This window comes from Nostoc sp., from assembly GCF_036917315.1.
GTDB lineage: Bacteria > Cyanobacteriota > Cyanobacteriia > Cyanobacteriales > Nostocaceae > Nostoc.
Genome location: NZ_JBALDR010000040.1, coordinates 57,672 through 115,342, shown reverse-complemented (window position 1 = coordinate 115,342; position 57,671 = coordinate 57,672). Strand labels below are relative to the sequence as shown.

At 42.2% G+C, this 57,671-nt stretch carries 50 protein-coding genes and 2 pseudogenes (2 of these 52 cut by a window edge); 21 read left to right on the top strand and 31 right to left on the bottom strand.

Going from position 1 to position 57,671, the window contains the following annotated elements; translation table 11 throughout:
- The 9 genes from V7K84_RS17945 to V7K84_RS17905 all read right to left on the bottom strand — a co-directional run.
- A protein-coding gene (locus V7K84_RS17945; protein ID WP_334839968.1) for an ABC transporter permease crosses the window boundary here: on the bottom strand, positions 1–486 show its 5' end (the start). 621 nt of this gene lie to the left of the window's left edge; the window shows 486 of its 1,107 coding nt (coding positions 1–486); it begins with the start codon at positions 484–486; its stop codon lies off the left edge, out of view.
- A gap of 24 nt (positions 487–510) precedes the next feature.
- Complete coding sequence (locus V7K84_RS17940) at positions 511–2,517, bottom strand: ATP-binding cassette domain-containing protein (protein ID WP_334839967.1); 2,007 nt, start codon at positions 2,515–2,517, stop codon at positions 511–513.
- A complete protein-coding gene (locus V7K84_RS17935) occupies positions 2,517–3,878 on the bottom strand; it encodes an HlyD family secretion protein (RefSeq protein WP_334839965.1) in 1,362 nt (453 codons plus the stop codon). The genes V7K84_RS17940 and V7K84_RS17935 overlap by 1 nt, the downstream gene beginning before the upstream one ends.
- Before the next feature lie 107 nt (positions 3,879–3,985).
- Positions 3,986–4,624 (bottom strand): hypothetical protein, encoded by a 639-nt coding sequence (locus V7K84_RS17930; RefSeq protein ID WP_334839964.1) that lies wholly within the window; start codon positions 4,622–4,624, stop codon positions 3,986–3,988.
- Between the two features lie 842 nt (positions 4,625–5,466).
- Positions 5,467–5,718 carry a hypothetical protein gene (locus V7K84_RS17925; protein ID WP_334839962.1) on the bottom strand — a complete coding sequence of 84 codons (252 nt, stop codon included), beginning with the start codon at positions 5,716–5,718 and terminating at the stop codon, positions 5,467–5,469.
- 78 nt (positions 5,719–5,796) lie between these two features.
- Entirely contained in the window at positions 5,797–6,060 is a 264-nt protein-coding gene (locus tag V7K84_RS17920; RefSeq protein WP_334839958.1) for a hypothetical protein, read from the bottom strand.
- 148 nt (positions 6,061–6,208) lie between these two features.
- Entirely contained in the window at positions 6,209–6,460 is a 252-nt protein-coding gene (locus tag V7K84_RS17915) for a hypothetical protein (RefSeq protein ID WP_334839960.1), read from the bottom strand.
- Positions 6,461–6,538: 78 nt separating this feature from the next.
- Entirely contained in the window at positions 6,539–6,802 is a 264-nt protein-coding gene (locus V7K84_RS17910; protein WP_334839958.1) for a hypothetical protein, read from the bottom strand.
- Between the two features lie 943 nt (positions 6,803–7,745).
- On the bottom strand, positions 7,746–8,009 hold the full coding sequence (locus V7K84_RS17905) for a hypothetical protein (RefSeq protein ID WP_334839956.1): 264 nt from the start codon (positions 8,007–8,009) through the stop codon (positions 7,746–7,748).
- Between the two features lie 1,155 nt (positions 8,010–9,164).
- Here V7K84_RS17905 and V7K84_RS17900 point away from each other — a divergent pair.
- The gene (locus V7K84_RS17900; RefSeq protein WP_334839955.1) at positions 9,165–9,569 is read left to right on the top strand and encodes a hypothetical protein; all 405 of its coding nucleotides are present in this window, start codon (positions 9,165–9,167) and stop codon (positions 9,567–9,569) included.
- On the top strand, positions 9,562–9,774 hold the full coding sequence (locus tag V7K84_RS17895) for a hypothetical protein (RefSeq protein ID WP_334839953.1): 213 nt from the start codon (positions 9,562–9,564) through the stop codon (positions 9,772–9,774). Before V7K84_RS17900 ends, V7K84_RS17895 begins: the two co-directional genes overlap by 8 nt.
- Before the next feature lie 437 nt (positions 9,775–10,211).
- On the opposite strand, the gene V7K84_RS17890 is transcribed toward V7K84_RS17895, so the two are convergent.
- From V7K84_RS17890 to V7K84_RS34295, 3 genes are all read right to left on the bottom strand, one after another.
- Positions 10,212–11,558 (bottom strand): DUF58 domain-containing protein, encoded by a 1,347-nt coding sequence (locus tag V7K84_RS17890; protein WP_334839951.1) that lies wholly within the window; start codon positions 11,556–11,558, stop codon positions 10,212–10,214.
- 229 nt (positions 11,559–11,787) lie between these two features.
- Positions 11,788–12,114, bottom strand: a complete 327-nt coding sequence (locus tag V7K84_RS17885) for a hypothetical protein (protein ID WP_334839950.1) — start codon at positions 12,112–12,114, stop codon at positions 11,788–11,790.
- Between the two features lie 16 nt (positions 12,115–12,130).
- Entirely contained in the window at positions 12,131–12,250 is a 120-nt protein-coding gene (locus V7K84_RS34295) for a hypothetical protein (protein ID WP_442940969.1), read from the bottom strand.
- 1,262 nt (positions 12,251–13,512) lie between these two features.
- Between V7K84_RS34295 and V7K84_RS17875 the strand changes: the two genes are divergently transcribed.
- Positions 13,513–14,142: a hypothetical protein gene (locus V7K84_RS17875; protein ID WP_334839946.1), complete on the top strand. Its 630-nt coding sequence runs from the start codon at positions 13,513–13,515 to the stop codon at positions 14,140–14,142.
- Between the two features lie 70 nt (positions 14,143–14,212).
- On the opposite strand, the pseudogene V7K84_RS17870 reads toward V7K84_RS17875, so the two are convergent.
- The 3 genes and pseudogenes from V7K84_RS17870 to V7K84_RS17860 form a co-directional block, all read right to left on the bottom strand.
- A pseudogene (locus V7K84_RS17870) lies at positions 14,213–14,518 on the bottom strand (DUF4277 domain-containing protein); the annotation flags it as partial.
- A 121-nt stretch (positions 14,519–14,639) separates the two neighbouring features.
- Entirely contained in the window at positions 14,640–15,407 is a 768-nt protein-coding gene (locus V7K84_RS17865; RefSeq protein WP_334839943.1) for a phosphatase PAP2 family protein, read from the bottom strand.
- Positions 15,408–15,442: 35 nt separating this feature from the next.
- A complete protein-coding gene (locus tag V7K84_RS17860; protein ID WP_334839941.1) occupies positions 15,443–16,684 on the bottom strand; it encodes a hypothetical protein in 1,242 nt (413 codons plus the stop codon).
- A gap of 250 nt (positions 16,685–16,934) precedes the next feature.
- On the opposite strand from V7K84_RS17860, the gene V7K84_RS17855 reads away from it, so the two are divergent.
- On the top strand, positions 16,935–17,282 hold the full coding sequence (locus tag V7K84_RS17855; RefSeq protein WP_334839939.1) for a hypothetical protein: 348 nt from the start codon (positions 16,935–16,937) through the stop codon (positions 17,280–17,282).
- A 162-nt stretch (positions 17,283–17,444) separates the two neighbouring features.
- On the opposite strand, the gene V7K84_RS17850 is transcribed toward V7K84_RS17855, so the two are convergent.
- From V7K84_RS17850 to V7K84_RS17835, 4 genes are all read right to left on the bottom strand, one after another.
- Positions 17,445–18,179 (bottom strand): glutathione peroxidase, encoded by a 735-nt coding sequence (locus V7K84_RS17850; RefSeq protein WP_334839937.1) that lies wholly within the window; start codon positions 18,177–18,179, stop codon positions 17,445–17,447.
- A 77-nt stretch (positions 18,180–18,256) separates the two neighbouring features.
- Positions 18,257–19,186: an alpha/beta fold hydrolase gene (locus V7K84_RS17845; protein WP_334839936.1), complete on the bottom strand. Its 930-nt coding sequence runs from the start codon at positions 19,184–19,186 to the stop codon at positions 18,257–18,259.
- A 22-nt stretch (positions 19,187–19,208) separates the two neighbouring features.
- Positions 19,209–20,033, bottom strand: a complete 825-nt coding sequence (locus V7K84_RS17840; RefSeq protein WP_334839934.1) for an SDR family oxidoreductase — start codon at positions 20,031–20,033, stop codon at positions 19,209–19,211.
- A gap of 130 nt (positions 20,034–20,163) precedes the next feature.
- On the bottom strand, positions 20,164–20,649 hold the full coding sequence (locus V7K84_RS17835; protein ID WP_334839932.1) for a glutathione peroxidase: 486 nt from the start codon (positions 20,647–20,649) through the stop codon (positions 20,164–20,166).
- Between the two features lie 328 nt (positions 20,650–20,977).
- Here V7K84_RS17835 and V7K84_RS17830 point away from each other — a divergent pair.
- The 3 genes and pseudogenes from V7K84_RS17830 to V7K84_RS17820 all read left to right on the top strand — a co-directional run.
- Positions 20,978–21,412 (top strand): annotated as a pseudogene (locus tag V7K84_RS17830) (ammonium transporter); the annotation flags it as partial.
- A 308-nt stretch (positions 21,413–21,720) separates the two neighbouring features.
- Positions 21,721–23,274, top strand: coding sequence for an ammonium transporter (locus V7K84_RS17825; protein ID WP_334840004.1), 1,554 nt, complete (start codon positions 21,721–21,723; stop codon positions 23,272–23,274).
- A 248-nt stretch (positions 23,275–23,522) separates the two neighbouring features.
- Positions 23,523–24,110: a DUF2141 domain-containing protein gene (locus V7K84_RS17820; protein ID WP_442940967.1), complete on the top strand. Its 588-nt coding sequence runs from the start codon at positions 23,523–23,525 to the stop codon at positions 24,108–24,110.
- Between the two features lie 159 nt (positions 24,111–24,269).
- Here V7K84_RS17820 and V7K84_RS17815 read toward each other — a convergent pair whose 3' ends face one another.
- Both V7K84_RS17815 and V7K84_RS17810 read right to left on the bottom strand, forming a co-directional pair.
- The gene (locus tag V7K84_RS17815) at positions 24,270–25,457 is read right to left on the bottom strand and encodes a peptidoglycan-binding protein (RefSeq protein WP_334839930.1); all 1,188 of its coding nucleotides are present in this window, start codon (positions 25,455–25,457) and stop codon (positions 24,270–24,272) included.
- 260 nt (positions 25,458–25,717) lie between these two features.
- Positions 25,718–26,785, bottom strand: coding sequence for a DMT family transporter (locus V7K84_RS17810; protein ID WP_334839928.1), 1,068 nt, complete (start codon positions 26,783–26,785; stop codon positions 25,718–25,720).
- Between the two features lie 520 nt (positions 26,786–27,305).
- Between V7K84_RS17810 and V7K84_RS17805 the strand changes: the two genes are divergently transcribed.
- Positions 27,306–28,211: an amino acid ABC transporter substrate-binding protein gene (locus V7K84_RS17805; RefSeq protein WP_334839926.1), complete on the top strand. Its 906-nt coding sequence runs from the start codon at positions 27,306–27,308 to the stop codon at positions 28,209–28,211.
- A gap of 192 nt (positions 28,212–28,403) precedes the next feature.
- Here V7K84_RS17805 and V7K84_RS17800 read toward each other — a convergent pair whose 3' ends face one another.
- The 4 genes from V7K84_RS17800 to V7K84_RS17785 all read right to left on the bottom strand — a co-directional run bounded on the left by V7K84_RS17800 (position 28,404) and on the right by V7K84_RS17785 (position 37,365).
- Positions 28,404–29,672 carry a bifunctional sterol desaturase/short chain dehydrogenase gene (locus V7K84_RS17800; protein ID WP_334839925.1) on the bottom strand — a complete coding sequence of 423 codons (1,269 nt, stop codon included), beginning with the start codon at positions 29,670–29,672 and terminating at the stop codon, positions 28,404–28,406.
- 1,016 nt (positions 29,673–30,688) lie between these two features.
- Positions 30,689–34,066: an efflux RND transporter permease subunit gene (locus V7K84_RS17795; protein WP_334839924.1), complete on the bottom strand. Its 3,378-nt coding sequence runs from the start codon at positions 34,064–34,066 to the stop codon at positions 30,689–30,691.
- Between the two features lie 26 nt (positions 34,067–34,092).
- Positions 34,093–35,583 (bottom strand): efflux RND transporter periplasmic adaptor subunit, encoded by a 1,491-nt coding sequence (locus V7K84_RS17790; protein WP_334839923.1) that lies wholly within the window; start codon positions 35,581–35,583, stop codon positions 34,093–34,095.
- 330 nt (positions 35,584–35,913) lie between these two features.
- Entirely contained in the window at positions 35,914–37,365 is a 1,452-nt protein-coding gene (locus V7K84_RS17785; protein ID WP_334839921.1) for an MFS transporter, read from the bottom strand.
- A 98-nt stretch (positions 37,366–37,463) separates the two neighbouring features.
- Between V7K84_RS17785 and V7K84_RS17780 the strand changes: the two genes are divergently transcribed.
- From V7K84_RS17780 to V7K84_RS17750, 7 genes are all read left to right on the top strand, one after another.
- Positions 37,464–37,982: a phosphoribosyltransferase gene (locus V7K84_RS17780; RefSeq protein WP_334839919.1), complete on the top strand. Its 519-nt coding sequence runs from the start codon at positions 37,464–37,466 to the stop codon at positions 37,980–37,982.
- A 1,339-nt stretch (positions 37,983–39,321) separates the two neighbouring features.
- A complete protein-coding gene (locus V7K84_RS17775) occupies positions 39,322–41,082 on the top strand; it encodes a hybrid sensor histidine kinase/response regulator (protein ID WP_334839917.1) in 1,761 nt (586 codons plus the stop codon).
- Between the two features lie 34 nt (positions 41,083–41,116).
- Entirely contained in the window at positions 41,117–43,240 is a 2,124-nt protein-coding gene (locus tag V7K84_RS17770; protein ID WP_334839915.1) for a sensor histidine kinase, read from the top strand.
- A gap of 153 nt (positions 43,241–43,393) precedes the next feature.
- Positions 43,394–43,786 (top strand): response regulator, encoded by a 393-nt coding sequence (locus V7K84_RS17765; RefSeq protein ID WP_334839914.1) that lies wholly within the window; start codon positions 43,394–43,396, stop codon positions 43,784–43,786.
- A 6-nt stretch (positions 43,787–43,792) separates the two neighbouring features.
- Complete coding sequence (locus V7K84_RS17760) at positions 43,793–44,200, top strand: response regulator (RefSeq protein ID WP_334839912.1); 408 nt, start codon at positions 43,793–43,795, stop codon at positions 44,198–44,200.
- Positions 44,201–44,517: 317 nt separating this feature from the next.
- Positions 44,518–44,769 (top strand): type II toxin-antitoxin system Phd/YefM family antitoxin, encoded by a 252-nt coding sequence (locus tag V7K84_RS17755; protein ID WP_298916813.1) that lies wholly within the window; start codon positions 44,518–44,520, stop codon positions 44,767–44,769.
- Positions 44,762–45,037, top strand: a complete 276-nt coding sequence (locus V7K84_RS17750) for a type II toxin-antitoxin system RelE family toxin (protein ID WP_334840001.1) — start codon at positions 44,762–44,764, stop codon at positions 45,035–45,037. Before V7K84_RS17755 ends, V7K84_RS17750 begins: the two co-directional genes overlap by 8 nt.
- 76 nt (positions 45,038–45,113) lie before the next feature.
- Here the strand turns inward: V7K84_RS17750 and topA are convergent, their stop codons facing one another.
- A complete protein-coding gene (gene topA, locus V7K84_RS17745; RefSeq protein WP_334839910.1) occupies positions 45,114–47,285 on the bottom strand; it encodes a type I DNA topoisomerase in 2,172 nt (723 codons plus the stop codon).
- A 399-nt stretch (positions 47,286–47,684) separates the two neighbouring features.
- On the opposite strand from topA, the gene V7K84_RS17740 reads away from it, so the two are divergent.
- The 3 genes from V7K84_RS17740 to V7K84_RS17730 are packed head-to-tail and all read left to right on the top strand — an operon-like array spanning position 47,685 to position 50,018.
- The gene (locus tag V7K84_RS17740) at positions 47,685–49,025 is read left to right on the top strand and encodes an AAA family ATPase (protein ID WP_334839908.1); all 1,341 of its coding nucleotides are present in this window, start codon (positions 47,685–47,687) and stop codon (positions 49,023–49,025) included.
- On the top strand, positions 49,022–49,888 hold the full coding sequence (locus V7K84_RS17735) for a DUF4435 domain-containing protein (protein ID WP_334839907.1): 867 nt from the start codon (positions 49,022–49,024) through the stop codon (positions 49,886–49,888). The genes V7K84_RS17740 and V7K84_RS17735 overlap by 4 nt, the downstream gene beginning before the upstream one ends.
- Complete coding sequence (locus tag V7K84_RS17730) at positions 49,878–50,018, top strand: hypothetical protein (RefSeq protein ID WP_334839905.1); 141 nt, start codon at positions 49,878–49,880, stop codon at positions 50,016–50,018. The genes V7K84_RS17735 and V7K84_RS17730 overlap by 11 nt, the downstream gene beginning before the upstream one ends.
- Positions 50,019–50,153: 135 nt before the next feature.
- Here the strand turns inward: V7K84_RS17730 and V7K84_RS17725 are convergent, their stop codons facing one another.
- Positions 50,154–51,068 carry a DUF928 domain-containing protein gene (locus tag V7K84_RS17725; protein ID WP_334839903.1) on the bottom strand — a complete coding sequence of 305 codons (915 nt, stop codon included), beginning with the start codon at positions 51,066–51,068 and terminating at the stop codon, positions 50,154–50,156.
- Positions 51,069–51,386: 318 nt separating this feature from the next.
- A complete protein-coding gene (gene ftsH / locus V7K84_RS17720) occupies positions 51,387–53,276 on the bottom strand; it encodes an ATP-dependent zinc metalloprotease FtsH (protein WP_334839901.1) in 1,890 nt (629 codons plus the stop codon).
- 388 nt (positions 53,277–53,664) lie between these two features.
- Between ftsH and V7K84_RS17715 the strand changes: the two genes are divergently transcribed.
- Positions 53,665–54,210, top strand: coding sequence for an NADPH-dependent FMN reductase (locus V7K84_RS17715; protein WP_334839899.1), 546 nt, complete (start codon positions 53,665–53,667; stop codon positions 54,208–54,210).
- Between the two features lie 44 nt (positions 54,211–54,254).
- Here V7K84_RS17715 and V7K84_RS17710 read toward each other — a convergent pair whose 3' ends face one another.
- From V7K84_RS17710 to V7K84_RS17700, 3 genes are all read right to left on the bottom strand, one after another.
- Positions 54,255–55,373 carry a ferrochelatase gene (locus tag V7K84_RS17710; protein WP_334839897.1) on the bottom strand — a complete coding sequence of 373 codons (1,119 nt, stop codon included), beginning with the start codon at positions 55,371–55,373 and terminating at the stop codon, positions 54,255–54,257.
- Positions 55,374–55,651: 278 nt separating this feature from the next.
- The gene (locus V7K84_RS17705; RefSeq protein WP_334839896.1) at positions 55,652–55,804 is read right to left on the bottom strand and encodes a LemA family protein; all 153 of its coding nucleotides are present in this window, start codon (positions 55,802–55,804) and stop codon (positions 55,652–55,654) included.
- Positions 55,797–56,108: a LemA family protein gene (locus tag V7K84_RS17700; RefSeq protein ID WP_334839894.1), complete on the bottom strand. Its 312-nt coding sequence runs from the start codon at positions 56,106–56,108 to the stop codon at positions 55,797–55,799. Before V7K84_RS17700 ends, V7K84_RS17705 begins: the two co-directional genes overlap by 8 nt.
- 265 nt (positions 56,109–56,373) lie before the next feature.
- On the opposite strand from V7K84_RS17700, the gene V7K84_RS17695 reads away from it, so the two are divergent.
- Both V7K84_RS17695 and V7K84_RS17690 read left to right on the top strand, forming a co-directional pair.
- Positions 56,374–56,967, top strand: coding sequence for a hypothetical protein (locus V7K84_RS17695; protein WP_334839892.1), 594 nt, complete (start codon positions 56,374–56,376; stop codon positions 56,965–56,967).
- Between the two features lie 112 nt (positions 56,968–57,079).
- Positions 57,080–57,671 carry the beginning of an MFS transporter gene (locus tag V7K84_RS17690; RefSeq protein ID WP_334839890.1) on the top strand. 671 nt of this gene lie beyond the right edge of the window, so only the first 592 of its 1,263 coding nucleotides appear in the window; the start codon lies at positions 57,080–57,082; the stop codon falls past the right edge of the window.

Below are 57,671 nucleotides of genomic sequence, written 5' to 3'. Positions count from 1 at the left end.
AAACCATAAACGAATTCGAGGTGTGACACTGTTATTAAATGTTATCAGTCCTTGCTCCTGCATAAAAAAATTCGTCACTCTCTGAATGCTGTTTTTTATGACACGAGCATTATTGACATCTGTAGCATCAATCAGCACTTGCACCGTAGTATTTCTACCAGCTTGCACATCTCGACTAAATTGAGGAGGGATAATGACTGCTGCCTTGGCAATGCCACGGTCGATCGCATCCCGCACTGGGTCGTTTCCCGACCATTGAGTAGGCATAAACTGATTGGTGGCGTATAGTCGCTCAATATAGCTATTGCTAATGTTTGTGCGGTTAAAATCTTGCACGATTAAGGGGATATTTTTACTTTCTAACCGGATTGCAAACCCAAAAATGAGTAACGTCATAAATGGCAATATAAATGCCAACCCTAATGTCAGACGATCGCGCTGAAACTGTACTAGTTCTTTGGTAAACTGAGCAAAAATCCGTTTCATAAATATAAATAAATATAAAAAATTCTAGTTTTGCGATCGCTGTACTATACCGATGAAAGCGTCTTCTAGAGAAAAAGAAATGGGGCGGACGCGGGAAATGGTGATTTGAGCAGATTCTATCAGCTTTAATAGTCGAGGAAGTTCTCGATCGGGGTCGTCAAGGACAATGTGTAAACTATCGGCAAAGATGGAGACACGCCAAGGATCGAGGTGTTGTTTGAGTAAATCGGCAGCAGCTTGGTTTTGGTTGACGATCGCCTCCATAAGTTGTCCTGGTTGACTGGCTTTAATCGAACTGGAAGAACCAGAGATGACGGTTTCTCCCGCAACCATAAAACTCATGCGATTACACTGTTCAGCTTCTTCAAGGTAGTGCGTGGTTACTAAAATAGCTGTCCCGTTGCGAGCAAAGTCATTAATCAGCTTCCAAAACTGGCGGCGTGCAAGCGGATCGACCCCTGATGTTGGCTCATCAAGGAATAGAATATCTGGTTCGTGCATTACCGAAGCACCAAAAGCAACTCGCTGCTTCCAACCACCCGGTAGCTGTCCGGTAAGCATCTTTTCCCGTCCTTCTAACCCACAGATGGCAATCACCCAATCAATTTTCTCCTGGCGTAGTTTGCGAGGTACACCATAAACACCGCAATAAAACTCCAGATTTTCCAAAATCGTTAGGTCATCGTAAAGGGTGAATTTCTGGCTCATGTAGCCAATACGCCGCCGCAATTCAGTACTACGGAGGTTGCTTGTTTCGCCCCCAAGAGAAATGACACCACCACTGGCTTTCAGCAATCCACACAACATTTTAATTGTGGTGGTTTTCCCAGATCCATTGGCACCTAAGAGTCCGAAGATTTCACCGTGGCGCACCTCAAGGTTGACGCTTTTGACTGCTTGAAAATTGCCAAAAAAGCGGTTGAGGTTGTGAGCGTATATGGCAATGGATGAGGAACTAGGATTAATTTCTCTATCGCCTGCAACGGTTAACCTGTAATTTTCTAATTTCCATTGCTGGTTTGTTGCCTTAGCTCTCGGAAATGGAAGAAATTGCGTTGCTAACCCCTGTTGCCGTAAATGGGTAACGAAGACGTTTTCTAATGTGGGGCTATTAGACTCAATACTAAAGTCTGATAATTGTTGCTGTTGCAGCAGATCGTGTACCTGTGTACGACCTAAAGTTATATCCTTGACAAGAACATCAAGGCGATCGCCAAATGTTTGCACATCTACAATGTTTTCTTGGGCTGTATCTAATAATACTTGCTCGCTTAATTGCAGATTTGAGGTATGAACTTCTAGGCGATGTAAGGCTAAACTGGAGCGTAAAGCAGCAGGAGTACCAATTTTTTGAATTTGACCTTCATACATCAAAGCTACGCGATCGCAGCGTTCTGCTTCATCTAAGTAAGGTGTAGCAACGACAATGGTCATACCTTCCGCTGATAGTTGCGCTAGCACATCCCAGAACTCTCGCCGTGAAACCGGGTCAACACCTGTGGTAGGTTCATCCAGTAACAAGACTTGGGGCTGTGAAATTAAAACACAGCAAAGTGCTAGTTTTTGTTTCATACCGCCTGAGAGTTGTCCAGCCTGCCTTTCGGCAAACTGCTCTAAGTTCATCAAGCGTAGCAAGCGATCGCGACGCGTCCAAAACAAATCATCTGATACTTGTCGCAAGCCAGCTGCATAACGTAAATTTTCATTAATGTTGAGATCCAAATACAAAGAAAACTGCTGCGTCAAATATCCCGTTATTGAACGAGCATCCCTTGCAACCTGACCAAATATCTGCACTTCTCCGGCGGTGGGTTCCATCACGCCACCGAGAATATGAAAGGTTGTGGTTTTCCCTGCACCATCAGGGCCAATCAGCCCAAACATCTCACCCTGTTGCACTGTCAAATCGATCCCCCGCACTGCGGCTAAACGACCATAGTGCTTGTGCAAGCCTCGAATGTAAATGCTTTGAGTTGCAAGACTTGGGGTTTGAGGTAAAACTTGAGTGCTACTTGTGACTTTGCGATCCATTATTCACCCTTCAATAGAATCTCTGCATCAGCTGGCATCCCAATCTTGGCACAGGGTAAATCTGCACCAGTGTAGGGTTGTTTGGGGTTAAAGCAGCTGGCAGGGTTTTCAACACTTATGCGAATACCGACAACTTGCCTGACCCGATCCTTTTGAAAATAGATATTCTCAGGTGTAAACGAGGCTTGGGGATCGATGGCAATTATTTTACCTTTTAGGGGTTTATTAGGCGCAGAATCTAAGAAGATTTTCGCTACCTGTCCTTGGCGCACTTTGCCAATATCCCCTTCAGGGATAAAACCCCTCAAATAAATGGTATAGGGATCGATCACCGTCAGAATTTTCGTTTGACTATCCACTACTGCACCTGGTTCGACACTGCGGGCAGTTACAACACCGTTTAGAGGACTGACAACATTTAGGTCTTTGTTGGAATCTTGAATTTGGGTAATGAGTTGTTGTTTTGATGCCAACGCAACTTTCACCTTTGCCTGAGCGGATTTTACTTGCGCCCAAGCAGATTTCATTTGAGCAGATGTTTGAGCGCGCTTTCTTTTTAGGGCTTCTAACTGGGCGTTCCTAATACCGGGGTTGAAACCGGTTGATTGGGCTTGGGTGAGCGCCGCTTGGGTAGCACTTAATTGCTCAGAAGCTGCATTGACTGCTGCCTGTCGTGCCTGTAAAGTGGCGATCGCAGTGTCGAAGGTAGTTTGTGTTTGGTCAGATTGCTGTTGGGTAACTGCTCCATCATTGAGCAATTTAACATAGCGATCGCGATTTATTTTAGCTAGCTTGACTTCCGCAGCTGCCTGTTTGAGTACTGCCTGCGCTTGCACCACTTGCGCCTTAGCTGCCGCAGTGTTAGCTCGTGCTTGATTAACTTGACCTACCGTATCACCTCGCGACTGCTGTAAATTAAGTTGTGCTTCAAGGATTTGGCTGTTGACTTCTTCTATCTCACCCTGTACCCGCTCTACATCTGAACGAGCCTGTTGTTCGTCAGATTGAGCAGACGCAACCTGTGCGTTTGCAGATTGCAGTTGTCCTTGCAGCAGTTGATCGTTGCTGTTATCTAATTTAATTAACTTCTGACCCTTTTTAACCGCAGCCCCTTCGCGTACTGCAATCGACTCAATTCGTCCCGAATGCTTGACGCCAATTTCAGTTTCATAACCTTCAATGCGTCCACTTGCCTTGAGTATGTCTGCTCTCGGTTGCGGCTGTAAGCTCCAAAATAAATAACCAATACCTGCGATCGTCACCATTGCCAACATCAAAGGAACCGCTTTGGTGCGGTGCTGCTTTGTTGGTTCTACTGGAGCAGGAAGACTTTCTGTGTATTTAGAGACAGTCTGAGCCATGCTATTACCCTTGATTACTAATTTATGGATTGGATTCCCATCTTGCAGCAAGCCTTAAACGAAAGTTTGTACTCTATATATATAGATAGGCGCGAAATTATCCCTAACTAAGACAATACAATATGTGTTGTCAATAGAGCTAAGATAAACAGAAAATCAACTGCCGAACCCACTAAAGAGCCAAAAATCTTTGTAGGTAAAGCATTACCAAACAACATTACCACTGTTCCCATAAACATCCAAGGCCATTGGATTTCACGCCAAATGTAGAATCCTGCCACACCAACTAATAAAGCGATCAAAATTGTCGAAATTGGCGGTTTACTGTTTTTCGGTTTATATCGCAGACTGCCAGCAACGTTTATTGGTGCTAGTTCCAAGTGTTTAAGATTAGTCACCAATCCCAATCCAATCAAACCAAATGTAATCGTCCAGCAACCAGAGAACAAAATCGGTTTACTTGCCCAGAACACACCAGCAGCACTAGCTAGTTGAATCGCTACTACCACTAACAATGGAATCAATAAATCATGTAATAAGAAGCGCAGACGATTAAGTAATTTTAAAAAACTACCTTCATTAATCAAACGACCCAGCGAAACAATGAGATTGTCATAGGTCATTCCAGCTACCACTAACAGCAGCAACAATATGTTGGCATGGTGTGAGTGTTGCCATAAACTTATGCTCCATGTAGCTAAGACCAAATTAGCTACCGTATAGAGTGGATATAAGATAGCCCCCATAATTTAATTCCTATAATTCCTAGTATTTTTAGAGAACGAAAACTTAGAGGATGTTTGAAAAATAGTTGGCTCTAATTTTAATTACATTATGACCCCCCTTAATCCCCCCTTATAAAGGGGTGAAACAAGAAAAATCTGGTTCCCTCCCCTTTATAAGGGGAGGGTTAGAGTGGGGTAAAAAATATGCGATCCATCAATCCTGACTTTTCAAACATCCTCTTAGATTACACAGTTAACTTCTATATATTCTTATTAGCTTCAGCTAATCAACTGAAGCTTTTAAGATATTAGGTATGAGCTAATGATTGCTTGATTGAAAAAGCAATTTTTTATACTTTATCATCACTCTATTTAAAATATTGTAAAGAAATAATTAGTTTTAATTTTCAATTTTTAATTTTTAAATAACTCTGTAGAAAATTTATTTAAATGTTTAAATTAGCATGAAAAAGTAGATTAAATGCCATTGATTTAACCTTAAATTCTGAGTTTTAAGTTTAAAAACGTAACTTTTATAGTCAGTATGAAATAATACAAGATATGAGTCAGGCTAATACCAATTTTCTGTGAAGTTGCACATTATTTTCACCCCTCCCAACCTCACCAAAGCATCAAAGAGATACCGTAGGCGATAGGATTCTTTTTATGGGTATTCATGAAGAATTGGTATAAGTAAAACACATCTAAATAAAATTTCAAAGCCTTAACTGAAATGAATATGCATTTGCATTGCACAATTAGCGACATTACAAGCACGACGTGAAAAAATGAAGGGCTAGAGTCAAACTTTAACTCCAGCCCTAAATATACAGCTTTAGGTAATGCCTAAAGCATTAATTTGTCTAAGTGGGTGAAGTCACACCAAAGGTGCCTGATCCAACATCTAAGCGGAAATTGTTTACCGTACCTTGAAGGACACTTTGACTGAATCCATTGGCAACCGAGCTTCCACCATTAGTAAAACCTATGAATGTTTGTGAGGTTGCTGCAGTAATTTGAACACCATTTGCACCCCCATGAACAGCGTCCAAATCTATAACTGATACTTCTTCAAGCAAGCTAGATTGTAATTCAGCGATTTTGATATTAGCCATAACTTCCTCTTTGAGTTTTCTTGGTAGTACGTTGACGTATCTTATTTACTATGCTTCTAAAAGTTTCCCTGATAACTCTTAAGAAGGGAAAGACCGTGAGAAAGCATCAGCATTAAAAGTAATAGTGAAAGATGGCGATCCAACCCCTCCTTGAATGGTACCAAATGCTTGAGTATCGTTCGTAATACTTCCCGATCCAACATTTACACCTGTGGCAAGAGAAGTTCCACCTGTACTCACTTGGAAACCACTGCCTCCTCCATTAATTAACCGTAAATCAGCATCAGAAAGTTTCTCGAATTGGCTTTCTGGCTGCAATTCAGATATTTTTATCGTAGCCATAGATTCTACCTATTCAAAAGAGATTAATTGAAATTTGTGCTGTGTATGTTTGAATTTGCAAACATAACTCTAACGGTCACAGTACTTCCGTTAAATTCTATTACAAAACTTGAAAAAGCTTTAGGTAATGTCTAAAGCATTAAGTTGTCTAAGTGGGTAAAGTAATACCTTGGGCTGCTGATCCAAACGTTACGAAGGCATTTCCTAGTTGACCACCAATGAAAGTAAAACTGCTTGAATTGCTAATCGTTGATCCACCACTAGCAAAACCTACGACACCTCCTGAGGTTCCTCCAACAGCTTGAATACCAGTTCCACCCCCATGAACAGCGTCCAAATCTGTAGCTGATACTTCTTCAAGCAAGCTAGATTGTAATTCAGCGATTTTGATATTAGCCATAATTTCCTCTTTGAGTTTTCTTGGTAGTACGTTGACGTATCTTATTTACTATGCTTCTAAAAGTTTCCCTGATAACTCTTAAGAAGGGAAAGACCGTGAGAAAGCATCAGCATTAAAAGTAATAGTGAAAGATGGCGATCCAACCCCTCCTTGAATGGTACCAAATGCTTGAGTATCGTTCGTAATACTTCCCGATCCAACATTTACACCTGTGGCAAGAGAAGTTCCACCTGTACTCACTTGGAAACCACTGCCTCCTCCATTAATTAACCGTAAATCAGCATCAGAAAGTTTCTCGAATTGGCTTTCTGGCTGCAATTCAGATATTTTTATCGTAGCCATAGATTCTATCTATTTAAAAGAGATTAATTGAAATTTGAACTGCTTTAGTTCAACACAATAACTATAAACAATTCAGATAATTTTGCAACACTTTTTTCCTTAAGTTTTGTAAATTTATTGTTGATATATTTGCTAAAAAACAACAATTTAGATGGAGCATAACGCCACCTAAATTGTTGTTTTAGTTTTTAATTATCAGAATAATTAAGATGTAAATTAGAACTGGGTTGATAATTCACTTTTAAAGGAATTATCTTGAACACCAGCACTTTCCACACCATGATTGCTCGAAACAAAATTCAGGAGACAGGAGTCAGAATACCCTTCTTGTATTCTGATCGAAAAAGCGGATAGGGCAGCGTAAAGCCTGCGGCATAGCAACTCTTAGAGACGCTACGCGTAGCTTGCTTTTCTGCAAGAGTACCCTTAGAGCGAGTCTGCTAACGTCTGATATAAGCGGGTTTAAGACCCCCACCAAATCGTAGATTTAGTAGTCTTCCCTACGGAACACTACGCGAACAATTAGTTGCGGATCTGAATCCCCAAATGAATTGATTATGACTTTTGAATTCTTCTTCAGCTAAAAGTGCTTGAAGCAAAAGCAAACACTTAAAGCTAAAGTGCCAAACAAGCCAATTGTTATTTTATTTGACTATAGAGTTAGCTCGACTTTATCCATTTTTTTTAGCAAAGTGAACACTATCCCTAAAAGCTTTGTGTAACAATCATTTTACTTTTTTAACTCCATCAATAATCTGTGAAGTTGAAAAAGTATTTGCCAAAAAGCTAGGGTTGTTGCCGGATAAAGAAAACCGAGTTTTTGATTTTGGATCAAGTCGAGTTTAGAGTATGTTTGAATTTGCAAACATACTCTAACGGTCAGAGTACTTCCGCTAAATTCTATTGCGAAACTTGAAAAAAGGTCTTTGAGGCTAACGTAGTGTTAGTTTTTCTTGGATGGTTTTACTATTGCTTGAATTAAAGTTCCAGCCGTTACTATTTTATTACCGGCAGGGTCTAAAGATATTGAAGAAGTACTAAGACTTCTAGCATCTATACTAGCTCCTGTGTCGTCGTAAGCAGCGAATGAGCCAGTTGTGAACGCTATAATCGTAGTACCAGCGCCTACAACTAAGTTTTCGGCTTTCTCATCATTTAGAGATTCTAAATAACTCTGCTGGCAGTCTAAATCACGAATTTTAAGCATACTTTTCCCTTGTTAACTTCCTGTTTACCTTTGATTAACTTCCTATTTAGGATTATTGTCTGGGTACAATCTACCGATTGCTTTTTAGCGCCAAAAAAAGAATAGCACTATTAGAAATTAATAAATAGTAGTTTTACATAAGTTTTTTCGCATACATCATAAAAAAACTCGCACTGTCAAGCTATTTACCTCATCTTGTCTTTAGAAGTTATTTAAAAAGCATTTTGCTGTAACTGATTTTAGGTACATTTCGATCTTCTTTAGCCTTATCACAAAGGCGTTCCAGCCCACACAGGCAAGAAGTTTCTCAATATTGATAACAGAGAAATCGCTGAGAAGTTGCGATGGAAGTATTACCATTTCTGCGGAGAATATTATTGGCTTTTCACGCGATTTTGAGAATATTAGTGGTTCGCGAATATCATTCGCGAACCGTAAATAGGTAAAATGATTTTCAATTTCAGGTATTAACAAGCGAGTCTGTTACCACACAGAAAAATACTGCCTCTATTCCCCATTGGTATACGTATCTTTGGCAGATAGAAGAGTATTATAAAATTCTGAAATGGGCTGAAAAGCAGAAAGCGATCGCTTGGTGGGTGAGAGATGTCTTAGATAATAGGTTTTTTGACTCTTATTGCCGCGCAACTATTAAGAATGACTTATTTGTATCGACAAAACTATTAAGAATGACTTATTTATAGCGATCAACTATTAAGAATGGCTTATTTGTATCGACAAAACTATTAAGAATGACTTATTTGTACTGAATTAAACTACAAATTCTTACATCATAGATGTTAACTAAATTACAGATGTATCTGCTGCTTGTTAGTACACCTCCAAAGCAAAAAATAATGTGGAATTAACTATTGATTGGACAATATCTGCAATAGTGTGGCTAGGAGCATACTTAGAACATAGAAAAAATAATGTAATTAGGATACAAGTTTTGTGAAGAGGTTGGTTAGAGTTGGAAACCTTGTACCAAACTTGCTTGTTGTATTCTTTATTACATTTTTTGTATTGTTTGTTACATTTTGTTGTACGGATTATTACATTTTGAAATTAATGGTTTAATTTTAATTGTTTAAAAGCTTTGTAGAGCCAAGAATGGTTCGTATAAATTATTCGCGAACCATATATTTTTGTTTTATGCCCAATAACTCAAAACCGTCACCCCAAGAAGATTTAGATGCACGCATAAATTGCGTAGTTCAAGCTAAAGAGCATCTTGAGAAAGAAATCCAAGTAATAAGTGCTTCGGGAGAAGTAGCTGCATCTTCCTGTTGGATTGTTCGCTATCTCGCTAAAGGGAGGAATTCAGTATATTGGTATTATAAGCTACAGGCTAATGTGGCAATATTTCCAACAAAGACTGATGGTAAAAGTTCTCGTTACAAGCATTTAGGCAAAGCTGGTAGTCAAGCGTACTTAGAAGCTGTAGAACAAATTTTTCTCAGAGCTAAAATCGAAGCATTAGATCGTTCAATTGAAATTCTAAACCAAGGTTTGAAAGATTTAATCCAAGAAACTTCTAAATACAACAAAAATGAGTAGTGGATTCGCGAATACTGTTCGCGAACCATTGCCCTTGTCCACATTCTATGAAAAGTCAGGAGCAATATATACAGCAGAATTTAGAATACTTGGTCATGAAGCCCAAACCCTGGATTTACCCCCCTTAATCCCCCCGATGCATTGGGAGAAATATCCGGTTCTTCTCCAAGGCATCGAGGGAGTTATATCATGTCCGGCTAATTAGTTATAATTCCCAAATCTATGCAGAAAGCCCAAAAACTCCTCCCCGGTAACAGAGCGTAGCCGTTGGCGCAGCCTCTTGTAGAGAAGCGCTGCACCTCTGCGGTCTTAATGATAAGTCTTTAACCGGACATGATATTAGAGGGGGTGATATCAAGTCCGAGTAATTAGTTATGATTTCCACAATCATTGCACCCCACCCCCAGCCCCTCCCCGCCTGCGGGGAACTCGGGGCCCCCTCTGGGGATTAGGGGCAGGGAGACGAAGCGCAGCTTTGGCGGGGTGGGGTTCTTGGAGTTTAGTAAGTAATCAAGCGGACATGATATGAGGGCAAACTCATACAGTCAGAATGCTTTGGCTTAAGTTGACACCAATAGCAAGATGATACCCCACAATATTGGGTAATTTATTTGTTGGAAATCGCTTATATCTGGGTAATTACTAAAGTTGATTTCGCGCTTTGAGTTGCAGATATCGCTCAACTAACCGATCGGCAATTTGATTTGCTGGGGCATCTAGCACCAATACACCTTTTTGTTTCAGTTGGGCATAAGCTACTTGTCGTTGCATTAATAAATCTAGTGCTACTGCACGGGTATAAGCACCTGCAACATCATCTGTAAAGGTGTGTGCTAGACGATCCACTTGTGGATCTCGCAAAGTCACGCAAAATGGAAGGTAGCGGGGTGCTAACTTGGAGAGTGCGGCTAGGAGTTCTGTAGAGGCAGTGACATCAACTAAATCGGTAATCACTACTACCAACGCCCTCCGAGTTTGTCGCTGCAAAACATTTGTCACTGCGCCCAAATAATCAGATTCAAATAACACTGGTTGAATTGGAGTTAGGCGATCGATTAGCTGATTCAAATGATGTTGACCGCGTTCTGGGGGAATCCACGTATGCATTTGGCGGTCAAATACACCAACACCCACGCGATCGCCTCGATGTAAACCTGCCAAAGCTAAGGATAAAGTTGCATTCAATCCCCAGTCAAATCGCTGCAAATTCTGCACTTTTGCCGTCATCAGCCGGCCGCGATCGAGTAAAATTAGTAACGTTTGTTCCTGTTCGGGTTCCAGAACCCTCACCAATGGCATGGCATTACCATAAGCCCCAACCCGGCGGGCAGTAGCTTTCCAATCAATAAACCGCAAATCGTCACCAGTGCGATAGTTTCGTAGTTCGGCAAACTCTGTACCAATACCAGTTTTGCGAGATTGGCGCATTGCTCCTGATGATTGCAGTGTCAGACGAATTGTGAGCGATCGCAATCCTACTAAATCAGGATAAACTTTCACTGGCAGACTTTGGGGAATTTGCCAATCATCCCAAGCTAATCCCCAAAGCCCCAGTTGTCGGACTTGAATATTCCCCCAAGGAAACTCTCCTCGCTGTGTCGGGTGGACGGTATACGTTAATTCTTCGGTGCTGTTACTGGGAACAATGGCGCTGAGTGCAGGTGCAGACACGCCAAATCCTGTTGGGTAATAGTCGCGGATTTCAATTTGAGCGTCGGTATTTTGTGATGTCACCTTTAGTACCACTGGATTATCCCGCCCAATGGATAATCGTGACGGTAATTCGCGGGTAATTTGCACGCGAGAACGCCGTATCCGCAAACCATCTGCAACCATCAGTCCAAGAATGATGGCATCAAATAGGACTGTGATGGCGATGGTTGCTTTAATGCTGATAAATAAGGATAGGATCGGGGCGTAGGCGTAGCCCGTCGTAGACATCGCAATACCCAAAACCAATAATAAATAAACTCGTTTGGAAGGAACCATTTTTTAGAGCGAGAAGTTAGTAGTTAGGTATAAGGTGAATTCAATGTAACCGAAATCAGAAGACTTGCTAAATTCTTATATTTTTTTGGGTAAAGTAGCAAGTTATCTTTTGGACGGGTGTATGAGAATCTTGCTAATCGAAGATGAAGCTATGCTTTGTCTCCCCTCCCGAAGAGCCTACGGTGTACACACATCTTGGTAATGAACGCCAAACCTGGATTTACCCCCCTTAATCCCCCCGATATATTGGGGGGAAACCGGAAAATCTTGTTCCCTCCCCCGCATTTGTTGATTCGGCGATCGCATTTGTTGATTCGGCGATCGCATTTGTTGATTCGGCGATCGCATTTGTTGATTTGGCGATCGCATTTGTTGATTTGGGGTTCGCATTTATTGATTTGGCGTTCGCATTTGTTGATTTGGGGTTCGCATTTATTGATTTGGCGATCGCATTTGTTGATTCGGCGATCGCATTTGTTACTTCGGCGTTCGCATTTTTGTAATTTCTGCGATTGCAGTATCGCTGGCTGAAAATACAAAAGACTTTTAATATCATGTCCGGCTGACAATCTTCAATTTGGGTTCATCTGAATATTGTTGGCTTCAAAGGCTTGCCGTACCCGTAGACGGAACTCTCGCCCAACGTTCCATTGTTCCATAGGTGCGGTTTTAATCCAGACGCGCACTGACATACCTGTATGGGATAGGTCATCAATCCCCAATACTTGAGGCTAAACTGTCGCCGGATCGCGTCTAGAAACTGCGATCGCTGATGAGCGATTGTGTCTGCGTCTGTTTTCTTTTCGCTGGTGTCTATTGTGTGAATAGTTGTGGATGTTTCTGCCTCAGCTCGCTTGACCACACCCTGTTTTACCGCAGCTATCTGCTCTTGATGGCGAACTTGCAATGCCGTCTGTTTGCGAATTAAAGTTCGCCGCAGTAACCACAACACAACACTCCCCAACACTAAGCCGATGCTGATTTGTAGTGCCTGTCCAATTCGTTGCCACAATACCTGATGCGAAAAGAGTCTATTAATGCGTTCTACTTCTGCTTGTAATATTTTTTGCCACTCCTGCGCCAATTCCTCCAGAGTTTTTCCGTGGTAGTCAGCATCTGGCTCTGTTACAGTCACCAGCCTTAAAGGACGGGTCGTTCGATCGTCACTGAGCTGGAGGATTAAATCCTTATTCAGAATGGCAATAGAAACCAGAGGAGTTTGTTTAGCTTTGTTAGTTCGGTCGAGCGCTCGCATCAGCCGTTGCGTTATTTCTTCGGCACGTACCTCTACTGGAAGAGATCCATCTGGCGGTTGGCTGCGATTAAAAACAGTGGGAGAGACAATCTCAAACAATAAGCTTCTGTCTAAGGGTGAATACACAGACGCAATTTCATACATACCGAGGCGGGTAACACCATTAGGCGGCTTGTGCGGATCGTTGGAGGCTGCGGTAGGTAAGGAAGGTAGTTGACTGTGAGCGATCGCACTCCAACCAAGCACCATTGCGATCGTCATCACACTGACTAGCACAAACCGAATTATTGAATGGAGGAAGCGATTAAACAGAAACATATCTATCAAAAAGCGATTGAGTAACTAAGTATTAGTGTCGGTCATCGTCCTACTTTAATTCCCTATCATCAATTAATTTCAGTAGCTCGAAAATTTTTGATTCCGACAAGAGGACTTTTCAAACATCCTCTCAGGCGACGTTATTGGGGCTTTCGATCGCGACCACAAGCAATCGCTCTACATCCAGAACAGAGGTGCTTGAAAAGTAGATTAGAAGCTGATTTCGGCGAATGTGTTCTTAAAGTAAAATCAAGGAATGATAAGGCTTCTGGAAAACTTTTCGATCCACTGATTAAGAAGGGTTTGCAAATGTTAACTAGCAAATACACATTTAGGGGATGATATAAAATGTCATCTTCGTTGTCATAGCTCAGGAGTTTTATGGCGATTAAATCTTCAAATTCTTTTTTAGCGGTAGCACTGGCGATCGCTTCTTTGAGTTTTTCCGTATCTGTCAGAGCCGATACCGTGAATGCGCGTTGCGATGTATTCCCAAAAGGAGAAGACCGCGCCACATCTTCTGGCCCCTGTACCTTTTCCCAACGCCAGGGTGCGGTTAGCATTCAACTGGAAAATGGTAATAGCTATGACCTGCTCCCTTCGGGTAATCGACCCGGCAATTATCGCGATCGAAATGGTGATGCTGCCTATCGACAATCTGGACTTGGCGATCGAGGACAGATTTATCGCCTCGCCAATGAGTCGATTTTTGTCTATTGGGATACATCTGCCAATGGACAAAACTCAGGTAACAGAAATCGTGGGGCTGCTGCTAGGCGTCAACCTGAAGCGGGTACTACCGTCTCTCGGTTGCGCGATCTAGTGGGGGCAAGGGCAGGACAGGCAGAAAATACAGTGAAAAAACGGGGCTATCGATGGGTCAAGAGTGATGATTCGGGCTACAGCTACTGGCTAGAAGGCAAAACCAACTACTGTGTAACAATCCAAACAGACCAAGGACGCTACCAATCGATTGTTTACACAGGGGGTTCAGGAGATTGTCAGAAGTAGTTGCTATCTGGAAAAACAATCCAATTTAGAAGGCATTGAAAGGATGTCTTGCAGCAGTTTTCATGGATTTGAACCACATCTGTTGTAGAGATGCAAGGTCTTGCGCATTGAGGTATTCTGGCTTTACTCCTGTACCAATTAAGTGTTCACAAGCGATTAATTCAAAGAATTTTGAGAACATATATAAAGGCTGTAACATCATACTTAAGCCGTTTAAAATCATTGCCTTTACCACCTGACCCGCACTGAATTTTTCTCCTGGCTCTGACCCAAGGAAATTATTAATTATTTCTACAATCCCAATTGAATCTACTATTCCTGCTACTATCCCTAAACGATCAATCTTCTTCCATTCCAGTTCTTTAGCACTAAACATGGCAACAGAAACTCCACAAAAGTATCTGTTGAAATTTTCTCCTTCTCCCAAAATTGCGAGAAGGGGAGCCAATTTCAAAGTCCCTCTCCCTTGGGAGAGGGATTTAGGGTGAGGGCTGAAATTACTCCTCATTTATCGACTTTATTTCTTCAGGGAGTAAGGTAGTTTCATCTTTAGGACGTTCGCCATCTACGGATTTGGCTATAGTTATATACGGTTTGATAATCAGACTGACACCAATTGTCCAACCTAATGCAACCATCCAACCTGCGAGAATATCACTGGGAAAATGAACCCCTAGATAGAGACGACACCACGCGATCGCGATGATGTATAAGCTGCCGAATATGAGAACCAACCAGCGCCAAGAGGTAGCCCAAGTTAAAAATAACAAAATTGCTACCAGTGTTACACTCGTCATCGCATGAGCGCTGGGAAATGCAAAACTAGACTCAGGTGCAATGGACTGCCACAATTGTGGACGCACTCGATGCATTAATTGCTTTGCGATGCGGTTGATGATGACGCTTCCTGCTGAGGCGGTGAGTAAATAAGCTAGCGATCGCCAGCGTTTTTGAAGTAGTAACATCAGTGCGATCGCACCCAAAATCGGTATCGCAGTCCAAGGCAACCCAATTGTAGCTAGGGTGACAGCTAAAACATCTAACTGTGGGTTTTCTGTAGAATGAACTGCTAACAGAATCGGTACATCCCAAGGAAAGCCCGCTTGATTCTCCCATATCTTCACTGTCAAGATTTCAAAAATCTGCAAAGGTAAATAGACTCCGATCAAAAGGAGTAATAGCGATCGCCAACGAGCAATCAACAGGTTTTTGAGAAAATCAAGCGGCGATTGACTCTCTTTATTGATTTGTTTCTCTTTTTCCATGTCTAAATTTAAAAGGCGATCGATGACTTCACTGATTACAAATTACTGGAAACTTGAGAAGTTCCACAATGTTTACAGTACGACAAATGCTTATAAGTAAGATTATGACAGTTATGGCATTCAATGTACTGATAATAACCGCAGTGGGGACAGTAAGTATCAGTATGTTGAATTTTCTTGGCACAATTGACACATCTTGATTTTTGAACTCTGCTAGCAGCTTGGACTTTAGCGTTAAAAACAAATTTTTGAAAAAACTGGATGATTCCAAAACCAATAACTGGAATCAGCAAGATATAAACATAATTTATCAGGAAAAGTAAACCGCCTAAAATGGCGTTGATTATATCAAATAAAAATTTAAATATTGCACCTATTTGCAGGAATTCAAATATTTTAACAATTAATGGGATAAAAAAGATAACTAGCAAATGCCAGCTAATTAGCGAAACGAGTCCATATCCTCTTCTTTGGGCAAATTTATGAACTGATAAAGCAATGAAAATCAATGGTAAAAGAAACAGAGACTGAAAACCAAGCTGAATACTTGGATACCAAAATGATGCCTGCTGATAGCCTTTATCGACTTCTTGAAATCGATTGTCATCTTTAATAAAATTTATAAAACTAATGTTTTCTGGTTTGGCAAGTAGTTCATTTTTAAGAGTAGAAGTGTCTTCTTTAAGAGTAGAAATTTGGCGATTATTTTCTTCTAATGCCTGTTTAGCTTTTTCTGCACTGACTTGATTAATTGATTGCTCGCGGCTCTGTCCGGCAATTTTTTCTAATAGCGTTGAGTCATACTGAGATTTAATAGTGCTATTGGCTTGTTCAAGTCTACTAATTTTTGCTTGCTCTTCATCAATAGTTTTGATAATTTGCTGCCTTTCAGAATTTTTAATCTTATCTTTGTAATCGGCATATTGCAAACACGTTTGAGAAACCTTACCCAGATGTCCTGCTTCGGCTTGTTGATAGTTTCCCCGAAAACTAAATTGCTTGTTTGTGTAAGATGACAATGAAAGTTTAACAATCTCATAGTCTTTATCTTTAGTAGTTTTTGCTCGGTAATTTTGCCACTCTGAATAACATGGATAAGCTTCAATCGGACTGATATGCCATCTGCTAATATCATCAAGTCCGGTAAAAACATTAATCAAGATAAAAATATCAACTATAATAATGACAATCAAACTTACTTTATTCAGTGGTTCGTTATTGATTGTTCTTGAATTACTAAAAAATTGACTCAAAATCCGGCGAATTCTGGCAAACATATTGTCTTTTAAATAAATGTAAATTTAATCCGCATCAATTCTATCCGATCGCTAGTGAATAGCTGGACGAAAATACATCTACCGATCTGAAGATTTGTTAACTGCTGACGAAAAATAAAATCCCCAACAACTTTTACGAAATCGGGGATCTGTAGTTTTTAATTCTCACAAATCAGGCTGCGGTCAAAAATATCATGACTTTACCTAGAGTTGGCACAATTGATGACTGTTCGTAGACATTGCTTTGTTTGTGGAGATTTATGAAAACGATGCCTACGGCGGGCTACGCCTACGTACCTGTGTACTCGATCGCGGTGCGACAAAGTTTGAAGTACTTCAACACGATTTTGGAGTACTCCAACACGACTTTGGAGTACCTCAACACGACTTTCAAGTACCTCAACACGACTTCGGAGTACCTCAACACGACTTTCGAGTACCTCAACACGACTTCGGAGTACCTCAACACGACTTTCAAGTACCTCAACACGACTTTCAAGTACCTCAACACGACTTCGGAGTACTTCAACACGACTTTCAAGTACTTCAACATGACTTTGAGGTATCTGTTGCTTATATAGCAATACGGTTCAGTTAACCGAGACAAGGGTTAAGGCAATTTCCGTTAATAAATCTACCCCTGCCGTTGGTTTCGACTTCGCTCAACCAACTAAAGAATCGAGAGTTGAGCGAAGCGATGCACTGTCCTTCGACTACTTTTTTAGGCAAAACCTACGCAGTATTGCAACCCGACTCAACCCTATTTAGCAGCGAAGTAGGCTTCTAATGCTTCAGAACCACCAATTAATTTACCATCGATAAATACTTGGGGAACTGTTGTCGCACCTGCAACTGCTTTTAGCGATCGTGTGGTGATATCCTTACCCAAGGTAATTTCTTCGTAGTTGATGCCATGTTCTTTGAGCATCGCCTTAGCACGGGCACAGAATGGACAACCCACTTTTGCAAACAGGGAAACTACTTCGGGCTTAACTGCTTGGGGGTTGATGTATCTGAGCATTGTCTCAGCATCAGACACCTTAAAGGGATCTCCAGGCTCTTCTGGTTCAATAAACATCTGGTTAATTACACCATCTCTCACCAGCATAGAATAGCGCCACGATCGCTTCCCAAACCCCAGGTCTGATTTATCTACCAATAGACCCATGCCTTCAGTAAATTCACCATTCCCATCCGGAATTAGTGTGATATTTTCTACTTCTTGATCCTTTGCCCATTCGTTCATCACAAAGGCATCATTAACAGAAATACAGATAATCTCATCGACACCATTCTCTTTGAAAACTGGAGCTAATTCGTTGTAGCCAGGGAGATGAGTGGATGAACAAGTCGGAGTATAAGCACCCGGTAAAGAGAAGACAACTACTGTCTTATTAGCAAATAGCTCATCGGTTGTCACGTCTACCCACTGGTTGTCCTGGCGAGTATGAAAAGTGACATTTGGTACTCTTTGTCCTTGATGATTGGGTAACATAATTTTGCTTGCCTTTAGTAATCAACTCCAGTCATAACCTATCATGAGAGAACTGGTACAATCTAACTATGAATCGTCTAAGAAACTTCATTAATGAATGGAGCGATCGCTGCTACAAATTCAGTGGTTGATTCATAGGGTAAAACATTACGTCCGTTTATTTTTATACCTCGACTTTTAGGCAAACAAGCAAGATAGTGAGCCAAGCGTTCATCTGGGGTTTCTTTTTTATTGTCTTGGCTAATACTCGATGCAATTTCTCCCATAACCGCTAATGTTGGTTGCTGAATCGAGGCAATAAAACTAGTATAATCATCTCGCCAAAACCCTGCCAAAAAAGAAAATACTGCATGACGACTAGCAGGATTTTCAGCACCTGCAAGCAATGTATTTAACCACTCTGCATCCACAGCATTTTCAGAAGCAAAGAGTTGACGAATCGAAAAAGAACGCAAAAATTTTGGAGTGCGTGCATAGCGATAAAAAGCACTGCCAAAAGGCGAATCTAATACATTCCAAAGGAATTTTTCCTGCCATTCTGGTGGTTTATTTGTCATCAAAGCCCACGTTGGCGGCCCAGAAAGTACCAGTCCGGCAATTAAATTTGATTCTTTTTGGACTAATTGGATAGCAACTGGTAATAAAGCGCCTTGCACTACAACAATAACAGGTTTTTGGACTACTGTTTGTAAAAAGGACTGCAACTGTTCTGCCCAATCACTAGGAGTGTAAGCTATACGGGGCATATCACTTTCACCACATCCTAGTAAATCAGGGTTATAAATTGAATTACGCTGACCTGTACTATACCACTCGCGACAAAATCGCTGCCAAAATCGCCGCGACAATCCCACACCAATCGGATGAATTAATAGTAAGGGAACACCTTCAGATGTTGTATTAATTGGTTGATGTACTTCGTAGGCGCAACGATAATTCTGCCAACTGTAAAACTGGCTAGGAGATGCTGTCAAATTGGTTGTTTTAGCTACAGCAGATGGTTGCATAATTCCTAGTTTTTAATACTTGCTAAAAAATCATCTGTGGATGAATCAACTCGTATCCAGCTTCTTTGAGCTTTTCATTTGATACCCAAGCATTATATGGGCGAGTGCTCTTAATAGATGTATCCCATTTAACTTTGGGTAAATTATGTTTTTCAAATAAGCTATCTAGCAAGTCTCGGCTGGTGAGATGTGCATCATCTACCAGATTGTAAATTCCTTGCAAACGACGGTGACGGGCAAATTCTATCGCACCAACAATATCATCTAGATGAACCCAATTTGTGATATCCTCACCATTGCCCGGACGGGTTGTACCAGAATATCTACCAAATATTTTCAACAGTTCTCTACCAGTTCCATAAATCCCTCCTAAGCGGAAAATACAAACACGGAGATTCTCGCTAGATGCTGATAGCAACACCTCTTCTGTTTTTCGGAGAATTTGGGCATTTAAATTAGGAGGTGCAAGGGGTGTTTCTTCATCTACCCATACACCATTTCTGTCACCATATACTGCATAACTACCTGTGTATATTAATTGTTTTACATTCTTAATCTGCTGTAAGCACGAAACTAAAGTTTGGGCAGTTTGTAGATAAGTTTCTTCATAAACTTCTCTATTTTTTGCCCCAACACTCAAAAGTACAACATCTTGATTGTGCAAAACTGATTTTAGACTATCTATATCATTACCACAGGTAACTACAACTCTTTGAGATACTGATTCTAGGGTAGGGACACGCTCAGATGAAGTTGTGGTTACACTGACAACAAAATTCATATTTTGCTGCCAATATTGAGCAACTTTATAACCAACATAACCACAACCAATGATTGCAACATTCATGACAAATTGACACAAATAAATTAAACTACTTATTGAGAGAACATTCTCAAGGAATTGTCTGGAAGGCAATAATTTTAACAGTCCAGAGCTAACAGTCAATAATTAACAGGAGAGAAATTTTACCTAATGACTATTTCGCTAATTCTTTCTCAATTATGGCAATTATTTCTGGTGAATTTGGCTGGACACTACTATTAAATCGAGCTACCACTTCACCTTGCTTATTAACTAAAAATTTTTCAAAGTTCCAAGCAACAGCTCCCGTTGGCTCAACGGCTTTAGTAAGTCGCTCATAAAGTGGATGCTGCTGTGAACCTTTGGCATGAACTTTATCGAATAGTTCAAAGGTAACACCATATTTACTCGTGCAGAATTGCACAATTTCTTCATTGCTTCCTGGTTCTTGCGCTCCAAAATCGTTACAAGGAAACCCCAAAATACGTAAACCTGCTTCTCCATACTTTTGGTTCAACTTTTCTAACCCCTCGTATTGCGAAGTATAACCGCAGAAGGAAGCCACATTTACAATTAAGAGTACCTTACCAGTGTAGTCGTTTAATTGCTTATCTTCACCGTTGATGGTCTTGACTGCAATATCCGAAATTGTGTTACTCATCTTAAATCTGATTGATAGGGAATATTGCCAAGTCTCCCATATTAAAGGTACTCTAAACCCGGTTTTTTTCAGGAAATTAGGTTTGTTAGCCTTGTTGTAACAATTCGATGTAAGTCATGTAATTACAAAACGCCGAATCTTGGATAAATAGCTCGACCAAGCTGCCATCTCAGGATAAATGTGGGAAATCTGCGTTGCTTTTAATACAAAATTTTGAGTGTAGTGATGAAATGATATACCTTTAAAGTCACAAATAATTAACTCTTTGTATAAAAAATTAACAACATCCAAAATTATCTAATTTTTTGATAATATAGGAAAATACTTAGCGAGATCGGCGATAATTTTTCAATATACCCGCACAGGTAAGTGGAATTTAGTTTATTCTCTCAATGGTTCGATCGCAGGATTAGTGGCAATCACAGCTCCTTGTGTCTACGTTGCACCTTGGGTTTCGGTTTTGATTGGGTTAACGAGTGGAATTTTGGTTACTCTGGGAATGGATTTAATTGAGTCACTCCAGATTAATGACCCCGTGGGGGCATTTGCCGTACACGGTATCAATTGCATAATGGGTACTCTCTCAGTTGGCTGATTAGCTCAAGCAGAACTGACCCTTAACAAAAAGGCAGGGTTATTTTTGGGCGATGGCTTTGATTTATTAGGTATACAAATTTTAGGCGTAGTAGCGATCGCAGTTTTCAACGTCGGCTTTAGCTTTTTGATGTTTGGTGGTCTCAAAGCGCTGGGACACTTACGTGTCATTATTCAAGACAATTTTGAGCAATTTATCAGCCAATTTTTTTCAAATATTAAAGATTAAGTGAAGAAGACTTGACTATTTCAAAAAATACATCATAAATTTCTTACGAAGAACTATAAAAAATATTTACAGATGTGCCAATAGTTTCTTAAACTCCTACTAAGGTTATTTGAGTTTCTGGTTTTTAAACAAGTGATCTAAAAGAAAAATATCAAAAACCACTGGATCTAACTTCGGACGGTATTTTTTTCTGATTAACCTGTTTTTTCCTTTTTTTAAGGATGGTTTAGAGGATGATGCTCAAATTCATGTACAAACAAAAATCGAAACCAAAAAAGAGGCATTTGTCTGCAAGAAATTACGTTATCAATTCACAATCCAACTCTAAAGTCAAGCTATTTAATCTGATTAAGCGACTTTCTCCCAGTTGGCAAGCTTGTTTACCTATCGCTTGTCTAATTGTGTTGGGTTGGGGTTATGCCGCAGTTGCCCAAACTCCAGCCGCAGCGCCAACAACAGCAGAACTCAAAATTGCTATTGACACCCTGTGGGTTGCGATCGCAGCCTTTTTAGTGTTCTTCATGAACGCTGGTTTTTGTATGTTAGAAACTGGCTTCTGTCGCCAGAAAAACGCCGTTAATGTTCTTTCCAAAAACTTGATTGTATTTGCTCTGTCTACCGTTGCCTTTTGGTCAATCGGTTTTGCCTTAATGTTCGGTGATGGCAATGACTTCATTGGATTGAATGGCTTTTTCTTAAAAGGAGTAGATAACAGTCCCGCCACAGCAGACGCTTATAAAGGTATCTTCAGTGCCCTTAATTGGGCTGGTGTACCTTTAGCAGCTAAGTTTTTATTCCAGCTAGTGTTTGCTGGAACAGCTGCAACAATCGTTTCTGGTGCAGTAGCCGAACGGATTAAATTTGTTGACTTCCTAATTTTCAGCCTCTTACTTGTAGGTATTGCCTATCCCATTACCGGACATTGGATTTGGGGTGGTGGTTGGCTAGCAGACAGAGGCTTTTGGGATTTTGCCGGTTCTACGGTGGTTCACTCTGTAGGCGGGTGGGCAGCTTTGATGGGGGCAGCATTTCTTGGCCCCCGTCTTGGTAAATATCAAGATAAGCAAGCTGTAGCAATGCCCGGTCACAACATGAGTATTGCTACGTTGGGCTGTTTGATCCTGTGGTTGGGTTGGTTTGGTTTCAACCCAGGTTCCGTAATGGCTGCCGATCCTGGTGCGATCGCTCATATTGCTCTAACTACTAACATGGCTGCTGCTGGTGGTGGAATTGCCGCCACCATCACAGCTTGGTTGTACTTAGGTAAACCAGACCTGTCAATGATTATCAATGGTATTTTGGCTGGTTTGGTTGGGATTACAGCATCTTGTGCTTACGTAGGTGTCGCTAGTTCTTTAGTAATTGGCTTCATTGCTGGGGTACTGGTAGTTTTCTCTGTAACATTCTTTGACAAACTTGGCATTGATGATCCAGTGGGAGCTACCTCAGTTCACTTAGTTTGTGGTATCTGGGGAACCCTAGCAGTTGGTCTATGGTCTGTTGGCCCTGGTGTTTTTACTTGGTATACACTTGGCCCAGAAAAAGGTTTATTTTCAGGTGGTGGCTTTGGACAGTTTGGTGTTCAGTTGCTGGGCGTTGTCTCAGTAGGTGGCTTCACTGTTTTACTCAGTAGTATTTTTTGGTTGGCACTAAAAGCGACTTTAGGTATTAGAGTATCCAAAGAAGAGGAATTAGAAGGTTTGGATATCGGCGAACACGGTATGGAAGCCTACAGTGGATTTCTCAAAGAAGGTGATGCTACGGTATTTTCTGATGAACAAAGCTCAATTGGGAGAGTTTAGGGTAAATATTTCTTTGGTTCATTCTTAATATGAGCTATCAAGACACCATTAGTCGATTGAACTGATTCCGTAAAATTCTCTACCCAAGCAGAGAGAAGTAGGGGGTTTTATACCTCCTACTTTTTGCCTGATTAGTACTTTATCAAGAAAGGCAGGAGGCAGGAGGCAGGAGGCAGAAGGAAAATTGCTCGACGCTCCTCGATAGCGTCTCTACGAGACGCTATGCTGTTGGCGTACCCCTTACCCCTATGGGTCGCAGACAAGCCTCTAGTTCCCGTAGCCGTCTCCCCTTAAGAGAAAAGAAAGCTTTACACTGCACTATCCTGCCTCCTGCCTCCTTCAATAATTTAGCGATCGCATTTTACCTTGTGAAAATTTTTATGCTTAAAGGTTTAAGAGTTAGTATGCTGCTATTAGCAGTGATGGGAAGTTTGGCATGGTCATTTAGTGCCAAAGCAAATTTTAACGGCAAACTCACCGTGGAAATTGATGGCTTGAAGAATCAAAAAGGACAAGTCTGTGCCAGTATATTTGCTAGCAGTGAAGGATTTCCTAGCAATGGCGATCGCGTCTTACAAAAGCAGTGTACCAAGATTACTGAAAATCCCTTACCACTTACCTTTGATAACTTGAAAGCAGGTAGTTATGCCGTTGCTGTCTTCCACGACCAAAATAATGACCGCACTCTCAATAGCAATATTTTTGGTATACCAAGCGAAGGTTTTGGATTTTCTAGCAACCCAGAAATTCACGCAAGAGCGCCCAAATTTAGCGAAGCAGTATTTTTAGTAGCAGGACCAGATACTAATATCCAAATCCAGTTGAAATATTTTTAAGCTGATAGCAGATTCAGCTTGGTACACTGCCAATACTTATCGGGTTTTGGGGAAAAGGGGAAGAAAAAACCTTTAACCCAAACCCAATACTCTTTTCCCAAAACCTGATTCCTAATTAAAAATGCACAAAGCAAAAAGTATTGGGTACACTACCAATCTCTATGCTTGTGAATCACGATCGGAATCTTCCTGTAGACTCTGTTGCTCCGACAAGTCACGTATTCGTATTCGATTCATCTGAGTTAAAGCATATCGTGCTGTTGCTTGCACATCGGCATCTGGGTCTTCTAGCGCATGGTGCAACATCTGACTCATTTGACCCATCATGTCATAAACGCGCGTCAGGTCACGGATCGCATTTTGCCGCACTTGCGGACTTTCATCTTGAATTGAAATTGCTAAAGCACGGTTCATTGGTTTGAGTGTGCGGATGCCAATTTCTGACAAAGCTGCCAAAATTAAGCTCCTTTCTTGAGAATCAGCATCAATTATCAGGTCAACCAGATGCTGAATTGCCCGCGAATCTCCCTGCTGACCCAAATCCCAAATAGCCTTGCGCCGCTTCGTTGGGTCAGAACTGCGTAAATCTTGAATTAATTCCTCAACGATATTGAGTTTAGCAAGACGAGAAGTTTTTTCTGGTAGCAGTAATTGTGTGGAAAATGGTGGTGGTGGAGGTGTTTGTAGAATAGTGACAGTTTCCACAAAAGGTGGTGTAATCGGTTCTTTGTTAGCTTCACTCAAACTTTTAGGCTCTGATATTTCGGACTTTTGCACCTGCTTTACCTTCTGAAACGACCTCAGCAGATAAAAAAGTGCGCTAGTACATCCTAAAACTCCAATGGTAAATAGTAACCACCAGACAAAACCTCTCTCAGATGCTTGGGGATTTGCAGAAGTCGGAGCAATAGAGGTAACTGTTGGGGAGGTAACTTTTGGGGAGGTAACTTTGGGAGAGGTAACTATTGGAGAGGTGACAAACTGCTTTTTAGCCTCTATTGCTGCTTGCAGTTTCACCTGAGTCGCCGGGCCAGCAATCCCATCTAATTTTAAACCCTTTAGTTTCTGGAATTTAGCTACAGCGATTTCCGTAGTGGCGTTATACTGTCCATCTATCACGCCTCTGTAGTATCCCAACTGCTTTAATTGGGTTTGTAGTCTCTGTACATCTGATTTTGGACTACCATATCTCAAAACAGCCGGACTAGCAGTAACTGTCGAATTAGCTTGTGCAAGTTCTAAAATTTCAGGTGCTAGGTTAGGTGTAGCTGCATTTGAGCGATTTGGGTAAAAACCCACGCAAGAAAAACAGGTAAATATCAGAATTGAGGAACGGCATAGCCTCATATTGCAAGTTCCAGCCTGAACGTGCTTTTCAAATCTTCGATACCACAATAGCTTCTAGACCACCAAATGTTAACTATCATTTTTAATTGGGAATTGGGAAAAAGGAAGCAGGAGGCAGTGTTTCGACTACGCTCAACAACCAGCGACTACGCTCAACAACCAAGTAGAAGTTCTTTAATTTTTAATTTTTAATTTTTAATTTTTAATTGATTTCTCCCTCATCGCCTACTTAATTACTAATTAAGAATTATTTTAACAACTTAGGGTAATATTTCTGGTTCCGATTCTCTAACTGCTAGGCTTATGGGGTTCAATTTTTTAGCAGATGCTTCTAAAACTGGTTGCTGTATGTTAGCTATCTCGCCGACAGTAACTGTGTCGTTTTGTCCTCCTAAAGTATCACGTTGGTTAATGAGATAGATGCTGATTAAAGTGAGAAATACTCCTACCCACTGCAACGGACTGAGGACTTCTGAGAGGAAAAGATTGCCGAATAGTAGCGCAAAGACGGGTGTCAGGAAGGTGAGAGAACTAAGACTCGTGAGACTGCCACTAGAGGCAAAGTAGAAGAATAACCCATAAGCGATCGCACTGCCAAATACGGTAGCATAACCCAAGGCGATGAAATCAGATCCTCCCAGATTTTCCCACTGCTGGGATTCAACAACTGATGAAATTCCCCATAGTGGCAATCCGCCCAAAATCATGTGCCATCCCGTAGCGGTTACAGGGTCAGCATGTCGGCATACAAACCGAATCAACACTGTTCCCACTGCCATTGATAGTGCTGCTAACAGCATTAACCACTCGCCACTAGCAAATAAATCTTGCCAGTTGCCGATGGTCATATTTGCGCCTGAGTCGAAAAAATGTAAAATCCACTCATCAGGTAAGCCAATTAAACTAATGCCTGTGACTCCCAAGCCCAGCCCCAGCCATCCCCAAAAACCAATGTGTTCTTGGAATAGCCACAACGACAGCAAGGCAACAGCCAAGGGTTGCGAGTCAATCATCACAGACCCTAACCCTGCACTAGTTCTGACTAATCCCTCTGCCAAAAAGCCTTGAAACAGCGTCCCATCGACTAGGGCAAATAAGGCAATCCACAGCCATGCAGCCCAACTCTTCGGCTGGGGTTTACCCATAAATGCTGCTGCAATCAGAATTAACATCCCTGCTGGTATCAGACGCACACCTGCCATGAATAGCGGTGTGGTATGGGGTATGACTCCTTTCATGGCTACCATTGCCGTCCCCCATAGGAAAAAGGGGGCGATTAACAACAGGGGGGCGAAGGGAAGTCGAGATGCACTGAGTTTCAGTTGCATGGGTTTACTGATGCCTTTGTTTAACAAGCGCAAAAATTGCTTTACCCAATTTTACCGAATTATGTAGTTTTGCGATCGCCTTTGGCGGGTGCTTTGCACCATCGCGTAGCGTCTTGGAGACGGTGAAACTCTCCAGCCTCAGCCTAGTACCGCAAGGCACAAGTCAAAAGTTAACACTGAGCGTTCGCGCAGCGTCTCGCAGAGAAGTCAAAACCCGGATTTCTCACGCATAGTGTAGGCGGAGGGGGGAAGAGGAGTGTGGGGAGTGTGGGGAGTGTGGGGAGTGTGGGGAGTGTGGGGGGTAAGACTTCTTCCCCATCCTCCCACACCTCCCACACCTCCCCACCCCTTGGATTTCTCACTTGTGAGAAATCCAGAAAAAGAATTATATTCCGAGCTTCTTGCGCCGTTTGAAATGGTATGTTTATTTACGCCGTGCTGTACTAGTGCGATCGCTTGTACCAGAAATACGCTGTAAATCAGATTTAATTTTTGAAAAAATTACTTACTCTTAAAGCTTATGTATGAAAAAATTGCTATCCCTATTTTAAGTCTGATGTTTGCAACGCTCATGTCTAATGTGGTAGCTGCTGAGACTGTGATGAAAAAAGTAGCCAGAACAGGAGTGTTAACAGCTGGTACTAGTAGAGATGCGCTACCTTTTGCCTATGTGGATAGTCAAGGAAAGTTAAATGGCTATTCTGTAGACATGCTGACTCTGATTAAAGAGCAATTAGAAAAAGAAACAGGAAAAAAAATTAAACTGCAATTAGTTGGCCTTAGCCCATCTGAGCGGATTCCTAAAATAGTTAATCAACAAGTTGATATTGTCTGTGATGCTAGTAGTTTTACATGGAAGCGAGAGAAAAAAGTAGATTTTTCTGTCAGCTACGGTGCGACTGGAACCCAATTATTAGTTAAGAAAGGGAGTAATCTAGGTTCTCCTGAATCACTTATTGGTAAGCGAATTGGTGTGCTGGCAGGAACCACAAATGAGCAGGCGATCGCTCGCGTACAACCCAAGGTGAAGCTAGTATATTTTAAAACTAGGGCAGAGGGATACGCAGCTTTAGAACAAAATACTATTGACGCTTTCTCATCCGATAGCATTCTTTTAGAGGGATGGCTGCAACAGCAAAAAAATCCAGATGCTTTTGCGATCGTACCCGATCGCCCCTATTCACGAGAAGGTATCGCTTGTATGGTGCCAGAAAATAACTCCAAATTCTTGGATACAGTCAACTATTCTCTGGTTAAGTTCATGCAAGGATTCGTCAATGGAAATCAGCGATATGTCACTATTTTTGACCGTTGGTTTGGGCCTCAAGGCTCTGTAGCCCTCAATCGAGATTTACGCGATTTGGTAGTGGAAACTATGCAATTGGTCATAGAATTTCGTGAGGAAATTCCTAAAAGTGACCTGTGATATCATGTGCGGTTAAAGACTTATTATTAAGACCATTCATGAATTGCCCCTACTACTTTGTTAAGATAGTTTTGAGGTTTTGTAGTAAGGACTTTAGTGCTTAGAAAATGAAGGACTAAAGTCCTTACTACAAACTTTCTTACCTATCAATTTAAACTTGAAAAGTTACTAGCTGAAAATCATTCTTTTCGACTATTGTTTGCGTAAATCCTGTTCACTTTTCGCTGTTCGGCTGAAGACTCGATAGTATAGTGACGTACTAGTTTCTTTTAAGGGAAACAGCAGATAGGTGAGAGGATTTATTGCCACAATAATATTTCGGAAGTCACGCCGTGCCAAAAATAAGATCGCACGAGCAACTTGCTGTGCAGACATCACTCCATAAGGATTCAGTTGACTCTTAAATGGGCCAAGAATTAACTTGCGAATTACACAATCCCCATCCAAACGCTTGAGCGTAACAATATCTCCTAACGCTCTTTTGCTGAGTTCATAAAGTGGACTCAGTGCTGGAGAAACCTCAGCCTCAGAAGTGTTTACCCAGATTTCCTTGGTTGCTTTTGCTTGTGGGCCTGTTACAGTTGTCAAAAATATATCTATCAACCGCAATGCTGAAAAGGTATTCACTTCATAAGAGGAGTTGATAGCCTCCGGTGTGCGGCTGGCGTAGACATTGATTCCGTGGTTGATAATTAAAATATCTACTTTCTCTAAACTATCCTTCAGATTGGCTTCGTTGCCCAACTGCCAGGAAACCACCTTTACCCCAATTTGCTCTACTAATTTTTCTGGATTAGTGGTTAACGCCACAACTTTAGCATTATTCTTGACAAGTTCAGCCGCCAACGCTTGCCCCAACGCTCCTGATGCTCCGGTTAAAGCGATGGTTTTACCTTTCAGAGACAGTCCTGTACCCAGAATTTTATCCACTAGGGGAAAGACACCACTGTAGTAGGCATTAACATCATCAAAATGATGCCGCCAATGGTAAGACCGATTCACCCACCAAATGGATGGAATTGTCTCTAAAGGGCCGGGTAGGTGGTTGTAATCTGTATCAATTTTTCCTTGAAAATATCGCACAGACGCGCCATACAAAAAGGTACAACCGTAAGCTACGCCCAGCCATAACCCCATTTGCTGGACAATTAAGGCAACGACTACTAACACCACCAGCAGTAGACTCGATTCTAAAATGTCGTGATAAAGCTGGGATTCTTGGTAAATTTTCAGGGAAACTATCGATAAATCGCGGCGATAGGCCATGTGGTGCTTGTTGTGCCATTTAGCAAGCCAATTGACTTGGTGACACAAAGCATGATAGCTGTCTCTCAATATCTCAGCAAGTAAAAGTGAGAAGAGTGCCCAACTAGCAAACTGTAAGCTGGCATTTAGCCAAACCCAATTAATTTCTAAGGTTGTCTCAATTCCCATCAAGTTTTCAGCTAGCATTTTTATCATGTTTGTCTATACTCGTTGTTCTTAATTATTCTTCACGATCTGATAAAGGTGCGTTCAGGTTGAGTTTAGAGCAAATTAAAATCAAAGGGAATGGGGGATGAGGAGTGGGGAGTGGGGGACAAGGGGACATAAAATGCCCAATTACGAATTACAAATTGGTTAAGATATCCCAGTTGACTTTCACATAGCCAGGTTCAATGTAAACTTAAGGAAATTAAAAATTAACTTCTGCCTTCACGTTTCGGTGTTTCGCGCAATCTGTAGCAGCTTCCGCCTTAAGAATAGCTACAAGCATCAAATGACTGGAGGTATTCCAATACTGTTTGGTTAAGGCAAGAGACGCGATAAATCGCGTCTTTGTGATTTATAATTTTCATCAAAAAACCTTACCCGAACGGTATTGGGAGGTATTCGTAAAAGCGATGTCTACGACGGGCTACGCCTACGCAAAGACAAGTTGCAAAAAATATAAGTAAGTGAGCTTTGCTAAACCAAACCACCTTATCGCTCAAAATTAAGAAGTCGGTTTTCTTTATCGGGCAAAAACCCTGGCTTTTTGGCAAATACTTTTTCCACGCCACAAATTATCGGTAAGTCGAAAAAGCAAAACTACTGTCCTACAAAAGTTTCAGCGTCAGTTTGAGCGTTGCCAAAAAATGGATAAAGTCGAGCTTAGAAGATGTCTGAAAAGTTTTTTTGTATACATCTAACCCTTGGAGATCCCCCTAAATCCCCCTTAAAAAGGGGGACTTTAAGACTCTTATTCCCCCCTTTTTTAAGGGGGGTTAGGGGGGATCAAGAAATATTTGATACTTCTCAGATATCCTCTTAATAAAAATCCTATTTTTCCCACAATGAATTGTTTAAACATGACTGAACAAATGAACCAAGTGTTAAGCTATTCAACATTTAACTTGCATATCTTTTGCGGGCGAGACGCCCATCCTACAAAAATATACAATTTCAGATTATGCAAACTAGATGTGGTTTAGCTTGTTTGTTCAGTCGAGAGAGTTTCAAATTGGCTGTTTGCGCCAGCTGCGTTTTTTGAGCTTGGTTTGCCAAGACTCCATGTAGGTGTAGAAAACGGGCGTCAAATAAAGTGTGAGAAACTGCGAGAACACTAATCCCCCAACTACAGCTAAACCAAGGGGACGGCGTGTATCTGCTCCGGCTCCTAAACCAAGGGCAATGGGTAGCGTACCCATAAGTGCTGCCATTGTCGTCATCATAATTGGACGGAACCTCACTAAGCAGGCTTCATAGATCGCTTCATAGGGCGTTTTACCGTTTTGACGGGCAATAATCGCAAAGTCAACCATCATGATCCCGTTTTTCTTCACAATGCCAACTAGCAGAATAATGCCCACGAAGGCGTAAATATTCAAGTCAACTTGAAACAGCAATAGGGTCAGTATTGCCCCAAATCCAGCGGAGGGTAAGCTAGAAAGGATTGTTAGCGGGTGAATGAAGTTTTCGTAGAGAATCCCCAATACGATATAAATCACCAAGATGGCCACTAGCAATAGCAATCCTAAACCCTGAATTGAAGATTGAAATGCCTGCGCTGAACCTTGGAAACCTGTACTAATAGTAGGTGGCAGGGTTTGACGGGCCAGTTCCTCAATTTTACCAGTGACGTTACCGAGTGAAACTCCTGGCTTGAGGTTAAAGGAGAAGGTGACAGATGCCAGTTGCCCTTTGTGGTTGATAGTCAAGGGGCCCACATCTTTGCTCAAGGTTGCGACAGCGTTAAGAGGTACAAGTTGTCCGCTAGGGGCACGAACTGAGAGTAAATCTAGAGCATTGGCATTTTGTTGATATTTTGGTTCCACGCCCATAATTACTTGATACTGGCTATCGGGGGCGTAGATGGTAGAAACTTGGCGAGTACCATAAGCATTACTCAGGGCAGTTTCGATTTGATTGGCGGTCAAACCTAGAGCCGAAGCTTGGTCGCGGTTAATGTCTACTTTTATTTGGGGATTCTTGATTTGCAAATCGCTGTTAACATCTTGTAAATCTGAGAGCGATCGCAATTTCTCTTCTAAAGCTGGAGCATACTGGTAAAGTTCTTGAATATTGGGAGTTTGCAGAGTAAATTGATACTGTGCTTTTGTCTGTTGTCCACCGACATTGATGGCTGGAGGATTTTGCAAGAAGACTTTGATTCCAGGCACAACTGACAACTTCGGTCGGAGTTCCTGCACAACTTCATCAGCACTGAGATGACGCTCATGGCGAGGCTTGAGTTCGATTAAAATTCGTCCAGCGTTGGCGGAAGCATTTGGCCCACCAGCCCCGACACTAGAGTTGATGGAATCGACATTCGGATCGCGGTAAGCGATCGCAGCAACAGCCTGTTGATGTTTTACCATCTCATCAAAGGATATATCTTCTGATGCCTGAGTAGTTGCCGTAATTTGTCCGACATCTGCGTTGGGAACAAACCCTTTAGGCACAATGATAAATAGATACACTGTCGCTACAAGAATCGCTCCCGAAATCACCATCGTCGTGCGGTGATACTTGAGCGATTTCTTCAAACTCCAATCGTATCCGCCCAATATCACATTAAAAATGTTTTCTGAAAAGTTATAAAGACGACGGTTGAAATTTTTGATTCGGGACTGGAGACTAGGTGCTGGGGAAGGTGGAGCCTCCTCTGGCAATAAGGAATTAGAGACTGGAGACTGAGAATTAAGAATTTCTTCCATACTCATCTGTTCCCATGCTCCCACGCTCCCCTGCTCCTCTGCCCCCCTGCTCCCCTGCTCCCCTACTCCCTCACTCTCTTGCTCATGATGAGGTGGACTCAAGAATCTGGAACACAGCATTGGCGTTAAGCTGAGGGAAATTACGCCAGATACCAAGATTGCAACGCTAATAGTAACAGCAAACTCGCGGAATAATCGCCCCAGAATACCTTCCATGAACAGTATTGGGATAAATACTGCTACTAAAGAAATGGTCATAGATAAAATTGTGAAACCAATTTCTTTAGAACCATTTAGGGCTGCTTCCATGCGGCTTTCGCCCATTTCCATGTGGCGGACAATGTTCTCCAGCATGACTACGGCATCATCAACCACGAAACCTACTGAAAGGGTCAACGCCATCAGCGATAGGTTATCGAGGGAGAAGCCCAGCAACACCATAACCCCAAAAGTCGCTACTATCGAAAGCGGCACTGCCAAACTGGGAATGACTGTTGCAGAGATATTGCGGAGAAACACAAAGATTACCAGCACCACCAAAGCGATGGTGAGTAACAGCGTGAATTGTACATCATCCACCGACTCGCGAATTGACTGAGAGCGATCGTAGAGAATATCCATGTTCACAGCCGCCGGAATCTGTGTCCGAAAGGTGGGTAACAGTTTCTTGATTGCATCCACAACTTGAACAGTATTAGTTCCCGGTTGGCGCTGAATTGCCAAAACGATCGCCCGCACGCCAGAATTTTGGACTTTAGATTGCGACTTCTCCCCTGCTCCCCTGCTCCCCTGGTTACTGAGCGTAGTCGAAGTATGCTCCCCTGCTCCCCGACTCTCCTTCTTGACAGGAAAATACCAACTCGCAATCTTATCATTTTCCACACTGTCGAGAACTTGACCTAGTTCACCTAACTGCACTGGTGCGCCGTTTTGATAAGCCACATTTAGGGAGCGATAGCTGGCGGCATCATTAAGTTGACCGTTGGCTTGGATGGTAGAATTCTGCTGCTTACCGTAAAGTGTCCCAGTAGGTAGATTGACATTTCCGTTAGCGATCGCATCAGCTACTTCATCAATTCCTATCCCCTTTACACTCAGTGATTCGGGATCGAGTTGAATTCGTACTGCATACTTTTGAGAACCAAAAACCTGCACTTGCGCCACCCCATCTACCATTGACAGGCGTTGTGCCAGCAATGTCTCAGCATATTTGTCTACAGTGGACAGGGGCAGAATGGACGAATTGAGTGATATATAAAGAACTGGCTGATCCGCCGGATTTACCTTTCGGTAAGATGGCGGATTAGGCATATTAGTTGGTAACTGCTTCGCTCCCTTAGAAATAGCAGACTGCACATCCTGGGCTGCGCCGTCGATATCCCGATTTAGGTCAAATTGCAGCGTCAGCTGTGTAGTACCCAAAGAACTGGTAGAGTTCATCGAACTCAATCCCGCTATGCTAGAAAACTGCTGCTCTAAGGGAGTTGCAACGGAGGCAGCCATCGTTTCAGGACTAGCTCCGGGCAGATTAGCTGTTACCTGGAGTGTTGGATAATCCACATTGGGTAAGTCGCTAACGGGCAGCTGTTGGTAAGCGATCAGTCCAAATATCAAAATGCCAACCATAACTAGGGTTGTCATAATTGGACGCCGGATAAATAGCTCGGAAATGTTCATCTTAGTAGTTGGTCATTTGTCATTTGTCATTTGTCATTGGTCATCTTTTCCATCACCTCTGCCCCTCTGCTCCCCTGCTCCCCTGCCCCTCTGCTTCCTACTTCCGGTTTCACTTGGACTGTGGCACCAGGCACAAGGTTGAATTGTCCATCGGTAACTACTTGCTCGCCAGGTTTCAAGCCTTGCTTAATTACCGTTTCATTCCCAACGGTGTCGCCGACGGTAATTAAACGCATTTCTGCTGTTTTGTCAGGTTTAACTACATACACAAACTGCCCCTTTTGTCCACTCTGTACTGCCTGAGAAGGAACAGTAATGGCATTTGGTTCTTCGCTGAGTTTGAGTACTACATTGACAAACTGCCCCGGAAATAGCCGCTCATCAGCATTGGCAAAAGTACCCTTAAGTTGAATTGTGCCTGTTTGGGTATTGACTCCACTATCAACAAAGGTGAGTTCGCCCCGTACTGGATGCCCTGCATCTTTAGGAGGTAAAGCATCGACTTCTAACTTGCCGTTATTCGCACTGTATTTTTTGATATCTGGCAGCAGTCGCTGGGGAATCGAAAAGTTGACGTAAATCGGGCGAATTTGACTGATTGTAATCAGCGGATCGGTGGCATTCGCCTGTACCAAGTTCCCTTGATTTAGCTTCAGGCTACCTGTGCGTCCGGCAATTGGTGAGTAAATAGAACTATAAGAAAGCTGAACTTTGGCATTGTCGATCGCAGCTTCATCTGATGCTACTACTGCCTGAGCATTTTGGACATCTGCTTGGGCTGCCGCCACTGCTGCTTGAGCATTTGCCACTGCACCTCGATCTGCGTTCACCGTCGCTTGTTGAGCATCAGCACTGGTTTGATACTGTTCGGCCTGTTCTTTACTGATTGCCCCTTGCTTGAGCAAACTACTATAACGTTGCGCTTGTGCATCTGCATTTGTTGCCTGGGCTTTATCCTTGACTACATTCGCTTTTGCCTGATTCACTTGAGCGATCGCTTTGAGGACATTTGCCTGTGCCTGTTTCACTTGGGCTAAATCTTTAGCTTTGGCAGCATTAGCTTGCATCAGCGCAGCTTGTAAAGGACGAGAATCAATTTTAAATAACAAGTCTCCTTTTTTAACGTTCTGTCCTTGCTGAAAATAGACACCAGTAAGCTGACCGCCCACTTGAGACTTGACAGATACCGTAGAATATGCTTCCACTGTTCCCGTCGCCGATAGCTGTATTGGAATCGTTTTTTGAGTCGCAGTAGCAATCACCACTGGCACAGCTCGTTTTTTTCCTGCTTCTTTGCCACTTGATTGGGCTTCGGAAGCATTACAGGCACTACACAAGTAGGCTAGACTTAATATAAGTAGCGAAAATCGGCCTCTTTGAATAATGCTCTGAAAACGAGGAACAGTTTCAGCAGCCAAAGACGAAGGCTTTATCGTCTGAACAGGAGCTAAACAGCGCATATCAACAATCTGGGGGAAAGGGGAAGCACAGACACATACTAGCTTGTCTTTAGACATCGCATCTTCCGCAAAATGGTTGGTTGCGATTGATTCTAATTAGATAAGCACAATATTAGTTAAACTAAACATTAGTGTACTAATAATTTATTTTTTAGCCTACCCCTTTTGGAAAGAAATTCTTTTTAAGCCGTTGCGATCTGTGACTTTATTTATCTTTGATCTATGTACATCAGAGTGGAAGCCTACTGACGGCAAAGCAATCTAAGTATTGGCAAACTAATTGGTGCCCGACGGCATTTTTTGTTTTTCATCAATAAATTTAGTTGCTCTCAGACCCTTTTGACTCTAAAGAAAATGATTTTCTAAAACCTCCTCGCCCCTGCTCCCTTAACTTTCCCTCATCTCTTGCCTTTCTTTAAGTTTCAGCATAATTTCAGCGTGCATCTCGCGGGTAATTGGGTAAAAATACGTTAAAATCAAGCCAAAAATCAAGCAAACTGTAGGTATAGGCCCAACAGCAACGCGAATAGCAAACAGTGCCAAGTCAGGTTGAGTGGGTGGTAGACTTCCGGCTACAGATTCTTTGAAACCGGATACTTGCAAAGCATTTGACACCAAAAACAACCCGAAAGCTAAACCAAATTTTTGTAACAAAACCATGAAGCCATAAAAAATGCCTTCTCTGCGTTGTCCGGTTTGGAGTTCATCTAATTCAATCACATCTGGAATCATCGACCAAGGAATTAAATAAGCAGTGGATACACCAATACCAGCCATCACAGCCATCACATACATCAAAACTATTTGACCAGGCTGTAAGAAAAATAGTCCGGCTGCTGCTATTATCCATAAACTCATTCCTAGAAAATAAACAATTTTTTTCCCAACTTTTTTACTCAGCGCCCCCCAGACAAATAGCATCAACAAAGCAGTTGCTTGCACTGCAATCAGCACTGTGGGTACGTCTTCAAATTTTAGACCCATACAATAGACTACAAAATAGGGAATAATGCTAGCTGTAATCTGCACACCTAGCCAAGAAAAAAGATATATACCAACAACAAATAGAAAAGGTCTGTTGCTAAAGACAATTTTTAGCTGTTCCAAGAAGGGAAGAGATTCAGGTTCCTCAGCTTGGATGCGTTTGGCCTCAAAAGCCAGGATGCGATCGCGGACTCCAAAAACGCACCAGTATAATCCTAAAGTGGAAATCACCGTACAAACTGCTGCTAAAACGAGATATCCCTGTTGGGCATTGTGAATATTGTCAAAAACAATTTTCGTTAAAATTAATGACAGAATGCTACCACCAATAGAAAATGTGAATCGATAGCTGTTAAGGCTGGTGCGTTCGTCGTAATCTTGAGTTAGTTCTGGAGTCATCGCCGTATAAGGCAAATTCACAACTGTGTAAAAGGACTGAGATAGAATCCCAATCGCTACGTAATACCAGAACAGCGGCCAAATATTCTCACTCTGATTTGCACTAAATCGCGGTACAATCCACTGCAAGAAGAAGAAAATTCCAAAGGGGATTGCTCCATAAAACATCCAAGGAAGACGACGGCCCCAACGACGAGATTTTGTTTTATCAGTCAGGAACCCGACAAGCGGATCGTTTACGCCATCCCAGATTTTGCCAATCATCAAAATACTGCCAGCTAAACCCGCAGGGATACCAGCAACATTGGTAAAGAAAATTAGCAGATAAAAGACGGAGATATTTGCGGTGATTGCTGGCCCTAAATCTCCTGCACCATAAGCCAGCTTTGTTTTTAAGTCGAGCTTTTTACTAAGAGGATCTTGTTGGGCATCGCCATCAGCAGCAGAATCAGTCATAATAACTTGCGCTCATACTAAAATAAAAAGTTTGCGTAGGCGTAGCCCGTCGTAGACATCGCCTTCAATACTAGCCATCTACCACTCCCGTTAGACTTATGCCAGACCTTTATGTTTCTTGGTCAGATTATCACCAAAAAATTGAACAACTGGCTATTCAGATTTATGAATCCGGTTGGGAATTCAACCAGATTATCTGTCTTGCCAGAGGAGGACTAAGAGTTGGAGATATTCTTTCCCGTATATACCAGCAGCCGCTAGCAATTTTAGCAACCTCATCTTACAGTGGCACTGGCAAGCAAGAAAGAAGTAATTTAATTTTCTCCCGTCACTTGACAATGACTGCCGAAAAGTTAGGTTCGCGCATTCTCCTAGTGGATGACTTAGTAGACTCTGGGGTAACACTACAGCAAACTATACCTTGGCTCAAGCAAAATATTGATTTTCCCATTGAGGAAATTCACACTGCCGTTCTTTGGTATAAAGCTTGTTCAGTTATAGCACCCGATTATTATGTTGATTATCTGCCTGACAACCCCTGGATTCACCAACCCTTTGAACACTACGAGCAGATGAACCCCGCAGAACTTGCGGCTAAGGTAAGTCAACTGTGTTGATTAATACCTATACAAAATGAATTTTAGAGGATGTTTTAAAAGTCCTCTGGTCAGTAGCAAAACGTTTTAGATCCCCCCAAATCCCCCGATAAATTGGGGGACTTTGATTCCGGTTCCCCCTTTTTAAGGCTACGGTGTACACACAAGTCTCTCGATCTGCACCGAATGGCACGCTTGTTAATCGCAAAGCCCTGATCTAACAAGATTTTTGAGTGTGGGGAGTGGGGGAAGTGTGGGGAGAAAGAGGAGAAATTGAATAACTGCATATCAACAAATGCTGCATTGCCTCCCCATCCTCCCACACCTCCCACACCCTTCCAGCAAGGAGGTTTCAGCTTTTCAAGCGTGCCATTCTGACCGGCACGTTTGTTGTATTGACCGGCACGTTTGTTGCATCGATCTGCAAAAATTAACCTACCCTACGTTACGCAGCAACTTTAAAAGACTTGTGTGTACACTGTAGCTTTTTAAAGGGGGTTAGGGGGGATCAAGAAGTGCCTAAAATTACAGTCAATCACTTTTAAAACATCCTCTTACACTCGCTTATGCTTACCAACTTCCTTAACGGACAATTTTCCACAAAATGGTGAATGTAACTAGTACCGCTTTGCGTTATTACCAATTATGCAAAGCGGACTTGTTAAGGTAATTGGTAATGACTGATACATCAAGGCTTAATACTTTCTAAATGGATAGCTTATTACCGCATTGGTAGTATTTTAAATTTTAGCGTTAGCGTAGCTCGCCGCAGGCATCGCTTCCCTTAGCACTATTAATCGCAAGTCAATTTTAATAACATTGGCTTTTAAACTAAAAGCTGTGCTGGTATCAGAAGGAACTTCCAAAATCTTCCCTCAGGAAGTTCCAAGGGCAAATCATTTTGTCGTAGTCTTTGTTTTATGCGAATCAAAAGAAGCCAAAAAAGAAAGCAGGGGGCATCTATGCTAAACCTAACAATCAATCGGGGATTATAACCACAACTGAGTGTAGGGTAGCGAGTCCGTAAAGGTATTGTAGTCCACCATACCGGAGGTATGGTGGACTGTCCCCAAACAGGCCTTGGCATAAGGCTTTCCCAAAAACTTTTTCTTTCCTCCTACTTCCTACCTTGCCCGGAGGGCTTGGCCAAAATCCAGGAGTAAGAATGAAAGGGTTTTATACTACCACCCGATTGTAAAATCACCTTATTAGGCGGGTGTATAAAACTCTTTTATTCAAAATTCAGAATGGATTCTGAATTTTGATTTTTTCTTGATAAAAATTGAAGAAATGTTACGAAACTTGGGTGAATCTGGACAGGATCTGCTGGGGCAATATTTCTTAGGAGCGGAGTAGTGTAATGACGAATGAGGAAGTGGAGCAAATATGTTTAGAGGATATTCTCATCACTGAAGAGTTGTTTCGTAGAATACCCAGAACCACTGACCTCAAGCAAGAAAACGATGCACTTCATACCCTGATAGGGCAAGTAGTTGAGCAGCCTCAAATTCTGCTCAAAAAGCTTGTAAAAATCATTGCTCAACTGTGTCAGGCAGAATCAGCAGGTTTCAGCTTACTTGAGGTGACTCCGAACGGGGAAGATATTTGCCGTTGGGTTGCACTAGCCGGGATGTTAGAAGCCTATGAACAAACTCCCACTCTTTACACCTTTAGTTGCTGTGGTATCTGCCTAGAACGTCAAGCCCCCCTGTTGTATTCCTATCCCGAACGGTATTTCACCTTCTTGCAACAGGTTAAGCCAACAATCGTCGAGATATTGGTGGTTCCTTTATTGATTCACAATCAACCTCTTGGCACGATTTGGATTGTATCCCACGATGAGCATCGGCAGTTCGATCGAGAAGACTTGCGGCTGATGACAAGCTTCGCAAATTTTATAGCCACCGTTCTTCACAGTAGTAACGCCCGTCAAGCAGCTGAAGAATCTGCGCGGCGCGAGCAAGCCGCCCGTGAGGTTAGCGAAGCGGCACAAAATGCAGCTGAACAAGCCAACCGTCTCAAAGATGAATTCCTCGCTGTTCTATCTCACGAACTGCGTTCCCCGCTCAACCCAATTTTGGGCTGGTCAAAACTCCTGCAAACCCGCAAATTAGATGAAGCAAAGACGGCTTATGCCCTAGCAACCATTGAGCGCAATGCCAAGTTGCAGTCTCAGCTAATGGAAGATTTACTGGATGTTTCCCGCATTCTTCAAAGAAAACTCAGCCTGAAGACCAGTTCTGTTGACCTGTCCGCCGTTATTGAAGTAGCCCTTGATACCGTGCGTCTAGCGGCTCAAGCTAAGTCAATTCAACTCAAGATGGAATTTGAACCGGATGTAGGGCAAGTTTTAGGCGATCCCAGTCGCTTGCAGCAAGTTGTTTGGAATTTGCTCTCTAACGCCGTTAAGTTTACAGAGTCCGGGGGTGAGGTGGAAATCCGGCTTGAGCGCGTGGGTACACAAGCGCAAATCCAAATCAGTGACACGGGTAAAGGCATCGACCCAGAATTTCTGCCTCACGTGTTTGATTACTTTCGTCAAGCTGACAATACCACAACAAGAACCTTTGGCGGCTTGGGGCTTGGTTTAGCGATCGTTCGTCAAATCGTTGAACTGCACGGTGGAACAGTCCAAGCAGAAAGTGAAGGAGATGATAAAGGTGCAACCTTTACTGTCTTGTTACCTATCAAGAGTGTCGAGCCTCAAACAACTGAAGACAAAAGTTTGCCTGACGGTTTCTCTAATCTCCAAGGGGTAAATGTGCTAGTCGTGGACGATGAAGTTGACACCCGCGACCTAATAGTTTTCACCTTGCAACAATATGGTGCCTCTGTGCGTGCCTTCCCCTCAGCATCGCTTGCACTAGACGCCTTTGCACTTGAGAAACCACATATTATTTTAAGTGATATTGGGATGCCAGAAATAGATGGTTATATGCTGATTCAGCAAATTCGATCGCTACCACCACAGCAAGGGGGAGATATCCGAGCGATCGCACTGACAGCATACGCTGGAGAGACTAACCAGGAAAAAATTCTCCAAGCAGGATTTCAAGAACATTTGACTAAGCCAATAGAACCAGCAAAATTAGCGATGGTAATTGCTAGGCTAGTTAAATAATTAAATAATTATTTTAAGAAGTCGGGAGTAAGAGTTGACTACAAATTCTAGTTTTAGAAACCTAAAAGATCAGTTCCTTCCTGAACGCAAAGAAGCTCTGCTGGCTCGGATGGCGAACCGCATCCGGCAATCGCTGAACCTGCAAGAGATTTTGGATGCAACTGTCGTCGAGTTGCGGGCATTCTTGCAAACCGACCGGACTAAGGTCTACCGCTTCGATCGCGACGGGCATGGACACGTTGTTGCCGAAGCCAGCGCCCCCAACCGCCTGCCTTCTTTGCTGGGATTACACTATCCAGCTGATGATATTCCGCCCCAAGCACGGGCTTTGTTTGTCAAAGCACGTACCCGCTCCATTGTCAATGTCAGCGAACAGCGAATTATCCTCAACTCGCTGCCGACTCCCAAAACAACGGCAATCGGCGACTTGACCGTTGAAGAAGTGCAAGAGCAACCCCTCGAAGATATTTTAAGCCGTCCGGTAGACCCCTGCCATGTAGACTATCTCACCCAGATGGGTGTGCAATCTTCTCTGGTAGTGCCAATAATTTATCAACAGGAACTCTGGGGGCTATTAATCTCTCATCATGCCGAACCCAGAGAGATAACATCTGAGGATTTGCTGGTCGTCCAATTGCTCGCTGACCAGGTTTCACTGGCAATTACCCAGGCAAATCTGCTGAGTCAGGTACAGGAGCAGCAGCAGAGGGAAGCGATCGTTAATCAGATTGCCACTATGCTGCACGCGCCTCTGACCCCTGAAGAGATTTTGCATAACGTTCTGGAGCAAGCAGTCAAAGCTTCTGGCAGTTCTGGAGGAAGGTTGTACCTAACTTCCCCGGATGAGGCTTTACCAGCCCATCTTTATACTTACGGAAATCAGCCGGCTCCATCCGAGCAAGAGCTTCCACACTTACTAGAAAATCATCCCCTTTGGCAAGAGGTAGGGGAAACTCCTGCTCCCATCGACACCGCCTTAACCCAAGAAGGTAAACCTGCCCTGCGAGTCGTAATTAATCTTCAGCAAGAACCGCGTCTGCACCAACTGATTGAATCTTTCCAGACCACACCGATTCGGGGTTTGATTGTTCAACCGTTGTATTATGGTAAAGAATTCCTGGGGTATCTAACATTCTTTCGCGACCAAATCGGCACAAAAAATCTCTGGCCAGGCTATGAGGAAGCCGATGAACGCCAACAGCGACCCCGCCAGTCAATGGCGCAATGGCAGGCGATCAAACAAGATAAAGCTCATCCCTGGAGCATCGAAGAGATGGAACTCATCCAGTCTTTGAACATTCACCTATCGCTGGCCGTGCTGCAAAACCGCCTCTATCACCGCGAACGTCAGCAACGCCTGATAGTTGAGATGCACAACGAAGCTCTCTCTCATGCCCGAGCTGCCGCCGAAGAGGTGAGTCGCCTCAAGAGCAACTTCTTGGCTTCTACCAGCCACGAACTGCGAACCCCTTTGGCCTCGACCTTAAACTATTTAAAGTTGCTCAAAGAACGCCTTTATGAAGACGAAGATGAGTTGCGCGAATATATAGACGGCGCTTACCAATCGACGCAAAATCTGGTTACTATCATTAACGATGTGCTTGACATTGCCAAGATTGAAGACGGGCGCATAGCTTTAGATTTAGAGACAGTTTATCTGCAACAGCTTTTACAAGAGCAATGTTTCCTCTCAGGTGCCGAAAGCCGCTACAAGGCAATTCCTCTGACACTCGACTGTGAAATTGAGACTGTTTTCGCCGACAAGATCAAAGTCCGTCAGGTGATGACAAACTTGCTGGATAACGCCTTCAAATTCACCGATGAGGGTCAAATCGATGTCCGGGCTGTTGTCGATAGTACTGGGACAATGGCTCAAATCTCGGTACACGACACAGGTATCGGCATTGAGATGGAAAATTCAGAGCAACTGTTTTCCCCATTTGTGCAAGCTGATGGTTCTGCCCAGCGCTCCTACGGGGGCACCGGCTTAGGGCTGACTATCTGCAAGCGATTAGTGGAACTGATGGGTGGTAAGATATGGCTTGAAAGCCCTGGACTTGGGCAGGGAAACACGGTGATTTTTACCCTGCCTCTAAACGAAGAAAGTCAGGTAGGAAGTCAGGGTTCTCTAATTGAGGGCCAAGTCCCTAGCTTTTAGCTAGGGACTTGGCCCTTGGAAGATATTTCACCTGACTATAAAAAATATGGGTATTTTCATGGATTTTAATATTTGGACGGCAATTAAAATCACCTGTACCTTACTCTCATTGGATGTAGACGCTTCCACAGCATGGAGGTTTTAGTAACAATCTTGAACATCCTGCTGGTTGAAGATAATCAACTCTTAGCTAAGGGAACCGCCAAACTAATCGAACGTTTGGGGGGTCATCAGGTGTTTATTACTGCTGAACCAAAAGAGATATTCCAACAATGCGAAGCGGGGGCAGTAGAACTGGTGATTATGGATATCAATTTGCCAGGAGCTAGGTGGGAAGGACAAAAAGTCGATGGCTCCATCCTGTCGCGCCATTTAAAGGCACAGTGGAAACAGTTACCAATTATCCTAGTGACGGCTTACACCATGCCCGCCGATCAACATCTCCTGTTGTCCCAATCTGGGGCTGACAGTTGCTATACCAAACCCATAACTGACTACGATGCCTTTTTGGATATGATTAGTCTTCTTGGTCAAAAAAGGAATTGAATCTCCATGTACAAGCTGGCGATTTTGGATGATGACGAACACTGGTGCCGCATCGTTCAACGCTTTCTGAAGCAACAATATGCTATAGCAACGTATAAGTCAGTGTCTAGTTTCTTGTGGGAGTTAGAGGAACTAAACCAGTATGATATATTTCTGGTCGATTTTGTGCTGCCTACGGCTCGGTATGAGCTAAATACAGATGGCATGGAAATTGTTACCGCTCTTAAGCGCCACTTGCCTCGTTCTCCTGTAGTCATCCTCGTCACGGCTTACATGAGCAAAAATGAGTTAGAGGTGCATGGCAAACAAATGTGTCCAGAAGCAGACGGATTTTTTGCCAAGGATGCTGGACTAGAATTATTGGCTCACCAAATTAAGCGGCTGCTCACACCAGGTACAACTGAGGATAGTTAACGGGAAAAGTACTTAGGATTTTCTGAGTTTCGCTTGTTCTCAATTGATAGGACTTACGCACGAGTTACAGAATAACAAACCGCAGAGGCGCAGAGTACACGGAGAAATAAGAGTTTGAGAGTTTTTTTGCGTCAGCCTAATTGAACTTAAAAGGGGTTTGATGCGATGCGATCGCATCACAGTGCATAAATCTAAAATCAACTGGAAATTGTTTTATCCATTGTGTAATATTAGTACAGAACGTAAATTTTGTATATTTTTAGCAATTTGTACAAAAATTACATTTGAGCATCAATTATTTAATTTTGTGAGGCGCTATGACTGCCATAAGTGCAACAGAAGCTCGCGCAAACTTCCAAGAGCTTATTAATCGTGCTGAGTATAAGGGCGAGCGGATTATAATTCAGCGTCATGGTAAAGCTGCTGTAGCAATTATTGGTCTTGATGATTTGAAATTGCTTGAAGCTGTTGAAGATGCTATTGATTCAGAAACACTTCGTCGTGCAATTGAGGAAAATGATGGGTTTACTACCTTAGAGGCAATTAGTGCCAAGCGTGGAAATGAGTGAACGCTACAGTTTGAGAATTGCTAAGACTGCGGAAAAGGATTTGTTGGATTTGCAAGCGAAACTTTACAAACAGGTTGTATCTAAAATCCTTTCGCTTCAAGGCAATTCTCGACCTCAAGATTGCAAAGCCTTGAAAGGCTATGAGGGTGGTTATCGTGTCGATCAAGGTGAATATAGAATTCTCTACACAATTGATGAAGAAAGTAAATTGATTGATGTTTTTCGTGTTGGTAAGCGAAATGATGGTGAACTCTACAAAAATTTGTAATCGGACTTTACTCCATAGACTTCTTTTCTCTCGTTCCCATGTAGAGCATGAGAACGAAGAACTCCAAACTTTTAACTTAACTCTTAACTTCTAACTCCCCAAACTTAGGACTCCACCACCCTTTTTGTGTGCTGAAATAAGCCACATCTTTATGTTTGGTATCCTTACGAGATTGTGAATTAGAACATCGCAACATTGTCTTACTCTGCCCCTCTTTGATGTAGCTGTACTCTTCTAAAGGTTTCTTACATACTGGGCAGGGATATGCTGTCATTTTCACGGGAGGCTTTTGTTGATTTTCAGCTTGGATTGTTTTAGCTTGTGGTGGCTGCCAAGTTTTGTTAAAGTCGCTCCAAAACAACACGACATTTTCACAACCTTTTGTGCATTTGAGAAAATATTTCTTTTTGACCTTAGTACTCGGAATTTTGGCAAGAAAATTTTTGCATTCAGGGCATCGAGTCTTGGAAGTTTCGTATTTGCGATCGCTTATCACATTAGCTTTACCTGTTGGGGAACTCGCAACTACAGTTTTAGCTTTGGAAAGTGCTGGTACAAAATAATTCTGATTCCAACTAGTTAAATAATGCTGCCAAGAGTTTTTTCCTTCAGAAATTGCATCAAGGGCATCCTCCATTTTCGCTGTGAATTCTGCCTCTAGTAAATCAGGCAGTGCTTTGAGCAAAAACGCATCAACTTCTAACCCTAACGCTGTCGGTTGCAGATGGTCTTTTTTCAACTCAACATAATTTCGTTTTTTTAAAGTAGCAATAGTAGGAGCATAGGTACTTGGGCGACCAATTCCTTTGCGTTCCATCAATTGCACTAATTTTGGTTCGCTATAACGGGGTGGTGGCTGCGTCTGCTTCTTTTCATGTCCAGCATTCTCCAGTTTTAATGCTTGTCCCTGTTGTAATGAAGGTAAAACACTATCCTTACTGAGATTATTCCAGTACCGGGCATAACCGTAAAATTCAATTACTTGCCCTCTAGCTGACCAAAGTAGAGAACCAGACTGAGTAATCACAAGAGTTTTACGCAATTGGGCAGCACGACACTGAGAAGCAATTGAGCGTTTCCAAATCATCACATACAAATTAAACTCATCATCAGGAAGTTCTAAGCGCAATTGAACTGAGGGACGAAACACATCAGTTGGACGAATCGCTTCATGTGCTTCTTGAGCCGATTTGCTACTGCGATGCTTGGCCACTTGCGACGGTACATTCTGCGGGTCATTTTGCTCTAACCATTTACGGGCGCTGGCACAAAATTCTGGACTCAGCATTACTGAATCTGTTCGCATATATGTTATCAACCCAGCCTCATAGAGCTTTTGGGCAACAATCATAGTTTTGTCGGGAGCAAACCTCAGCTTTGAACCGGCTGCTTGCTGAAGGCTGGAAGTTGTAAATGGTGGAGGTGGCTGGCGGTTAACGATTTTTCCTTCAAAATGAATCACCTGATGAGGATGTCGCTGTGCTTCTTCAACTAAACGTGTTGCCTCTGCTTCGGAAAGAACGCGTTTGGATTCCGGTGTTTCTGGACTATTACCTACCTTCGCGTCATCGTGAGTTTCAGTTTCTTGGTCTGCTGCATCTTTTGCAGAATCGACCGTCCCTTTGTAAAAAGCCCGAAATCCTTCAGCATAATCTACCCAGACACTCCAGTAATCTTGGGGGACAAACGCCAGAATTTCGTTTTCTCGCTGACAAATCAAGTGCAACGTCGCGCTTTGGACTCTGCCAACACTCTTAGCGCCGTTATTCAATGCCCAAACTAACGGGCTACCCTTGTAACCCACCAACTTATCTAGGCAATCTCGGCACAGTCCAGCACCGATTAAATTTTGGTCTAGCTTTCTAGGATTAGCGATCGCACTCTGTACCGCCGATGCTGTAATCTCAGTATAAATTACTCGTTTCGGTTCCCTTAAACCCAGCGTTTCTTTAAGATGCCAAGCGATTGTCTCACCTTCCCGGTCTGGGTCAGTTGCTAAGACAACTTCATCAACCTGCCTCACCGCAGACTTGAGCTTCTGGATTGTTTCTTTTGCTCGTTGGTCACGCGGAACGTAATTGCACCGCACATTACTGCCGTCCATGACGAAGCCCAAGGAATCGTCCCCTTCATTGCTGAGTTCTCGGATGTGGCCACAACTGGCTAGAACTTTCCAATCCGAACCCAGAATTTGACTGAGTTTTTTGACTTTTCCGGGAGACTCGACGACAAGCAGGCGTTTGATCATAGCAACTGCATTCTTGATTCTGAGTAATACACTGGCAATTGCAAATTGCGATCGCCTATTCTCGTGATATGGATTTTCTAAAATACTGTACCAAAAAGCTTGGGAGATTGCTCAACTCAGTTTAGAGGAAATGATGCCTGATTGTGCGATCGCTGTTGGAACTGTCTCAACTATTATGATTTTAGCCTCAACAACTTAGTTATACAGGGGAAAATCTCTAGCAAGATGCCGCAGGGTGTGCCGAGTACCCTTCGGTAACGCCTAAAAGCCAACTGACAACCAGAATTTTCTAAGAAAGAGGACACAAAAGAATGTTACTCTGTGTTTCCTGTGCTTTCCAGAGAAAGATAGAAGTTAGAATTAAAGCCATGAAGCCAATGGCTATAGGACTAGATGACTATGCGAATTAAGCAAATTTCCGTCAGTGGCTTATTTGGAATCTTTGACCATGTGATTCCATTGAACATGGATGAACGAATCACCATTATTCATGGCCCAAATGGTTTTGGTAAAACAGCCATATTAAGAATTTTGAATAGTTTTTTTAACTCTCGATACGCAGAATTGAGAGCTATCCCGTTTAGAAATTTTAGAGTAGAATTTGATGATACTACTAGTGTTGAAATAATCAAAAACTCTGATAATGCAGAAGACTCAGAAACGAATAATATTGGTTTCAACTTTTATAATCATGATTCAAAACCAGCTTATTTTGCTTTAAAGCAACCTGATAGAGAAGTTTTTATTAGTTATGGTTCAGATGATAGTATAAGAGAACAAATATATCCTCTAATATTTAGGGGTTATTCTACTGAAAAAACTCTTTCTTTAGAAGACTCTGTAGAGGTTTATGATAGTTTCTCTTCTTCAAAATTGAAGTTAAAAGAAGAACCTGATTGGCTAGAAAAATTGAAAGACAATATTCATATTCGCCTCATTGAATCACAACGGTTGCTTAATGTTGTTCCTAACCGTTCTTCCAGACGGTCTGTTGAAACACCTTCAATGTTGTCAACTGTATCTGCCTATTCTGATGAACTTGCTAAACTGATGCAAGATAAATTTAAGGAATACGGTACAACATCTCAATCTCTTGACAGAACTTTTCCAGTTAGAGTAGTTAAGCAACAGCCATCCACAGATTTAACAGATGAACAACTTCGTCATCAACTATACGAACTTGAAGCGACTCGCTCTCGTCTCATAGAAGTAGGTCTTTTGGATAAAGATGAAGATGCAGAATTTCAAATTCAGCCTCAAGATATAGATGAAAGTACTAAAAATGCTTTAGCGGTATATGTTGAAGATGTGGGAAAGAAGCTGAGTGTTTTTGCTGAAATAGCAACTAAAATTGATTTATTAAGGAAAATTATTAATAATAAGTTTGCCTATTCTTACAAAGAGATAAACTTTAGTAAAGAAAAGGGATTCGTTGTCACAACAAGTTATGGTTCCTCATTATCTAATTCAAAAACTCTTTTGCCAACAGATTTATCATCTGGAGAGCAACATGAGTTAGTTCTTCTCTATGAACTACTATTTAAAGTTAAACCTAACTCTCTAGTTTTAATTGATGAGCCGGAATTATCTCTTCATGTAGGTTGGCAAGTTCAGTTTTTAAAGGATTTACAAGACATCACACAGCTTGCAGATTTAAATATACTAATGGCTACTCATTCACCAGATATAATTCAAGATCGCTGGGATTTGACGGTTGAACTGAAAGGGCCACAAAAGTGAGATATTTTCTAACAGTTGACCGTGTTGCTAACCAAATACGATTACGACGAAGCACATATACTGGAACTTTCTTATTAGTGGAAGGAAGTTCTGATAAAACTTTCTATAAGCGATTTGTTGACCAATTAGTTTGTGAGTTAGTCGAAACATCAGGAAAACCCTCTAGTAAACAGCGTGCTATTGAAATTTTAAAAATTTTGGAACACTCAAATTTTCAGGGAGTTTTAGCGATTGTTGATGCAGATTTTGATCGCCTTGAAACTTTGTTATACACCAGTCCTAATCTTCTTTACACTGACAGCCATGACCTTGAAACTATGCTGATTAACTCACCAGCATTTAACAAAGTACTCGCTGAATTTGGTTCTGAAGAGAAAATTGCTCAGTTTAATCGAGACGTAAAATCAGTAGTAGTTGAAAATGGGATGTCGGTAGGTTATTTGCTTTGGATCTCTAAATGTGACGGATTAAACCTAACCTTTGAGGGTATTACATTTAGCAAGTTTCTTAATGAGCAAACTTTACAAATTGATGAACTCAAGCTGATTCAGGAAATTAAGAATAAATCCCAAGCTTTCTCTTTGAACGAGAAAAATCTGCAAGAACGGCTAAAGAGTCAGAAAAGCAATAACCACGATCCTTGGCAAATTTGCTGTGGTCATCATTTGGTGGAAATTCTGTCGCTTGGTTTACGCAAAGCACTTGGCTCTAACAAAGCTGCTGATGTTGAACCGAACAGTCTTGAGCGTAGTTTGCGGCTTGCTTATGAAGAAATTTACTTTCACCAGACACAACTCTACTTGGACATTCGTAAATGGGAAAGCAACAATCAGCCATTTAGGGTTTTGCGGAATGACACATAAATACCAAATTCGGAAACTATGTACAATATTGTTATTTTTGACACGCCAGCGTTTGAAGAGTGTTGGTGTCGGTAGAAAATCAGGCGATCGCACTTCCTGTTCTTTCTATCAGGTTGACTTACAGCAGTAATTAGCGAGAATTGATACCGTCCGCGCCATAAGTATTTGCGTAGGCGTAGCCCGTCGTAGACATCGCTTGATCTTAAATTGAAGGTTAAAAAACCCAGCTTCTCTATCAAAACCGGGTTTTTAAGTAATTTTTAATTTATTTATGAGCAGTACAACAGGGCAATAAAGGCTTATTTACAACTTCTTTTATCTCTACTGAATTTAAAAAATCTTCCCAATATTTCTGAACTTCGGGATCGTTAGGACGCTGGCGGCGTAAATTAGCTAAAGTTCTCAGAGCATCTTCCCAAAACCCAGCTGTGGCGAATAAAACTGCACGATCTAAGTCTGTGTTTGGTTGGTTTAGCTGAAGAGATAGGTTTTCATCTTGCGATCGCACAATTGTACCTTCTACATAAGAGTCTTTATCGCGGTTATTAGAATCGCAAATCATCGAAAAAGTCCAATTGTACTCTTTACCGATTTGTAGAGATGGCTGATCGACAGGTACGTTTACACTAACAATACCATTCTGCCCAACAGGTTTGAAAATTCCCTTATACAAGGGGTCAATGCTATCACCATCCCGCAAAACAAATTCTAGTGCTTGCACTGTTGCCGAGGTTTGAGGAACGTAGAAAAAGAATGTGGGACGTTCTGCTGTAGTGCGTTGAGCTTCCTTATCTGTTGGTGTCAGGGGAATAAGATATTGTCCAGTTTGAAAGCAACTTCCTCGTGTTCCTGCTGACCTTACTCTACCAGGTCTACCTGGGACAAAGGCGATACGATTTCTACCGCGTTGAATGTAACCTGTAACATTTCTAATTGCAGAAGTAGCGTATCTATCTCCAGGACGTAGCCGCTCTGCTTGCTGAAAATTCAATAAAGCTTTTCTATAGTTTCTCCGTTTGGTTTCATTATAACCAAGCTGCATATATTGGGTGTAAGCAGATTTTGCTTGTGCTAGTTGGTAAACTGACTCTGTTGCCAAAACCTGAGTAATGCTTACAGGCTCGAAGGGTAGAAATGCTAAAGCAGCAAGCAGATAACTTGCACAAAATCTATATTTCATGATGTTTATGTTTACTTGTAGTACATTATTTGGGTATATATAATACAATAGCTTAAGCTTTACAGTGACAAGACTTTATGTGTGCTACTTTCTGGGAAGGCTGAGGTAGTATTGTAATTTTTTTTCACAACAAAATTCCCAACTTTTTTCAGAAGTTGGGAATCTTAACCTTTGCATTTTCAGTAGTCTAAAGTTGATAGACTATTAGCTTTTGCCTATTCCTTAATAAACATCTGGTGAAATTAAAGATGCGTTATCCAGAACACCTTGTAGAGACGTAGTACTGTTACGTCTCTACATTATTTCTCACTTATATTTTTAATGAGGTACAGCCAATTGTTCATCGGCTACCTGAACATGATCGGCAACAATTTTGCGGAATGCATCACCTTCAATTGTTTCCTGTTCTGCTAGCAAATCTACTAAACGCTCCAAAACTACGCGGTTTTCTTCCAACAGTTCTTTGGCCTTAATGTAGGAATTGCTAACAATTTCGCGCACTTGTGAATCAATTTTGGCAGCAATTTCTTCAGAGTAGTCTGATTTATTCATCCAGTCACGTCCTAAAAATACCTCTCCACTCTGATTTTCCAAGGACAATGGGCCTAATTCTGACATCCCGAAGCGTGTCACCATCTGCCGCGCCATCCCTGTAACGTGTTGCAAATCATTGCTTGCGCCTGTGGTCACTTCTGGCTTACCAAAAACGATTTCCTCGGCGGCGCGACCACCTAAAGTAGCAGTAATCCGGGATTTGAGTTGAGAACGCGAAATTAACCCCTGTTCTTCGTTGGGAGTAAACCAAGTTAATCCCAGTGCTTGTCCCCGTGGAATCAATGTAACTTTCTGCACAGGATCGTGGTCTTTGAGCAATGTGCCTACTAAAGCGTGTCCAACTTCATGATAGGCAATCAAGCGCTTGCTCTTGCTGTCTACTAAGGCGGTACCTTCCATACCTGCAACAACTCGGTCTACAGCAGCATCAATTTCTAAAAGAGTGACAGCTTCTTTACGTCTTCTAGCGGTGAGAATGGCGGCTTCGTTGAGTAAGTTAGCTAAATCTGCGCCAGTAAAACCAGGAGTGCGGCGAGCGATCGCTTCTAATGATACGCTAGGATCGATTTTCTTATTCCGCGCGTGGACTTGCAAAATTTCTAGTCGTCCTTTGAGATCGGGTGGATCGACCATGACTTGTCTGTCAAAACGTCCCGGTCTGAGTAAGGCTGTATCTAAAACATCTGGGCGGTTTGTGGCAGCAATAATAATGATACCTGTGTTACCTTCAAAACCATCCATTTCGGTGAGCAGTTGGTTGAGGGTTTGTTCGCGCTCGTCGTTACCGCCACCGATCCCAGCACCCCGTTGTCTGCCTACTGCGTCAATTTCATCGATAAATATTAGACAAGGGGCATTATCTTTAGCTTTCTTGAAAAGGTCGCGCACGCGAGATGCACCCACACCTACGAACATTTCCACAAATTCTGAACCGGAAATACTGAAGAATGGTACACCGGCTTCACCTGCGATCGCTTTTGCTAGTAAAGTTTTACCAGTACCAGGAGGGCCAATTAACAGCACACCTTTGGGAATCCGTGCGCCTACAGCAGTAAATCTTTCCGGCTGTTTCAGGAAAGTCACAACTTCTTCCAGTTCTTCTTTAGCTTCTTCAACCCCAGCGACATCTTCAAATTTCACTCCAGTCTTTGCCTCCATTTGGAAGCGAGCTTTGGATTTACCGAAATTCATCGCTTGGCTAGAAGCATTAGTAGAGCGCCGGAGGAACAACAGCATTAAAGCCACCAGTGGCAAAATCCACATCAAGTTGATCAACAGTCCAACAGCAGCTCGACTGTTCGCAGAGGAAACTTCCCCAAAATCAACATTCTTGTCTTTGAGAATGTTGATTAACTCTGTGTTTTGCGCCAAAAGTCTCACCTGTTGCGGTGGTGTATTATCTTTTTGCCCCTTGAGATAAACCTTTGCTAGCTGTTCGGTTTCGTCAAGCTCTACTTTCTCAACTTCTCCCGCCTTCACTTTCTTGATCAAGTCGCCATAATTTAGCGAGGCGGTTTCTGCCTTTTGTGCCATGACAGGAGTACTTCCGAAAATTCCTGGCAACATAATCAAACTAGCAGCAATTGCACCAACCCAAGCAACGCGCTTTGAGGACTGCCTTTTTATCAATGCTTTTTTTCCCGAATTTGTCATAATAATTACCCTTTGTCTGCTGGCACAAGTTAAGCGCTGGTTTTATGCCTATTCTTCTATCAAAAATTGTAATAACTGGAAATTACACTTTTCTTATCTAGTCTAACTTCCTCACAAAAGCATTCCCAAGTTTCTTCAGGCTATTACATAAAGTTGAGCGAGGGTTAGCTAGTATGCAGCTATTAAGACTGGGCATTTGGTACAAGAAGCAGAGGGGAAAGACTTACTACAACTTCTCCTCTGCTCCTCTGCTTCCCCAATCCCCAATCCCCAGTAGATATTAATTTGACACATTCCAGCACAAATCGCTAAGATAAACATAGTCATAACGATTCCGCTTTTTAAGAAATCTGACGATAGTAGCTAGTTAATAGTTTATGGGTTAATTATGGTGAAAATTATTGGCATCGGTGGCAGTTTAAGACCCAACTCTTATACCCAGCTTGCTTTAGAAGTCGCAGCGCAAAGGGTTGAAGCTGTAGGCGCAGAGGTAGAAATTCTCGATTTACGGCAGTTGCAGCTACCATTTTGCACTGGCGCAAAGGAGTATCCAGAGTATCCAGATGTTCAGCGGTTGCAAGAAACAGTTAGTCAGTCCGATGGGTTAATTTTAGCGACACCTGAGTATCATGGTGGCGTTAGTGGTGTCCTAAAAAATGCCTTAGATTTGATGAGTTTTGACCAACTGTCTGATAAAGTAGCAGGATTTATTAGTGTTTTGGGTGGTCAGTCTAATAGCAACGCTCTAAACGAACTACGGTTAATTACCAGATGGGTGCATTGTTGGTCTATCCCTGAACAAATTGCGATCGGACAAGCTTGGGGTGCATTCAGTTCTGAAGGCAAACTAGTAGATGAGAAGCTTTCTCAAAGATTCGATCAATTTGCTCAAAGTTTAGTTGATAACACTCGCAAGCTGCGGGGCGTAAATTAATGGTAGGGTGGGCAAAGCTAGGCCCACCCTCGCAAACTCAAAACTTAATGATGGTGGTGGTGATGATGGTGATCCCCAGCGAGTTGAGGATTAACTGCCACACTTTGTTCTGATAACAACTCTGCTATATGAGTATCAGCCCATTGCGCCACCATTGCCAAGAATTCTGGATGGTCGTTGACGCAAGCCATTTGCACGTAGTTCGTGCCAGGGTGCTGTTTCTCTAAAGCGTGGATGATATGGTGTACATCCAATAGAGTTTCGTGGTTTTCTGTGGCAAAGCCAATTGGCATAAAAATTACCACTTTCGCACCCAATTGAATCAGGTTATTAGCAGCTTGCTCTGCATTTGGCTGCGTCCAATCAATTAGGGGTGTGTCATGATTCAGCCAACCCACCGAGATTAACGGATAGCGGTTAATCAACTTATCCCGAACTAAATCGTACATTGCTTCACTTTCGGCAATCCCAGAAGTAAAGCCTTTAGCTTTGTGGGGACAGCCGTGATTCATTAACACTATGCCGATTTGAGAAGGGAGATAAGCTCCGGCTAACTCAGCAATTTTCTCTTCAACCAGATGAGCCATCAAATCGATATAAGCTGGTTCGTTGAAGAAAGAAGGAATGTAACGCTGTGCTTTAACCCAGTGTTCCTCACCATCAGTCAACTCAACTAGAGCGTTGTTAACTTGCTCGATCGCAATCCCACTGGTAAAGATAGAATCAACAACCAGCAATGGGTAGATTAGCAGCTTCTCAAAGCCTTGATTTTTGATTTCTGCCAAGACTTGATTGGGTAGAAAAGGGGCGCAGAAGTTGAAAGCTTTGAAAACTTGAACCTTATCGCCCCATTTTTCTTGTAAATTCTTCTCAATCCCAGCACGCTGCTGTTCAAAAATGGCATTGTGTGGGGAGATAAAATCGTGGTGTGTGTGTCCCCACTCGTGGCGGTCAAATAGCGCCAGAAGCTTTGCCAGAGGAGGATAAATCCAGGTTGGTACTGGTGCGAATTTTGCTGTCAGTAGATTTAAAGCCTGTTCGTTATAGTTGGCGAAATCTTCGTAGCTTTCGACTTCGCCGTAGCCCATAAGCAGTACGGCTACACGGTCTTTACCTGATAGATGCTCGTGGGTGTGTTGTACTTTTTCCGGCGTGGCAACCACAATTAGTTCCTCAATATAACCAGAGTGCAGAGAAATATAAAGTCAGGGAATAGTTTGCACATTTTCCCTACTTGTAACTTATTATCCCATCCAGGGGGATAGGATAGGTGGGAAAATCAAGATAATACATCAAAAGACATACAAAGCTTACGTGGGGCATTGGGCATCCCTTTCCTGCGGGACGCTCAGGGCAAGTAGGCATGGAAAATTGAACCAATGCCAATACGGTTCGGTTAAGCCAAGAGACGTGATAAATCGCCGTCAAGACGAAGGATTGATTATTGTAGAGACGGCGATTTATCGCGTCTTTGTGATTTAAAATTTTTATCAAAAAACCCTAACCGAACCATTTCTACGGCATTATTATATTCAGTTACGGCATAATTATAAAATCTTCTAGCGGCAGAAAGTTGTTCTTCTACTTCACTCAAAGAAAGAATATTGCAATTGGATAAAATGCTCCTTTGTTTTTAATTTTGGATATGCTTCCAGTACTAGTATAATATTGCTTAACATTCTCGAAATTTGGTCTTCTAGAGCAACTCGGCTATTGTCACTTAAATTTTTTAAAGTTGCTCTACTTCTGAGCCTGTTAATTTCTATCAATGTTTTTTGCTCAAATTGCATATACATTTGAGCTAAGGTAACAAGTCTAGGTATCAAATCGTTTCTTTTTTGCAGAATCACATCAACAGTAGAAAATGCATTACTAACTTGATTCTTTTTTTGGATCAAACTATTATATTGAATTGAGCAAGAAAAATAATTAAAATTAAAATAACAAAACTGATTGTTAAGATAAACATTTGATTGATAAGATTAATCTAATATTATTTTTAATGCAAATTAAGAGATTTTTAAAATAATATTAAATTCGGAAAAATATATGAAGAGGCTATAATTTAGTAAGTAAAAACAAGGTAATATATAAGAATATTACTTGATTTTTGAAAAAGCTCTGTACATCGGAAGAGTAAAAAAATCAAAGGTAATGTTACAGATGAATATAATTATTTGCCCTGGAATTCATGAGCCAGAGTTAAGTGAAAGCTTTAGAGTCGGATTGTTAGATTTAGTTTCTAATGGCGCGATACCTGCGGTGAGCTACGCGATCGCACACAATCCACCAAATATACTGATTTATCCGGGTAAAGATGTTTTTGTTTTATCAGCATTGCACATTTTGCAGTTTTTGCGCGATTGCTTGACCGGCTCTTTAAAATCACCAATTATATTCATTAGCTTTAGTGCTGGTGTAGTCGGGGCAATAGGGGCAGCGCATTTGTGGCAACTCTTGGGTGGTCGTGTCAAAGCGTTTATTGCTATAGATGGATGGGGAGTACCACTACAGGGGAATTTCCCTATTCATCGGATGAGTCATGATTATTTCACTCATTGGAGTTCATGTTTGCTAGGTTGTGGGCAAAATAACTTTTATGCAGAGCCAGCAGTGGATCATTTGTGCATTTGGAAATCTCCCCAAACTGTACAAGGCTGTTGGGTAGATTCATCCATTGAGATTATTCCACCCAAAGGTCGTCTGACAGCAGCTGAATTTTTGCTTATGCTGTTAAAACGCTATGAAGCAAATTAATCCGGACAATGGAGTAAGTACACAGGAGTTAAGAGTGAGGAGTCTGGAATCAGCATTTATTCTTTGCTCTGCCCAATGCCCAATGCCCCATCTACCCAAAAAAAGTATCTAAATGTTTCCAACTGAACCAGCTGCTGTTAATAACGGGTTTGGCGCACTGCTAAAAAACCGTGGTTTTATGCTTCTGTGGATTGGGCAACTGCTGTCCCAGTTAGCAGATAAGGTTTTCTTCGTTTTGCTGATTGCTCTCTTGGAGAACTACCCACCGCTTCCAGGGTTGGCACAAAACTCGATGTACTCAACCTTAATGCTGTCGTTTACAATCCCAGCAATTTTGTTCGGCTCTGCTGGTGGCATCTTTGTTGACCGCTTGCCAAAAAAGCTGATTATGGTCGGCTCAGATGTCGTGCGGGGAATATTAACGCTGTGTCTTCCCTTGTTACCACGACACTTCTTGATTCTGTTAATCCTGACTTTTGCCATTTCCACGGTGACGCAGTTTTTTGCACCAGCTGAACAAGCAGCTATTCCCTTGTTGGTGAAGCGAGAGAATTTGTTGGCAGCCAATGCGCTGTTTACCAGCACGATGATGGGAGCTTTAATTGTTGGTTTTGCCATTGGAGAGCCGATTTTGAGTTTGGCGAAAAGCTGGATGGGAGAAGAATACGGTCAAGAGCTTGTGGTTGGTGGATTATACATATTAT

Excerpts from the sequence above, each read along its gene's own strand:
- V7K84_RS17865 (WP_334839943.1), bottom strand. The coding sequence starts at position 15,407 with ATGGAAAAAGAGAAACAAATCAATAAAGAGAGTCAATCGCCGCTTGAT.
- V7K84_RS17905 (WP_334839956.1), bottom strand. The coding sequence starts at position 8,009 with ATGCTTAAAATTCGTGATTTAGACTGCCAGCAGAGTTATTTAGAATCT.
- V7K84_RS17875 (WP_334839946.1), top strand. The coding sequence starts at position 13,513 with ATGGCGATTAAATCTTCAAATTCTTTTTTAGCGGTAGCACTGGCGATC.
- ftsH (WP_334839901.1), bottom strand. The coding sequence starts at position 53,276 with ATGACAAATTCGGGAAAAAAAGCATTGATAAAAAGGCAGTCCTCAAAG.
- V7K84_RS17805 (WP_334839926.1), top strand. The coding sequence starts at position 27,306 with ATGTATGAAAAAATTGCTATCCCTATTTTAAGTCTGATGTTTGCAACG.
- V7K84_RS17755 (WP_298916813.1), top strand. The coding sequence starts at position 44,518 with ATGACTGCCATAAGTGCAACAGAAGCTCGCGCAAACTTCCAAGAGCTT.
- topA (WP_334839910.1), bottom strand. The coding sequence starts at position 47,285 with ATGATCAAACGCCTGCTTGTCGTCGAGTCTCCCGGAAAAGTCAAAAAA.
- V7K84_RS17825 (WP_334840004.1), top strand. The coding sequence starts at position 21,721 with ATGTACAAACAAAAATCGAAACCAAAAAAGAGGCATTTGTCTGCAAGA.
- V7K84_RS17810 (WP_334839928.1), bottom strand. The coding sequence starts at position 26,785 with ATGCAACTGAAACTCAGTGCATCTCGACTTCCCTTCGCCCCCCTGTTG.
- V7K84_RS17930 (WP_334839964.1), bottom strand. The coding sequence starts at position 4,624 with ATGGGGGCTATCTTATATCCACTCTATACGGTAGCTAATTTGGTCTTA.
- V7K84_RS17890 (WP_334839951.1), bottom strand. The coding sequence starts at position 11,558 with ATGGTTCCTTCCAAACGAGTTTATTTATTATTGGTTTTGGGTATTGCG.
- V7K84_RS17915 (WP_334839960.1), bottom strand. The coding sequence starts at position 6,460 with ATGGCTAATATCAAAATCGCTGAATTACAATCTAGCTTGCTTGAAGAA.
- V7K84_RS17785 (WP_334839921.1), bottom strand. The coding sequence starts at position 37,365 with ATGACTGATTCTGCTGCTGATGGCGATGCCCAACAAGATCCTCTTAGT.
- V7K84_RS17885 (WP_334839950.1), bottom strand. The coding sequence starts at position 12,114 with ATGATATTAAAAGTCTTTTGTATTTTCAGCCAGCGATACTGCAATCGC.
- V7K84_RS17850 (WP_334839937.1), bottom strand. The coding sequence starts at position 18,179 with ATGTTACCCAATCATCAAGGACAAAGAGTACCAAATGTCACTTTTCAT.
- V7K84_RS17935 (WP_334839965.1), bottom strand. The coding sequence starts at position 3,878 with ATGGCTCAGACTGTCTCTAAATACACAGAAAGTCTTCCTGCTCCAGTA.
- V7K84_RS17835 (WP_334839932.1), bottom strand. The coding sequence starts at position 20,649 with ATGAGTAACACAATTTCGGATATTGCAGTCAAGACCATCAACGGTGAA.
- V7K84_RS17695 (WP_334839892.1), top strand. The coding sequence starts at position 56,374 with ATGAATATAATTATTTGCCCTGGAATTCATGAGCCAGAGTTAAGTGAA.
- V7K84_RS17730 (WP_334839905.1), top strand. The coding sequence starts at position 49,878 with ATGACACATAAATACCAAATTCGGAAACTATGTACAATATTGTTATTT.
- V7K84_RS17725 (WP_334839903.1), bottom strand. The coding sequence starts at position 51,068 with ATGAAATATAGATTTTGTGCAAGTTATCTGCTTGCTGCTTTAGCATTT.
- V7K84_RS17840 (WP_334839934.1), bottom strand. The coding sequence starts at position 20,033 with ATGAATGTTGCAATCATTGGTTGTGGTTATGTTGGTTATAAAGTTGCT.
- V7K84_RS17820 (WP_442940967.1), top strand. The coding sequence starts at position 23,523 with ATGGGTCGCAGACAAGCCTCTAGTTCCCGTAGCCGTCTCCCCTTAAGA.
- V7K84_RS17895 (WP_334839953.1), top strand. The coding sequence starts at position 9,562 with ATGAGTAGTGGATTCGCGAATACTGTTCGCGAACCATTGCCCTTGTCC.
- V7K84_RS17750 (WP_334840001.1), top strand. The coding sequence starts at position 44,762 with ATGAGTGAACGCTACAGTTTGAGAATTGCTAAGACTGCGGAAAAGGAT.
- V7K84_RS17940 (WP_334839967.1), bottom strand. The coding sequence starts at position 2,517 with ATGGATCGCAAAGTCACAAGTAGCACTCAAGTTTTACCTCAAACCCCA.
- V7K84_RS17775 (WP_334839917.1), top strand. The coding sequence starts at position 39,322 with ATGACGAATGAGGAAGTGGAGCAAATATGTTTAGAGGATATTCTCATC.
- V7K84_RS34295 (WP_442940969.1), bottom strand. The coding sequence starts at position 12,250 with ATGTCAGTGCGCGTCTGGATTAAAACCGCACCTATGGAACAATGGAAC.
- V7K84_RS17780 (WP_334839919.1), top strand. The coding sequence starts at position 37,464 with ATGCCAGACCTTTATGTTTCTTGGTCAGATTATCACCAAAAAATTGAA.
- V7K84_RS17760 (WP_334839912.1), top strand. The coding sequence starts at position 43,793 with ATGTACAAGCTGGCGATTTTGGATGATGACGAACACTGGTGCCGCATC.
- V7K84_RS17815 (WP_334839930.1), bottom strand. The coding sequence starts at position 25,457 with ATGAGGCTATGCCGTTCCTCAATTCTGATATTTACCTGTTTTTCTTGC.
- V7K84_RS17800 (WP_334839925.1), bottom strand. The coding sequence starts at position 29,672 with ATGATAAAAATGCTAGCTGAAAACTTGATGGGAATTGAGACAACCTTA.
- V7K84_RS17860 (WP_334839941.1), bottom strand. The coding sequence starts at position 16,684 with ATGTTTGCCAGAATTCGCCGGATTTTGAGTCAATTTTTTAGTAATTCA.
- V7K84_RS17925 (WP_334839962.1), bottom strand. The coding sequence starts at position 5,718 with ATGGCTAATATCAAAATCGCTGAATTACAATCTAGCTTGCTTGAAGAA.
- V7K84_RS17900 (WP_334839955.1), top strand. The coding sequence starts at position 9,165 with ATGCCCAATAACTCAAAACCGTCACCCCAAGAAGATTTAGATGCACGC.
- V7K84_RS17845 (WP_334839936.1), bottom strand. The coding sequence starts at position 19,186 with ATGCAACCATCTGCTGTAGCTAAAACAACCAATTTGACAGCATCTCCT.
- V7K84_RS17795 (WP_334839924.1), bottom strand. The coding sequence starts at position 34,066 with ATGAACATTTCCGAGCTATTTATCCGGCGTCCAATTATGACAACCCTA.
- V7K84_RS17715 (WP_334839899.1), top strand. The coding sequence starts at position 53,665 with ATGGTGAAAATTATTGGCATCGGTGGCAGTTTAAGACCCAACTCTTAT.
- V7K84_RS17910 (WP_334839958.1), bottom strand. The coding sequence starts at position 6,802 with ATGGCTACGATAAAAATATCTGAATTGCAGCCAGAAAGCCAATTCGAG.
- V7K84_RS17790 (WP_334839923.1), bottom strand. The coding sequence starts at position 35,583 with ATGTCTAAAGACAAGCTAGTATGTGTCTGTGCTTCCCCTTTCCCCCAG.
- V7K84_RS17740 (WP_334839908.1), top strand. The coding sequence starts at position 47,685 with ATGCGAATTAAGCAAATTTCCGTCAGTGGCTTATTTGGAATCTTTGAC.
- V7K84_RS17920 (WP_334839958.1), bottom strand. The coding sequence starts at position 6,060 with ATGGCTACGATAAAAATATCTGAATTGCAGCCAGAAAGCCAATTCGAG.